Source organism: Micromonospora fulviviridis, assembly GCF_014648395.1.
GTDB lineage: Bacteria > Actinomycetota > Actinomycetes > Mycobacteriales > Micromonosporaceae > Micromonospora > Micromonospora fulviviridis.
Genome location: NZ_BMRA01000007.1, coordinates 362,874 through 420,544, shown reverse-complemented (window position 1 = coordinate 420,544; position 57,671 = coordinate 362,874). Strand labels below are relative to the sequence as shown.

Sequence of the window (57,671 nt, the reverse complement as noted above, 5' to 3'; positions counted from 1 at the left end):
ACCGGCATGGCACCGCCCAGCTCGGCGCTGCGGGTCAGCCCCCGTTCGAGGTTGCGGACGATGTTCTCCCCGGAGCAGAGGAACTCGTCGAGCAGGATCTGCCAGGGGCCCACCGACAGCCGGCCGGCGCGGACCAGCTCGATCACCTGTTCCCGCCGTTCCGGGCGGACCTCCAGGTAGTCGTCGACCGCCGCGAGCTGCCCGTCGAGGGTGAACCGCTGCCGCGGGTCGTGCTGCATCCGGTCGAAGACCTCGTCGAGCAGCGCCACCAGCCGCAGCCGGAACCGCTGGAACGGCTCGTACCACTCCCGGTCCCAGTGGGTGTGCGGCACCACGATGATCTCGGTCGGTCGCGTCATCAGCTCGCCGCCTCTCCGCCGATCGCCGCCCCGGTCAGCTCACCGTAGCGGCGTACCACCTGCTGGCTGGTCCGTACGTCGGCCGCGCCCCCCGCGATGCCGGTCAGCGGGGCGGCCCCCGCGGTGACCATCGCGTGGAACGCGACCAGCTCCTGCTCGAACGCCTCGGTCACCGACCGGTACGCGGCCCGCCGCTCGCCGCCGCCGTACTCGTCCACCACGGTCAGCGTGGTCGGCGCGTTGAGCAGGTACGGCGAGGGGAACACCAGCTCCAGCGAGCCGCGGGCGTGGTGCAGGGTGACCGTCTCCCGGTAGGCGGGGTAGTCCGGCAGGTTGAGCCACCGGATGCCGTAGCGGGCGCCGGTCGGCAGCCGCCCGCTGATCTCCACCGACGGCTCGGCCGGGCCGTCGGGCGCCAGCGGCCAGGTGGCGACCTGCTCCACGGTGGCCGGTGCGCCGGTGAACAGCCGCAGCAGGGACAGGTCGTGCGAGATGCTGTTGATCAGGATCTGGTAGAGGGTGCGCGCGCCCGGGTCGGTGCCGACGGCGGCGTCGAGCAGCCGCCGGTCCGCGGCGGACAGCCGGGCCAGCTCCTCGGCCGGCACGTCGCCGGCCGCCGGGGGCAGGTTGGCGAAGCGCAGCTGCCGGTCGCCGCCGGCGTGCAGCACGGTCACCTCCACGGCGTGCACCCGCTCCGCGCCGCCGAGTTCCGCCAGCAGCCGCGCGGCCTCCGCCACCGCCGGGTCGTACTGCTTCATGTAGCCGACCATGAGCCCGGCGCCGCCGGCGCCCAGCTCACTCAGCCGGGCCGTCTCGGCGAGCGTGTAGGCCAGCGGCTTCTCGCAGAGCACGGGCAGGCCGGCGCGCAGCGCCAGGGCGGCCAGTTCGCCGTGCGAGCCGGAGGTGGCCAGCAGCACCGCGTCGCAGCCGCCGTCGGTCACCATCCGGGCCGCGTCGGTGTAGCGGCGGGCGGGCTCCACGCCGTACCGCTCGCCCAGCTCGGTGACCCGGGACGGGGACAGGTCGGCCAGCGCGACGATCTCGAACAGGTCGCCGCGGCGTTGCAGCAGCGGCAGGTGCACGGTACGGGCGATGATGCCGAGCCCGGTCACCGCGATCCGGATCCGTTTGCCCGGCTCGGTCATCGCAGCGCCTCCTCGACCCACCGCCGGTTGGCGTGCTGGTCGGCGCGGATCCGGTCGAGGTCCCGGTTGTCCTCCGGGGCGTCCTGCTCGACCACCAGCCAGCCGGTGTAGCCGATCTCGTCGAGGCCGGTGAGCACCCCGGCGAGGTCGACGTCGCCGCGGCCCAGCGCGCAGAAGCCGCCGGCGGCGACCACGTCCATCAGGCCGCCGCCGGCCGCCCGGACCCGGGCGTGGGCGCCGAGGTCGGCGTCCTTGAGGTGCACCTGGCCGATCCGGCCGGCCCAGCGGTGCACCGCGGCCACCGGGTCGCCGCCGGCCAGCGCCAGGTGCCCGGTGTCCAGGCAGATGGCGATGTCGGTCAGTTCGAGCAGCCGGTCGGCCTCCGCCTCGGTCTCCACGTCGGTGCCGAGGTGGTAGTGGAACACCGGTTCCAGGCCGCGGTCGCGGCACCGGTCGGCGGCCTGCTGCACCCGGGCCGCGAAGTCCGGCCAGGCCGCGGCGGGCAGCGCCGACGCCAGGTCGGTCGGGGTCCCCGGCCGCGCCATCCGGCCCGGGTTGCCGGGGCAGGCCAGGGTCGGTCGTGGCGCGAACCGGGGGTCGTCGGCCGGCGCGGCGGTGAAGACGTCGAGCGCGGCGTCGAGCTGGACCAGGTCCGCGGCGAAGCCGGTCGGGTCGGCGAAGCGCAGGTCGACCCAGCCGCCGGCGAGCCCGATGCCGGTCGTGGCCAGCCGTCGGGCGAGGGTCTCGCCGGTGCCGAGGTAGCCGATCGGGCCGGAGTCCACCCCGGTGTAGCCGTCGTGGGCCAGTGCCGCGAGCAGGTCGTCGGGGCCGACGGGTGCGTCGGTGGTCCGGTAGATGCCGTAGTTGACGGGGGCGCCGGCCACCCGGGTGCGTCCGGTCAGCTGCACAGTGCGATCACCTCCATGCGGTGGGACTCCAGGACGTGCAGTCCGTCGCCGGCCGGCAGCAGGCACCGGTCGCCACGGACCAGCCGGTGCCGCCCGTCCGGGTAGGCCAGCAGCGCGCCGTCGGCGTCGAGCGCCAGCAGTTCGTCGCCGAGGCGCAGCAGGAGCGGCCCGTCGGGGTCGGCGGAGACGGCGGTACGGCCGCCGCGCAGCGCGTCCAGCAGGGCGTCGCCGGGTGCGCTGTCGCGGTCGGCGAGCACCCAGGTGGTGGGGGAGCCGGGCGGTGCGTCGTCGCCGGGGCGGTGGAAGTCGCTGCCGCCCACCGCCACGACGTCCGGCCGCCACGCCCGCGCCCAGGCCAGGGGAGCGCCCCAGGTGCGGTCCCACCAGCCGGAGTGCCACACCTCGACCAGCCGGGTGCGCTCGGTCAGCGGCTGGCGCCAGGCGCAGTCGCCGCCGAGGGGGTGGTTGACCGACATGAGCCCGCCGTCGCGCCGGGCGGCGGCGAGCCACTCGTCCGGCGGGCGGCGGAAGTCGACCCAGCCCACCGGGCCGAACACGTTGGCGTGCCCCCGGTCGGTGGTCACCTCCTGCCCGGGCAGCAGGGTGATGCCGTAGCGGGCCGAGGCGGCCGGCAGCCACGGGTGGTGGCTGACGGTGTTGTGGTCGGTGACGGCGAGGAAGTCCAGGCCCCGGCCGGCGGCGAGCGCGGCCAGCTCGTAGATGGTCTGCGCGCCGTCGCTGTGCACGGTGTGCGCGTGCAGGTCACCGGCGAGCCAGTGCCGGCCGTCGACGGCGGGCAGGTCGCGGCGGGGCGGCCGGTCGGGACGGGGTGGCGCCGCCGGTGCCGGTGGTGCGGGCTGCGGCGTGGTGCTCGTGGTGGCGGTGACCTCGTAGTCCAGCCCCTCGGGTGGGATGCGGTGCAACCGCAGCAGCACCTGCCACTCGCCGGGCTCCAGCTCGCCGGGCAGGTAGCCGGGGGTGGCCCAGTCGGCGGCGACGGTGTAGCCGTCGCGGGCACCGCCCGACCAGCCGCGGAAGCCGTCCGGGCCGACGCAGCCGAGGTCGAGCACCCCGGCCTCGCGGGAGTAGTCCAGCCGGACGGTGAGCGCGGCGGTGCCGGGTGCGACGGTGACCGGCAGGGTGCGCAGCACGCCGTCGACGCGGTCCTGCAGGGTCCACCTGCCGTGGTGCACGACCATGGTCAGCTCCGGACGGCGGCGCCGGCGCGGGGGGCCGGCACCTCGGCCGTGGCGGTGGCGGTCACCAGCGTCCCGTCGCGGTAGAGCAGCGACCGGCCGGGCCGGGGCACCACCCAGCCGGTGTCGCCCGGTTCGGGCTCGGCCCCCTCGGGCACCACGACCTGCACGCTGGTCCGGCCGGCGTCGCCGGCCGGCGAGCCCGCGTCGGCCGGGCCGGTGTCGTCGGCGGGCACGTCCAACGAGACGAGGGAGACGCTGCCCAGGTTCTCCACGACGACGACCTCGCCGGTCAGCGCGCCCGGGACCGCGGTGGGGGAGTAGTCGAGGTATTCGGGGCGGATGCCGTAGACCAGCCGCTCCCCGTCGGTGACCTGACCGTGCGAGTCGTCGGGCAGCGGCAGCCGGGCCGGCCCCACGGCCAGCTCGCCGCCGTGCACCCGCGCGTCGATGAGGTTCATCGGGGTGGAGCCGATGAAGCCGGCCACGAAGGTGTTGGCGGGGCGGCGGAACACCTCGGTGGGGGTGCCGACCTGGCGGATCCGGCCGCCCTCCATCACCGCGATCCGGTCGGCCAGGGCGAGCGCCTCGGCCTGGTCGTGGGTGACGAAGACGGTGGTGACGCCGAGTTCCCGCTGGAGGCGCTTGAGGAAGGTGCGGGCCTCCAGCCGCAGCCGGGCGTCCAGGTTGGACAGCGGCTCGTCGAGCAGGAACACCTGCGGGTGGCAGGCCATCGCCCGGGCCAGGGCGACGCGTTGCTGCTGACCGCCGGAGAGCTGCCCCGGGCGGCGCTCCAGCAGCCCGGAGAGGCCCAGTTCCTCGGCGGTGTCGGCGGCCTTGCCGCCGCGGGTGCGCCGGTCGACCTTCTTGATCCGCAGCGGATAGGCGATGTTGTCCCGCACGGTCATGTGCGGGAAGAGGGCGTAGTCCTGGAAGACCATGGCCACGTCCCGCTTGCCCGGCGGCAGGCCGGTGACGTCGCGCTCGCCGATCCGCACGCTGCCGCCGGAGGCGACCTCCAGCCCGGCGATGGTGCGCAGCAGGGTGGTCTTGCCGCAGCCGGACGGGCCGAGCAGGGCGAAGAACTCCCCGTCGGCGATCTCCAGGTCGAGGGCGTCCAGGGCGCGTACCCCGCCGGGGTAGACCTTGGTCAGCTCGCGCATGGTGATGGCGGACATCAGCGCTTGATCCCTCCGTGGAAGCGGAACCCGTACCGGCTGCTGACGAAGACGAACATGAGCGCCACCGGCAGCGAGTAGAGCAGCGAGAAGGTGGAGAGCAGCCGCAGGTCGGCCTGCCCGCCCTCGGTGTAGAGGGTGTACATGATCACGGCGGCGGGGGCCTTGTCGGGCCCGCGCAGCAGCAGGAACGGCACCAGGAAGTTGCCCCAGACGTTCGCCACCGCCCAGACCCCGACGGTGGCCAGGCCGGGGCGGACCAGCGGCACCACGATGTGCCGCATGATCTGCAACGGACTGGCGCCGAAGACCCGGGCCGACTCCTCGTAGGACGTCGGGGTGGAGTCCATGAAGTCCTTGAGGATGAAGATGGCCGCCGGCAGCAGCCCGCCGCTGAGGATCAGGATGACGCCGAGCCGGGAGTCGATCAGGTTCAGCCGGAAGGCCAGTTCGAACAGCGGCACCATGGTGGCGGTGCCCGTGACGATCGACGACAGCAGCAGCAGCCCGTAGAGCAGCGCGTCGCGGCCGGGCACCCGGACCCGGCTCAGCGCGTACGCGGCGAGCGCGGCGAAGGTCACCACCAGCGCCGCGGTGCCGGCGGCCAGGTAGACCGAGTTGAGCAGCGAGCTCAGCGCGTACGGGTTGTCCAGCAGGGCACGGAAGTTGTCCAGGGTGAACCGCGGCAGGGAGGCCGTGACGGTCGGGGTGTCGTCGAACGGAGCGGTGGCCAGCCACAGCAGCGGCAGCGCGAAGAAGCCCAGGATGGCGCAGAGGAACGTGTAGCGGCCGATCTGGGCGAGCAGGTGGCGTACCGCGACGGTGGGCCGGGTCGGCTCGGTGGTGGGTACGGGCGCCGTGTCGGTGGTCACGCCGGCTCCTTCCGCCGGCCCAGCATGCGCAGGTAGACCAGCGCGATGACCAGGTTGATCAGCAGCATGATGAACGAGATGGCGGCGCCGAAGCCGAGTTCGCCGCCGGAGAGCGCCACCTTGTACACGTAGACCGGCAGGATCTCCGAGCGCTGCTCGGGCCCGCCGGCGGTGATGAGGAACGGCGCGAAGTCGTTGAACGTCCAGAGGCTGATCAGCAGCAGGTTGGTCAGCACGTGCCCGCGGATGCGGGGGAAGACCACGTCGCGCAGCTGCTGCCAGGTCGAGGCGCCGGCCAGCCGGGCCGTCTCCAGGTGCGAGCGGGGGACGTTCTCCAGCGCGGCGGCGTAGAGCATCATCGAGAACGCGGTGCCGCGCCAGGTGTTGAAGACGATGATCGACAGCATCGGGTGGTCCAGCAGCCAGGCCGTCCCGGGGATGCCGAGCAGCGCGTTGAGCGTGCCGGCGTCCCGGTCGAGCAGGGCGATCCACAGGAAGGCGACCACCGAGCTGGGCAGGATCCAGGAGAGCAGGACGAACCCCTCGACCACCCGGCGCAGCGGGCCGCGGCGGTCGCGCAGCGCGAACGCGATGGCGAAGCCGAGCCCGGCCTGGCCGATGACCGCCGAGCCGAGGACGAACTGCAGGGTCAGCAGCAGCGAGGTGCGGAACCGCTCGTCGCCGAGGGCCTGGGTGTAGTTGTCCAGGCCGACGACCTCGGGGTGGGCGGCGGCCAGGCCGGTCAGCCGGTAGTTGGTCACGCCCAGGTAGATCGTCCAGGCGGCCGGCACCACGAGGAAGACCAGGATGAGCACCAGGGCCGGGACGAGGAACCCGGTGGCCCGGGCCCGGCCGAGGCCGGCGGCGTCGGGGGCGGGGGCGGGGGAGGCGCCCGTGACCGGGCGCGCTCCCTCGACCACTTCGTCAGGAGGTGACGTTACCTGGACCACCGACGAACCCCTCGACCTTCTTCTGGTACGCGGCGGCCGCCTCGTCGGCGCTCTTGCCCGAGGCGGCCGCGGCGGTCGCCTCCTGCAGCGCCACCGACACCTGCGGGTAGACCGCCAGCGGCGGCCGGTAGGCGGTCAGCGGCAGCACCTTCTCGGCGACGAAGTTGAGCATCGGATCGGCGGCGAGGACCTCCTTGTTGACGTCCGTCCGCGCGGTGATCCGGGCGGCGCCGGCGAGTTCCGCCTTGACCGCCTCCGCCGAGGCCATGAACGACAGCAGTTCCCACGCCTGGGAGGGGAACTTGGAGTTGGGGTTGAGCACCCGGACGCCGCCACCGGACATGCTGACGAAGTCCTGGCCGCGGATGCCCGCGCCGGGCTGCTTGGCGGGGATCATCGCGTACCCCACGGTGGTGTCCCGGTCGGCCATCTTGGCGATGCCGTCCTTCGGGTTGACGACGCTGCGCCAGAAGTAGTCACCCTCGGCGAGGATGCCGATCTTGCCGGCGGCGAACTCGGCGAACGACTTGTCGCGCCCCTTGGCCTCCTGCTGGAGCTTCGGGTCGCCCAGGCCGCCGCCGTAGACCTTGGTGTAGAAGTCGAGCATGTCCTTGACGGGCTGGGTGGCGCCGGACCACTTGCCGTCCTTGTAGATCTCGCCGCCCGCGCCCACCAGCAGCGGCAGCGCGCCCTGCATGGAGGTGGCCTCGCCCATCGCGGTGCCGGCGTTGATCTGGATCGGGGTCACCCCGGGCAGCGCCTTGAGCTTGGTGCCGGCGTCGAGGATCTCCTGCCAGCTCTTCGGCTGCCAGTCGGCGGGCAGGCCGGCCCGGGCGAAGAGCTTCTTGTTGTAGTAGAGGACCCGGCCGTCGGTGCCCAGCGGGATGCCGTAGCGCTTGTTCTCGAACGAGCCGAGGCCCTGCACGGTCTCGGGGATCTGCGACCAGCCCTCCCAGGAGTCGACCTGGTTCCCGGCCACCTCGGACAGCGGCTTGAGGTAGCCGGCCTGGACGAACTCGCCGACCCAGATGCCGTCCACCGCGATCACGTCGGCGCCGCCCTTGGAGCGCATGTCCAGGGCCAGCTTGGTCTTGTACTGCTCGTCGTCGACGCCGCTGGCCTGGAACGTCACCTTGGCGGTGACGCCCTTGGCCTTCTGCGCCTCGACGAACTTGGGGATGACCCACTTCTCGATCCACTCCGCGCCGGCGGAGTTCTTGCCGCCGACGATGGAGTTCGCGGAGATGGTGAGGGTGATGTTCTTGGCGTCCTTACCGGCGGGCTCGTCCGAGCCGCCGCAGGCCGTGGCGGCGAGGGCGACGGCGGTGAGCGCGGCGAGCACGCCCGCTGCGCGTCTCGGCTTGGCTGACATGGGCTGTTTCCCTTCGCAAGGAGTGACTTCGAAGAGACTCGCGGGATCACCCCGCCGGCCGCACGTCCGCCGCCGGCGGTGCTTGCGGCCACAATGTCATGACAGCCTGACGACGTAAATACCTGTCAGTGAAATGAGCGCGAAACATCCACCGTCACCGCTCGGCGACGGTCACCTCGAGGGAGTAGCGGCTGGCCCGGTAGATGTGCGCGCCGTGCTCGACGTAGCGGCCCTGGTCGTCGTACGCGGTGCGGGTCATGGTGAGCAGCGGCGCGCCGCGCCGCTCGCCGAGCATCTGCGCCTCGGCGGCGGTGGCGGCCCGCGCCCCGATCCGCTGGTGGGCGCCGCGGATCCGCCGCCCGCCGGCGCGCAGGATCGCGTAGAGGCCGTCGGCCTGGAGGGCCGCCATGGTGAGCCGCGGCAGGTCGACCGGGAGCCAGTTCTCCATGAGGGCGAGCGGTTCCCCGTCGGAGAAGCGCAGCCGGCGCAGGTGCTGCACCTCGCCGCCGGGCGGCAGGCCGAGCGCCGCGGCGACCGCCGGCGGGCAGGCCACCGTGGCCAGTTCGAGCACCGAGGTGGACGGTCGCTGACCGGCCCGGACCAGGTCGTCGTGCAGGCTGGTCAGCTCGACGGCTCGGCGCACCTCACCCCGGACCACCTGGGTGCCCACGCCACGACGGCGCACGATCAGTCCCTTGTCGACCAGGTGCTGGATCGCCTGCCGCACCGTGGGCCGGGACAACCCGAGCCGGTCGGCCAGTTGCAACTCGCTGTCCAGGCGGTCACCCGGGGCCAGGTCACCGCGCTGGATCGCCGCGGCGAACTGCTCCGCGACCTGGAAGTAGAGCGGGACCGGGCTGCTGCGGTCGACCGCGATCTCGGGGCCGGTCACGGAAACCTCCTCGCTGCGGCTGCGCGGGATCGGGCGTGCTGACGGGCGCCACTGTACCGAAGCGATCACCCAGCGCAGAGGGCAGATGTCATGACAACACATTGACACAACTCGTGAAGCACTGTTACCAATCAGGGACGGGATGGAGCTGGCGGACACGCCGACGCCAGCCGGGACGGAGGGCGCCGCATGCTCGATGTGCTCACCATCGGCCGGGTCGGGGTGGACATCTATCCGTTGCAGGTCGCCACGCCGCTGGCCGAGGTCGAGACGTTCGGCAGGTTCCTCGGCGGCAGCCCCACCAACGTGGCGGTCGCGGCCAGCCGGCAGGGGCTGCGCGCCGGGGTGATCACCCGCACCGGCGCCGACGCGTTCGCCGACTACGTGCACCGGGCACTGCGCGAGTTCGGTGTGGACGACAGCCACGTCCGCCCGGTCGACGGGCTGCCCACCCCGATCACCTTCTGCGAGATCTTCCCCCCGGACCACTTCCCGCTCTGGTTCTACCGCACGCCCACGGCCCCGGACCTCCAGATCCGTCCCGAGGAGCTGGACCTCGACGCGATCGTCTCGGCCCGCGTCTTCTGGCTCACCGGCACCGGCCTGTGCCAGCAGCCCAGCCGCGACGCGCACACGGCCGCGCTCGCCGCCCGGGCCGGCCGCCCGCACACCGTGCTGGACCTGGACTACCGGCCGATGTTCTGGCCCGACCCGGCGGCCGCGACCGCGGCCGTCGCCGAGGCGCTGCCCCGGGTCACCGTCGCCGTCGGCAACCTCGACGAGGTGGAGATCGCCGTCGGCACCCGCGACCCGGACCGGGCCGCCGACCTGCTGCTCGAACGCGGGCCCCGGCTCGCCGTGGTCAAGCTCGGCCCGGCGGGCGTGCTCGCCCGCACGCCGGAGCAGAGCGTACGGGTGCCACCGGTCCCGGTCGACGTGGTCAACGGGCTCGGCGCCGGCGACGCGTTCGGCGGCGCGCTCTGCCTGGGCCTGCTGCGCGGCTGGCCGCTGGAGCGGACGCTGCGCTTCGCCAACGCCGCCGGGGCGATCGTGGCCTCCCGCCTGGCCTGCTCCGCTGCCATGCCCGACTACGCCGAGACCGTGGCGCTGGCCGGGGACGGCGCGCCGCGTACGGCGTCGTCCACCGCCGCCCGGACAGGAGAAACCCGGTGAGCACCGAGTACGAGGCGCTGACCCGCACCCGCGCGCACCGGCCGCAGGCGATCGCCGAAGCTGCCGCCCGCCGTACCCGCCGCCCCTGGCCCGAACCGGGCCGGCCGCTGTTCGTCATCGCCGCCGACCACCCGGCCCGCGGCGCCCTCGGCGTGCGGGACCGGCCCATGGCCATGGCCGGTCGGGTGGACCTGCTCGACCGGCTGCGCGTGGCGCTGTCCCGGCCCGGCGTCGACGGCGTGCTCGGCACCCCGGACATCCTGGAGGACCTGCTGCTGCTCGGGGCGCTGGAGAACCGCCTGGCCATCGGCTCGATGAACCGCGGCGGCCTCTCCGGCGCCACCTTCGAACTCGACGACCGGTTCACCGCCTACGACGCCGACAGCATCGCCGCGATGCGCTACGACGGCGGCAAGATGCTGTGCCGGATCGACCCGGACGACCCGGGCACCGCCGCCACCCTCCAGGCGTGCGCGCAGGCGGTCACCGCCCTCGCCGCGCACCGCACCGTGGCCCTCGTCGAACCGCTCTGGGTGGCCCGTGACGGCCGCCGGGTCAGCGCCGACCTGCGACCCGAGGCGGTCATCAAGGGCGTCAGCGTCGGGCAGGCGCTGGGCGCGACCAGCGCGTACACCTGGCTGAAGCTGCCGGCCGTCGACGAGATGGAGCAGGTCATGGCCGCGACCACGCTGCCGGTCCTGCTGCTCGGCGGCGACCCGGTGGAGGCGCCCGACGTGGTCTACGCGCGGTGGGCGCGGGCGCTGCGGCTGCCCGGCGTACGCGGCCTGGTGGTCGGCCGGGCGCTGCTCTACCCGCCCGACGACGACGTGGCCGCCGCGGTTGACCTGGCCGGCTCGCTGCTGCCCACCGGGCGGGACACGTGAGGACCGGCGACGCGTACCTGCCCTGGGGCGGCACCGCCCGCGCGCCGTGGGCGCTGGAGGTCACCCCCGAGCGGGCCGGCTGGACGTACGCCGGGCTGCGGGTGCTCACCCTGCCGCCCGGCGACGAGGTCAGCTTCGCCACCGGCGGCGAGGAGATGCTGGTCCTGCCACTGGCCGGCGCCGCCACCGTGCACTGCGACGGGTTGCGGCTCGCGCTGAACGGGCGCGAGTCGGTCTTCACGGCGGTCACCGATTTCGCCTACCTGCCCCGGGACGCCGACGTGACGATCCGCGGCGCGGGGCGCTTCGCGCTGCCGTCGGCGCGGGCCACCCGCCGGCTGTCGCCCCGCTACGGCGCGGCCCGGGACGTGCCGGTGGAACTGCGCGGCGCCGGGCCGGCCAGCCGGCAGGTCAACAACTTCTGCGCACCGGACGCCTTCGACTGCGACCGGCTGGTCGCCGTGGAGGTGCTCACGCCCGGCGGGAACTGGTCGTCGTACCCGCCGCACAAGCACGAGCAGGACCGGACGTACGACGACGGGCGGATCGAGGCCGCGCTGGAGGAGGTCTACTACTTCGAGGTGGCCGGCGGCGAGCCCGGTGCGGCTCCGGTGGGCTACCAGCGGGTCTACGGCACCGCCGACCGGCCCATCGACGTGCTGGCCGAGGTGCGCACCGGCGACGTGGTGCTCGTCCCGTACGGCTACCACGGACCGTCCATGGCCGCCCCGGGCTACGACCTGTACTACCTGAACGTGCTGGCTGGACCCGGCGCCGCCCGGACCATGGCCTGTGTGGACGATCCCCGGCACGGCTGGATCCGGGGCAGCTGGGCCGGCCAGCCGGTGGACCCGCGGCTGCCGCTGACCCGGCCCGTAACGAAAGAGGCGTGATGCCCAGGTTGACGGTGGCCCAGGCGGTGGTGGCGTTCCTGGCCCGGCAGTTCTCCGAACGCGACGGGCGGCGGCAACGGCTCATCCCGGCCTGCTTCGGCATCTTCGGCCACGGCAACGTCGCCGGGCTCGGCGAGGCCCTGGCCACCGCCGGAGCCGACCTGCCGTACCACCTCTGCCGCACCGAGCAGGGCATGGTGCACACGGCGGCGGCGTACGCCCGGATGACCGACCGGCTCAGCACCCTGGCCTGCACCACCTCGATCGGGCCCGGCGCGACGAACCTGGTCACCGGCGCCGCCGGCGCCACCATCAACCGGTTGCCGGTGCTGCTGCTGCCCGGCGACATCTTCGCCACCCGGGTGGCCAACCCGGTGCTCCAGGAACTGGAGGACACCCGCTCCTACGACGTCAGCGTCACCGACGCGCTGCGGCCGGTCTCCCGCTACTGGGACCGGGTCAACCGCCCCGAACAGCTGCCGGCCGCGCTGCTGGCCGCCATGCGGGTGCTCACCGACCCGGCCGAGACCGGCGCGGTCACCCTCGCCCTGCCGCAGGACGTGCAGGCCGAGGCGTACGACTGGCCCGACGAGCTGTTCGCCGAACGGGTCTGGCACGTGCCGCGCCCCCGCGCCGACGAGGCGGCGCTGGCCCGGGCGGCCGGGATCGTGCGGGCGGCCCGCCGGCCGCTCGTGGTGGCCGGCGGCGGGGTGATCTACAGCGGGGCCACCGGTGCGCTGCGCCGGTTCGCCGAGGAGCACGGGGTGCCGGTGGCCGAATCCCAGGCCGGCACCGGCGCGCTGCCGCACGACCACCCGCTCGCCCTCGGCGCGATCGGCGTCACCGGCACCACCGCGGCCAACGAGATCGCCGCCGGCGCCGACGTGGTGATCGGGGTGGGAACCCGCTACAGCGACTTCACCACCGCCTCGGGCACCCTCTTCGGCGACGGGGCGCGCTTCGTGAACCTCAACGTCACCGGCTTCGACGCGGCGAAGCTGTCCGGCACCCAGGTCGTCGGCGACGCGCGGGAGAACCTCGCCGCCCTCGACGACGCCTGCGCCGGCTGGGCCACCGAGCCCGCGTACCGGCAGTCGGTGGCCCGGCTGCGCGAGCGGTGGACGGCCGTGGCGGACGCCGCCCGGCACGCCGATCCGGACGCGCCGCCCACCCAGACCGCGGTGATCGGCGCGGTCAACGACGCCGCCGGCCCGCGCGGCGTGGTGGTGTGCGCGGCCGGATCGATGCCCGGCGACCTGCACCGGCTGTGGCGCAGCGCCGACCCGAAGAGCTACCACGTGGAGTACGGCTACTCCTGCATGGGCTACGAGATCGCCGGCGGGATCGGGGTGAAGCTGGCCGCGCCCGAGCGCGAGGTGTTCGTGCTCGTCGGCGACGGGTCCTACCTGATGCTGCCCAGCGAGCTGGCCACGGCGGTCGCCGAGGGCGTCAAGCTCGTCGTGGTGCTGGTCGACAACTCCGGCTTCGCCTCGATCGGCCGGCTGTCGGAGAGTGTCGGCGCGCACCGGCTCGGCACCGCCTACACCGACCGGGCCGGTGAGCCGCTGCCGGTCGACCTCGGCGCCAACGCGGCCAGTCTCGGCGCCGACCTGATCCGGGTGTCGACCACGGCGCAGCTCAGGGCGGCGCTGGCGACGGCGACGGCGGCCACCCGGACCACCGTGGTGCACGTCCGGACCGACCGGTTCCAGGCCGGTCCGGACGCCGGCGCCTGGTGGGACGTACCGGTCGCCGAGGTCGCCGGCACCACCGAGGGGCGGGCCGCCCGGGCCGCGTACGAGGCGGGGCGCAAGAGCCGGCGCACCCACCTGCGTCCCGCCTGACCCGCCTCCCGGGGTTGACGCCGCTGCCCACCATGACGGCATGCGGAGATGGCAGCGCCCGTACTCGCTCGACATCACGACGGGATTCGCGGTGCTGGGGCTGGTCGGGGTGGCTGGTCTCGCCACGTTCATCGTGATCATGTACCTGCGCGGGGAGCTGCCGACGCCGGTGGCGATCTTCTTCGCGGTGTGGCTGGCCGGTGGCGCCGCCGGCACGGCGCGGCACGCGATGCTCGGGGTCTACGTCAGCGACGGCGGCGTCCGGTCCCGCTCCCTCCTGCACACGACCACGGTGCCCTGGGCGTCGGTCGCGGAGATCCGCAGCGGCATGGCCACCGTGGCGGGCCTGGACATGGGCCGCCCGGCGATCGTCATCGAGCGGACCGACGGCGTCGCGGTACAGACCCCGTTGCAGCGCGGCGACCTGTTCCGGCCGTTCACGTTCCGGCCCGAACTGGGCCGGCTCGCCACCTGGCCGGAACACTACGACGAGATCCTGGCAACCCTGCGGGCGCACCACCGCGACGCGCAACGCCGGTTGGCGGCCTCCGCCGGCCTGCCGGCGCCGCCGCCCGCCGCCGCCCGACCGACGACCTCATCCGCCGGAGCCGGCCGGACCGGCACGGCCCGCGACGCCCTGAGCGCTGACCAGCGGCGAGACATCCACGCGCTGACCCGGCAACACCAGCGTGGCGCGCTCACCGACGCCGAGTTCGCCGCCGAACTGGCGAAGATCCACGAGATCGGCTGAGCCCCCACGGCTGTTTTCTGCCGGCCGAGGGAGCCGGTGACCGGGCCGAGACGCTGTTCAGCTTCGAGAGCACTCCGCCGGCGCGGTCAGCGCAGCCGGATGGTGACCGTGGCGGTCAGGCCGTCGGCGCGACGGCGGAGGACCAGCGAGTCGGCCAGCTGGTCCGCCAGCCAGAGGCCCCGGCCGCCGGCCTCCGTCCCGCCGGCCCGCTGCACCGACGGCGCGTCGGTGCCCGGGCCGTGATCGACGACGTCGCAGCGCAGTTCGTCGCCCTGTCGCCGAAGGTGCAGGTGGCCCGCTCCGCCGCCATGGCGTACCGCGTTGGTGGCGAGCTCGTGGACGGCCAGGACGAAGTCCTCGGCCGGTTCGCCGGTCAGCCCCGCCGCCTCGACGCGGGCGGCGACGGCATGCCGCAGCTCGGTGATGGTGGCGGCGGTGAACGGCCGGGACAGCAGCGACGACGACTCGTGTCGCGCGTACCCGGCCCCCGTCGAGTCGATCTCGGCCGGCGGTCTGGCACCGCCCATGGAAAAGAGGTTACCCGCATTCCGGATATCCCCCGCGGGCAGTGCCGCGGCGGCGCGGCCTACCGCGGGATGCCGGCGGGCTCCGGCGGTATCCGCAGCACGACCAGGGCGATGTCGTCGTCGCTGGTGGCGGCGTAACGGGTGAGCAGCTGGTCGCAGAGCTGCTCCGCGGTCGAGCCGTGCCGGCCGGTGAGAGTCCGGATCAGGTCGGCCAGCCCCTCGTCGATGACCGCGTCGCGCCGGTCGACCAGGCCGTCGGTGTACAGCACCACGGCGCAGCCGGGCGTGAGGGTGACGCGGTGGTCACCGCGCGCGACGCCGGCCTGGACGCCCAGCAGAATCTCCGGCGTCGTGTGCAGCAGGCTGGCGGTCCCGTCGGGGGCGATGAGGACCGGTGGCGGGTGCCCGGCGTTGGACCAGCACAGCGTGTGGGCGCCGTCCCGCGCCTGCTCCTCGTCCTGCTCCACCCGGGCCAGGACCGCGGTCGCCAGCTCGTGCAGGCCCAGGCCGCGCATCGTCTCCTCCAGGCCCTCCAGCACCGCGGCCGGCGACTTCCGCACGGCGTACGCGACGCCGCGGAGCAGGTTGCGGATCTGCGCCATCGTCGCCGCGGCCTGCTGGTCGTGGCCCGCCACGTCCCCGATGACCAGCGTGAGAGAGCCGTCGGGCTGGAGGAACGAGTCGTACCAGTCACCGCCGATCCGGGCCCGCTCGCCCGCCGGCTGGTACCGGACCGCCACCTCCAGGTGGTGCGGCCGCGCGGGTGGGGTCAGCAGGCTGCGCTGCAACCGCTCGGACAGGTCCCGTTCCAGGACGGCGACCCGGCGCTCGGCCTGGCGCGTCTGGGCGCGGTGCAGCGCCTGCGCCACGGTGGCGCCCACCAGCCGCACGAACCCCAGGTAGTCGTCGTCGAGGGGCAGGTGCTGGCTCAGCCGGGCCACCAGGACCGTGTCCGCGGACGGCGGCACGCCCGGCAGGCGTACCCGCATCACGGAGGTCTCCGCGGACGTCTCCAGCACGACGGTCCCGTCGTGGAGGATCGTCGACGGGACCGCGGGCAGCGGCGGACGGCCGGCGCGGGCGGCCTCCGTGCCCAGGATGTCGACGTCGGGCAGGTCCTCCGGCACGGTACGCAGCACCCGTACCGCCCGGTCGAGGATCTCCGCCGGGTCATCGAGGCCGCTGAGGGCGTCGTTGAGCCCGGCCAGCATGATCAGCCGCCGCTGCGACAGGACCTGCGCGGTGGTCTCCGTCGCGATGTCGACCACGCCCTCGACCTTGCCGCCGGGGCCACGGGCGGCGGAGTAGGAGAACGTGAAGTAGCACTCCTCGGGGTAGCCCTGCCGGTCCATGAGCAGCCGCATGTCCCGCGTCCAGGTCGCGCGCCGGGTCGACCGCACCGAAGCGAGCATCGGCCCGATGACGTCCCAGATCTCCGGGAACGCCCGCGCCGCCGGTGCGCCGAGCGCGGCCGGGTGCTTGTTCCCGATCAGCTCGACGTAGGCCTCGTTGTAGATCATGACGAACTCCGGGCCCCAGAACAGCGTTACCGGGAACCGGGAGTGCAGGGTGAGGTCGACGGCGGCGCGCAACGTGGGGCTCCACCCGGACACCGCGCCCAGTGACGTCGACGCCCAGTCCACCCCCCGGTACGCCGAGCGCAGCGTTCCCGCCGCCTCGAACAGCTCATCCACCGCCCGACCATAGCCGTAGCCGCCGCACCCCCGTCGGCCTCCGCGACGACCGACGCTCCGGCCCGACCCGGGGCTGCCGGTGATCACCGGGCCGCTCGCCCCGGTCCGGGCTCAGCGTCGGACGGCACCCGCTCCGGCGGGGTCCTCGGGCTGGGGCAGCCCCTCGGGCGCCAGGCCCGCCCGGCCGGGTCGTCGCCGGTACCGGACCGTCCGCGCAGGTTGGCGAGCCCGGCCGCCAGTCCGAGGGCGATGGTGCCCGCGGCGCACAGCAGCAGCGTCCGACGGGCGCCGATGCCGGTCGTCAGCGGTCCGCCGAGCATGGTGCCCAGGGGTACCGCCAGCACGAGGACGGCGCTGTTGGCGGCCAGGGCCTGGGGACGTCCCGCGGCGCTGGTGCTGCGCTGGAACAGCGCCATCGACGTGGACATGTAGGGAGCCCAGACGAGGCCGGCCAGGGCGAACGCCGGCAGCGACAGGCCGACGGGCGCGCCCAGGCCGAGCGGCAGCATGGCGACGCCGAACCCGACGACGATGCCGATGGTGGTGGGCCACAGCGGCCAGCGGTGCAGGTAGCCGGTGGCGAGGCCGCCGAGGAGGGAGCCGGCGCCGAACGCCGTGTAGTACAGCCCGAGCGTGGTCGCGGAGCCGCCCAGGTCCTCGGTGACCAGGACCGGCATGGCCACGTAGAACGGGCCGAAGAGGAGGAAGAACCCGAAGGTCAGCCCCAGCAGGCGGCGCAGGGACCGGTGGTGGCGGATGATGCCGAAGCCGGCCGTGCGGGACGGCGCGGTCCCCGGCGGATCCGGCCGCCGGCGGTCGGGGACGGCGAGGCGGTAGGTCAGGGCCAGGACGGCGAAGGTGACCGCGTCGAACGCGATGACCCAGACCGGACCGGCCGCGCTGATGAGGACGCCCGCCAGCGGGGGACCGATGATGGTGGCCGTCTCGCCGATGATGGCGAGGACCGCGTTGGCCGGCAGGTGCTGTCGTTCGGGCAGGAGTTCGGCGATCAGGGTGAAGCGCCCGGCGGAACCCCACGAGTGCAGCAGCGAGGACGCGGCGAGCAGGGTCACGTACAGGCCGATGCTGAGGGCCCCGGCGAGGTGGGCGGCGGGGATCGCCGCGAGCGCGCCGGCGCGCAGGACCGCGTCCCAGCCGGCGAGCTGGGCCCCGCTCCGGCCGCCCAGGAACCGGCCGAAGATCACCGCTCCGGCGGCGCTGGGCAGGGTGTACGCCGCCACCGCGATCGCCGTCCACGTGCCGCGCTGCCCCTGGGGCGCCAGTTGCAGCGCCAGCCAGGTCACCGCGACGAGCGCCATGCCGTCGCCCAGGGCGGACACCGCCAGCCCGGGCAGCACCCGGCGCAGCAGCGGATGGCTCACGACCGGCCAGTAGGGCGAGGAACGCGGAAAGCGGGGCTGCGCGGCGTCGGACGGCATGCCGCCACCCGACACGACGCGGGTCGCGTATCTCAACAGAATCGCCTGAGGGCAGAAGCCCGAACCTGCCGTGCCGGCCGGGCCGGCGATGCGACCTACCGCAGAGGCCGAGCGGCGCTCTTCTTGTTGAGAGACAGCGGAATCCGGTGTTCGGCAAGTCGGAAAAGGCGAGGGCCCGTTCAATCAGTGGTTATTTTCCGACAGCGGTACGGAATTGTGGAAAAGCCCTCACGGTAAAGCATCTTCCCTGTTCAGGCGGGCTCGAACCGGCCATGGTCGCACGGCGGCATCTGTTCGGTAAATGGCTGAGTCCGCTTGGCAGCAGGAGTCTGGTGAACGGGATTCACCGCCGCAGAATTCGAATTCGGCCGGGGAAAATTTCGCCCCGGCGGCTCTCACTTTCAGGAGGTAAATCCATGAGTCGAACGACACCGGGCGGACGCGGAGGTACGGTCGTGCGCCGTACCCTTTTCGCGTTGGCCGCCGCGCTCGTCGCCGTCGGCGCGATCGGAACCCCGGCGGTGGCCGACGGAAAACCCGTCACGCCGTCCACCCAGCCGGCCGAGGCCGTGCCGGGCGGGTTCGCCAGCTGGCGTGAGCTGTTCGCGGTCCAGGACCGGCTCAACGCGGCCGCCGGCGAGATCACGGCCGCGCGCGGTGCGGGCTTCGCCGGCGTGGTCGCCGCGCCGGAGGCCCGCAGGCTCACCGTCTACTGGAAGGGCCGGGTCCCCGGGTCGGTCCGTGACCTGGCCAGGCGGCTCTCCGTGCCGGTGACGTTCAGGCCGGCCCGGTTCCACCAGCGCGAGATGGTCGCCGAGGCGCAGCGGCTCGCCGCCGACCCGCGCGCGGTCTCGGTGGCCGCCAAGGTCGACGGCAGCGGCCTCGCCGTGACCGTCACCGGCGAGGCGCTGGCGTCGGGGAAGCGGGACGTCCTGCGTACCGCGCGGCTGCCGCTCGACGTGAGCACCGCGTCGAGCCCGACGCTGCTCAACCGCCAGAACGACTTCGCCCCGTACTGGGGTGGGGCGCGGTACTACGCCGGCGGCGGATGCAGCACCGGCTTCGGGGTGTACTGGAACGACGCCCGCCAGATCCTCAGCGCCGGGCACTGCGGGGCGAACGGCCAGGTCGCGTACGACGGTGGTGGCCCCACCAACACCATGGGGCCGATCATCAACGACAACAACCCGCGGGACACCCTGATGATCCGGGTCGCGGCCGGCGGCCGGATCTACACCGGGGCGTACAACGCCGCCACCAGCATCGGGGTCGGCGGCGCCGCCTCGGACTACGTCGGCAACTACGTCTGCACCGGCGGCTCCTCCAGCGGCGAGCACTGCAGCCTGCGGGTCAGCGTGGTCAACCAGTTCGTCAACGTCGGCTACGTGATCGGGCCGGTGACGCAGGCCAACCACATCGTCGCCGGGGGCTGCGCGGCCGCGCCGGGCGACAGCGGCGGGCCGGTGTACTCGTACCGCTCGGACGGCCGGATCGACGGGCGCGGCACCGTCTCCGCCGGGGTGACCGGCACGGCGGTCTGCCCGGGCGTGAGCCCCAACGGGTCCAGCACGGTCTGGTACGCGCCGCTGCTGCGGCCGGTGGGTGACGCGCAGATCGGGTCGCTGACCTACTACGGGGCCTCGCTCATCCAGGGCTGAGGCGCCGCCGTCCGGCGCCGGGGCGCGGCGGTCGGCGAACCGCGGATTCCGAGCAGCGTGGGCCGGTCCGACACGGGACCGGCCCACGCCGCCGTCCGGTGTGGTCGCCGGGCGAGCCGTTGACCGGCCCCGCCTTAGGCGACCGTTAAGAAGCGGTTCCGGCCACTTCACCCGGCCGGGGGCGCTGGCAGACTGGGGCGATGCCCTCCGCCCCCGCGCCCGCTCCGCCCGTTCCCCGCCGCCGTACCCGGGCGCTCGTCGCGGTGGTCGTCGCCCTCGCGGTGGCCGCCGCGGTCGGCGCCTGGTCGCTGCGGGACCGGGTCGTCGTCGACGGCGGCGCGCCGTCCTCGGGTGACGGGGCCAGGGTCGCCGGACCGGCGGGCGGTGGCGAGGACTGCGCCGGCCGGCCGGCCCGGGCGACCCGCGAGTTGCGCGGCATGTGGATCACGACGGTGAACAACATCGACTGGCCGAGCCGGCGGGGGTTGCTGGCCGAGACGGCGCGGGCCGAGTTCCGGGGCTGGCTGGACCTGGCGGTGCGGCGCCACCACAACGCGGTCTTCGTGCACGTCCGGCCCAGCGGGGACGCCCTCTGGCCGTCGAACTACGCGCCGTGGTCGGAGTGGCTGACCGGAAGCCGCGACGGCCGCGACCCGGGCTGGGACCCGATGGAGTTCATGGTCGCCGAGGCGCACGCCCGCAACCTGGAGTTCCATGCCTGGTTCAACCCCTACCGGGGCGGCCAACCGGCCACCGTGGGCGGGCCGGGCCCCCGCATCGACCAGCTCGCGCCGACCCACCCGCTGCGGCGGCACCCCGACTGGGTGGCGACCTATCCCAGCGCCGACCGGCCCGGCAGCCGCCTCTACTTCAACCCCGGCATCCCGGAGGCACGGCGGTTCGTCGAGGACGCGATGCTGGAGGCCGTCCAGCGGTACGACGTCGACGGGGTGCACTTCGACGACTTCTTCTACCCGTACCCGGAGGCCGGGCAGGACTTCCCGGACGACGCGGCGTTCGCCCGCCACGGCCGGGGTTTCGCCGACAAGGACGCCTGGCGCCGGGACAACGTGAACACCCTGGTCCGCGAGATGAGCGAGCGGATCAAGGCGATCAAGCCGTGGGTGAAGTTCGGCATCAGCCCGTTCGGCATCTGGCGCAACAAGCGCACCGACCCGGCCGGCTCGGCCAGCGCGGGCCTGCAGAGCTACGACGACATCTACGCCGACACCCGGCTCTGGGTACGGCAGCAGTGGCTGGACTACGTCGTGCCGCAGCTCTACTGGCACATCGGCTTCGGCAAGGCCGACTACGCCAAGCTGCTGCCCTGGTGGGCGGCCACGGTGCGGGGCACCCGGGTGCAGCTCTACATCGGCCAGGCCGACTACCGGGTGGGGGAGCGCGGCGCCTGGCGCGACCCGGCCGAGTTGGACCGCCAGCTCGCCCTGAACCGGCGGCACGGGGTCAGCGGGAGCGTCCACTTCAGCGCCCGGCAGGTGCGCGCCGACAAGCTCGGGGCGGTCAGCCGGTACAGCGACGCGCACTACGCCGCCCCCGCGCTGCTGCCGACGATGGCCCAGCTGCCGGCGGCCCCGCCACCGGCGCCCGCGATCACCGGCGCGCGGCGCCAGGACACCGGCGGGGTGACGCTCACCTGGCGTGGCGACGATGCCATGAGCTTCGCCGTCTACCGCGTGGACGGCGACGCGGCCCGGCTCGTCGGCACCACCCGTGGGGCTGACTGGGTGGACCGCACCGCCCCGGCCGGCCGGACGCTCACCTACTGCGTCTCCGGCCTGGATCGCAGCGCGAACGAGGGCCGGCTCAGCGCACCGGTGTCCGTCGCCGCCGGGTAGCGGCGTCCGGGCGCACGGTGGGCGGCTGCCCGTCGTCGGGCGGCTGGGGCGGCGAGATCCAGGTGACCAGCACCACCGAGATGATCATGAGAAGGAACCAGGAGGCGAGCTTCGCCGGCGAGACCGGGTGCCAGCCGCCCAGCTGGCTGGGGTAGAGCCAGGCGTTCGACCAGGTCGCGATGTTCTCGGCGAGCCAGATGAAGAAGGCGACGAGGAGGAAGGCCAGCAGCAGCGGCATGCGCCACCGGAGCCGGAAGATGCGGAACTGCATGACGCAGCGCCCGAACACGAGCGCGACGGCGGCCATGAGCGGCCACCGCACGTCGAAGACGTAGTGGTTGGTGAAGAAGTTGGCGTAGATCGCGGCGGCCAGCAGAGCCGTCAGCCAGCGCCTCGGGTAGCGGGTGAAACGCAGGTCGAACAGCCGGTTGACCCGGACCAGGTAGGAGCCGACCGCGGCGTACATGAAGCCGCTGAACAGGGGCACCGCACCGATCCTCAGCAGGCCGTCGGAGGCGTAGGACCAGGATCCCACCTGTGTCTTGAACAACTCCATGACCGTGCCGACGAGGTGGAACAGCACCACCACCCGCAGCTCGCGCAGCGTCTCCAGGCGCCCGGCCACCATCGCGATCTGGATGGCGACCGCGGCGAGCGTCAGGAAGTCGTTGCGGGCGAACGCCGGGTCCCTCGGATACCAGAGATGCGCCGCGAAGATGACCGCCAGCATCGCCCCGCCGAAGACGCACGCCCAGGCCTGTTTCAGCCCGAACACCGCGAACTCGGTCAGCCAGCCGGCCGGCCCGTGCCGGGGCAGCCGGGCCAGGACCGCGCGGGAGCGGGCGTCGATCGCACGTTCGGCCGTGGTCAGGGCGGCTGGTCCGGGCGGGTTGTGCATCACCTAGACGCTATCGCGGGCTCACCCCTGTCGGCCGGGCCGTCCCACGCAGCCCGAGCAGCGCGACCGCGGCGAGCACGATGACGGCGACGGCGTACTCCTCGGCGGTCCGGCGCAGACCGCCGCCGTGGACCACGAGGAAGCCGGCGATGACGGTGGGCAGGCCGAAGCCGACGTAGGAGACGATGTAGAGCAGGGAGAGGACGCTGGCGCGCTCGTGCGCCTCGACCAGGGGCGTGACGGTCTTGAGGCTGCCCTGGAAGCCGCCTCCGAAGCCGACGCCGCCGAACGCGAGGCCGACGAAGAAGCCGGCGATGGAGTCCATGGAGACCGACACCAGCGTGATGATCATGCCGAGCACGAGCGCGGCGATGCCGGTGAGCATGACGGTCCGCGCCGGCCGGGCGCGCAGCACGAGGATGGTGACGGACCCGAAGACCGCGAAGATGAAGATGCTCAGGCCCCCGGCCACGATCGACGAGTTCATGAGGGCGCGGACGAGCGCCGGGCCGAGCGCGCCGAAGAACCCGGCCAGGGCCCAGACGGCGAAGACGACCGGGGTGACGACCAGCATCGGCCCGCGTACGGCGCGAGGGAGCGTGATCTCCGGCCGCAGGCTCCGCAGCGCCCCCGCCATCGGCGTGACCGTCTCCGCCATGAGCACGACCCCGACACCCTGGACCAGCAGGACGACGAGCAGGACGAGGTACACCAGCCGCGTCGGCGCGGGCAGGTACTGGACGAGCAGCGCGGAGAGCAGGGCGCCCACCCCGGTGCCGATGCCCGGGGCGATCGAGTTGGCGAGCGTGCCGCGGGACCGGTCGATGTCGAGCATGGCGGCGGCCGCCGCGCCGGTGGCGGCGCCGGCCGCGATGCCCTGCACGACGCGGGCGGCCACCAGCGTGGGTACGCCGCCGGCGAGGACGAAGATGACCAGCGAGATCATCTGAACCGCGATCGCGGCGAGCAGGACCGGCCGCCGGCCGACATGGTCGGAGAGCTTGCCGACCGTGAGCAGGGTGGCCAGCACCGCGACGGAGTAGACGGCGAACACCACCGTGGTGGTGATCGGCGAGAAGTGCCAGCGCGCCTGGTAGATCCCGTAGAGGGGGCTCGGGGCGGTCGACGCGGCCACGAAGGACACGATGATCGAGGCGAGCAGGAGCAGGGCGACGTTCGGCGTGAGGCGCCTCGACTGGACGATGCTCATCAGACCTGCTCCTCGGGTGACCGGCGCGCGGGACGACCCGGTCGCCCTCCGGCCGACCGGGCGCAGCGGAATACCCCGTCCGGCCTGCGGCACGCGGCACGATTCGACCCCCGCGTGTATGGCCGGTTTGTGCCTGAGTTCAGCGAGAAGTCGGTTCCTGGTCGCCGGGAGGGGTCAGGTGCCCGACACGGCCACGACGAAGGCGGCGAGATAGGTGGCCGCGAAGATCGCCGGCACCCACTGCTCCAGGTGGGTCAACGGCCAGTACTTCGCCTTGTCCCTGCCCTCGCCGAGGGCCTTCCACTCCGCCCTCCAGTAGGGCGAGGCCGGCAGCCGCTCCTCCAGCACGCCGAGCACGACGTACTTCGCCGAGTTGAGCTGCCGGTAGGAACGGACCAGGAAGAACCAGGCGACGCACTGCACGACCAGCGCGACCAGCGGAAACACCAGCAGCCACGGCGAGGCCGCCGGCCGGTCCCGCCAGAAGGCGCCGATGAGCGCGAAGGCCGCCGTGTTCAGGGTGAGGAAGAACGTGTTCGTGAGGCTGCGCCGCGCACTGATCCGGTCCGCCATCTCCGCGTACAGCTTGTACTGCTCCAGGATCGCGTTCTGGTAGTCCTTCCCGGCGGCGGCGTAACCGTCCCGGTCGACATCCGGGTTCCACAGCGTCGGACGAATCGCGTCGATCGGCGTCGTCGCGGCGCCGAGGTATCTCGTGAAGATCGTCCTGACGTCCATCGCCACAGTGTGCCGAACCGGCTCACCGGTCGCCAGACCCACGGTGGCCCGGCGGCTGTGGTCGACGCGGCGTTCACCTCAGCCGGACGTGGCCGGGGCCCTCCGCGTCGACCTCCACCTCGGGGACCAGCCCGACCAGCATGTGGCTGAACTTTCCGAAGCCGAGCCACTCCCCGGTCACGGCGGCGCCGAACTCGTCGTTGATCGCCTTTGCCAGGTCGACGAGCCGCATCGGCCCGGGGAGGCCGCCCAGTGTCCGGCGGATGAACTCGGCCACCGCCCCCATCCGCTCGGCGTCGGCGGGCGCCGCGCCCCCGCCACGCGCGGCCGCGCCCGGTGCGAGCATGACCTTCCGGGTCGGTGCGCCCTCGGGAACGCGCGGTTCGGTCGCGAACCAGACCCGATGGCTGTCGTGGTCCACCCTCAGCACCCGCACCAGCACGGTGTCGCCGAACGCCAGGGCCCGGTCGGCCGCGATCTCGCTGACGTGCAGCAGGCCGTCCACGCCGGAGGGTATCGCCACGAGCGCGCCGAACGACATCACCCGGACGACGCGGCCCTCCACCACCGCTCCCTCGGGATACTGGGACAGGAACCGGTCCATCTTGAGGCTCAGGCTGATCCGGCCGGTGTCCGGATCCACGGTGACGACGCGTACCTCCAGCGGTTCGCCCTTCTCGAACCCGGGCGCTCCGTCCCGCCGCCATCCCGGCAGGAACCCCGACTCGTGGACGAGGCCCCTGGCCGTGGGGCCCGCGAAACCCAGGCTCGTCTTGGGAACACTCACGAACAGGCCGAAGTCGGCGGCGTTGATGAACCGACCCACCAGGTCCATACCGGGCGTCAGGATGCCGGTCGTGGTGGTGGCCGGGCGGCACATGATGCGCTGGAGCCGGCGGTCGAAGTTGCTGATCCGGACCTCGACGTCCTCGCCGACCAGCCGGTAGGTCCGCAGACCCTGCTCCTCGACCCAGCCCCGCTCGAACCGCAGGTAGGCGCTGATCGCCCACGCGTCGTGGAACCGGACGATGACCGCCGTCGCCGACATCGAGCGGACGATCTGGGCGCGGAGCGGGCGGGACTCCCGCCAGGCATCCTCCAGCAGGTCGAGCATGCGGTCGACGTCGGCCAGCTCCGGAGGCGGTCCGTCCGGATCGAAGGCCGCCAGGTCGACGGTCGCGCCGGCGGCGTTGCGCAGCCGCACCGGCCCCGACCCGACCGGGATCTCCACGACGCCGTCCGCGGTGTCGACGGTCAGCTCGTGGTCCCGCCGGGGACCACCCGCCGGGCCCGACCCGGTCGCGTCGTCCGGCTCCGGCCAGGTAACCGTGATCGGGCGCAGCGCGATCGCCGGCAGCGGAAACGCGATCCGTCGCTGCCGGCCGATGGGACCAAGCTGGAGGGTTGTGCCGTCGCGGTGGAAGCCCACCAGGGCCGACGGGACGAGCCGGAGCACCTCCTGCAACGGTCCGGACGGGATGTTCTCCATCGGTGGCGGCGGGAGGCGACGGGTCTCCCGGTGCAGTGCCAGGCAGACCTCACTGAGCAGCCACGCCGACGGCGTGTCCAGGACCAGGTCCGGCAGCCGGAACAGCGCACCGGCGGCCCAGTCGAGGATCCGTCGGCGGTCCTCCCGCGCGATGGTCAGCAGGCAGTCGGTGAGCAGCCGGTCGCACTCCTGTCGCGGGTCGTCCTGGCTGAGGTAGGCCCAGACGAGCTGTTCCTCCAGCAGCAGCAGCGGGCTCATGCCCAGGTCGTCGCAGCGGGTGGCGGCGCGCAGCTCCGCCGCCGGAACCACGCCGGCGAGGACCTGCCGGCGCAGCGCCTCGCGCGCGGCCGTCCGGAACTCGGCGGTGAGCTCGACACCGTCCTTCGAGACGGCCTCGACGATGTCGCTCTCGCTGAGTTCGGCCTCCAGGTGCAGCGTCCCCGGGCCCAGGAGAGCCCGGCGGACCTGCCGGACCAGCGGGTACGGCGCGAGCGGCGGGCCGCTCACCAGAATGCCCAGGGTCGTCGCCGGCGAGGGCTCCCATTCGAGCTCACCGGAGAGGGTTTCGGTCCAGGTCGCCGGCACGCCGCTCAGTCCCGGACGAGAAGCTGCGGATAGGGCCGGGCCGTCGGCGTCAGGGGCGCCGCACCGATCAGCACCGTGCAGACCTGCTGACCGTCGCTCATCAGCGACATGGCGAACCGGTGGATGTCGTCCGGGTCGCCCTCCCGCGTCGCCACTCCGACGCCGACGACCATCGTCACGTCGAACTTCGGGTGGGCCTCGTACGGCTTCCAGGTCCACACCGGTCCGGTCCCGCAGCCCCGCGCGGGCGATCCCCGGAACGTCATGAACTCCAGTCTGCCGTCGCTGAACAGCCGGCGGACCGTACGCAGCAGGTAGCGCACGTCGTCCCGGTACGGCCCGGACCGCAGCTGGAGGTCGCTGAGCACGCAGATCCGGTCCGGTTGGCCGAGCCGCCGGGTCGTCGGCACCTGCGTGAGCGGTTCCATCGTGGCGATCGCGTCGACGACGGCGTCCATGTCCGGCTCCGTGCCGTGCCGCCACACCCGCACCAGGCTGTGCAACGTGGAGGACAGGGTGCGGACCGCGAACGCCGGGTCGGTCCGGCGGCCCGCGGCGGCGGACCGGGGCACCGGCCGGTACGCCGTCTGCGGCAGCGGGGCGGCCCGCTGGTCGTCGACCGGGACCACCTGCGCGTCGACCACCGCGGCGATCATGCCGGGAGGCTTGCCCCCACGAACCCGGCCGCCGGCCCTCGGACCGGCTGTCCCCGGTCGCCCGGCACCGTGGCCGGGCGCCGGGGAGGTACCGCCCGGCTCCTCCGCGAACGTGCGCTCCGCCGAGCCGACCTCGTCGTCCGACCAGCCGTCGGCGACCATGCCGACGACACGGTGGTCGATGTCGTCGTCCAGGAGGTCGGCCGGGTCGGCGGCCGCCAGCGCCCCGGCGACCGGCGACGGAACCTGGTCCTCCAGTCGCACCCCGACGAGCGCGAGAGCGCCGTCGAGATCGGCGAGGCGATCCCGGTGGGCGATGATGAGCAGGGCGTCGCGCAGAGTCATGTGGACCACATGCGGTCGCGGCGCCCGTACAGGTCGTGCTTGTGCAGCGTGACCCGTTTGATCGTCTCGAGTGTCCGGTCGTCGAGCCGCCCCTCCTGGGTCAGGTGCAGGACGACCTTCACCAGGTCGAGGAACTCGGCGGTGCTGACGGGACGCTCGTCGGTGGACGCGCCCGCGACCTGGTGGGCGAGGTCGCCCACGAGCGACCGGAGTTCCGCCGGCAGGGCGGGGAAGTACCGGTCGGCGATCTCCACCAGCCGGTCCGGGCCGGGCGCGGGCAGCCGGAGGACGATGCACCGCCGGAGGAAGGCCTCCGGGAGGTCCCGCTCGTTGTTGGTCGTGATGATCGTCAGCGGGCTCCAGTCGGGGGCGTCGGGTGCGGGCAGGACGGTGACGTCGAGGCCCGGGACGGACGCCTGCCGGCTGCCGAGGGGGACGAGCAGCCCGTTGCAGAACGCGCTGTCCGCCTTGTCGATCTCGTCGATGAGCAGCACGGCGCCCGCGTTCGCGGGCTTGTGGTCGACCAGTCGCACGGGCGGACGCGCCGGTTCGAGGTCCGACTCGTGTCCGGGCGTCTCCTGAAGCCCGCGCGCGGCCGCCGAGTCCGGGTTGAGGGCCCACCACAGCGGACCCGGCTCCAGGTAGGGAGCGATGGAGGCCATCCCCGGCCCCTCAGCGAGCCGCTGCGCCTGCGCGTCACCGAGCCGGCGCACGTTGTCCAGCCGGGAGGTGAGGTCGGCCGGCCGGGAGTCGTCCGTGGTGACGAACTCGTAGTAGGCGACGCCGAGGTTGCGGGCGACGTAGCTCGCCAGGCTGGACTTCCCGCAGCCGGGTGGGCCGCCGAGCAGCAGCGGCCGCCCGGTCAGCAGGGCCACCTTCAGCGCCGTCACGATCTCGTCGGTGACCAGGTAGACGTCACCGGACCGGGAGTCGCCGAGCCGGGCCGGGGCGGGCGTCGGGCTGTCGCGGAGGTTGTCCAGGATGTCGAGGGCGCCCGTGAGGTCGGCATCGGTGGGTGCTGCCTGGTCAGTCGACATCGGCGTCCGCCATCTCGGTGCTCAGGGCGCGGATGCGCTGGATCAGGCGCCAGGTCTGCCGGTCGGTCTGGTCGTCGCCGGCCAACTGGATCCGGCGGCCCCGGATGATGGTCGAGTCGGCCGCCGGCTGGGCCGACACGAGGGCGAAGACGATGCCGGGAAAGCGCCGCATGAGTTCGAGGACGACCTCCTTGACGATTCGCGTGGGGACCTGGTCGCACTTGATGAGCGCGAATGCGACGGTGTTCTCGTGCTGGAGGTACCGCTCGACGTCGGCCGGGCCGTCATCCGGATGGAAATGCATGGCGGACCGCAGCCGGTCGTCGTAGCGGGCGATGAGCTCGGCCGCCATGTCCTCGCCGGCCACCCCGCTGAGCTGGGCCATCTGGACGCTGTCCGGAGACGGGCTGGCGCGGAGGACGGCGTGCTGCGCCGGGAGCAACCGGCCCGCGATCAGGTGCACGATGCGGCGTTGCGACGGCGCCTCGCTGACGCTCATGAGGGTGCGGGCGTGGTCGAGGTCGACCCAGAGCGGGACGAGGCGCCGCTTGGCCGACGTGAGGCTTCCCGCCGGGAGGTATTCGGCGATCGTCCGGATCACCTGGTAGGCGACCGGCAGGCTGCTGTTGAGCAGCGCCGCGGCGACCAGCGCGTGCTTCTCGCGGTGGGCCTGCAACGTGTCGAGACCGATCCCCAGCGTCCGCGCCGCCTCCTCCAGGGCGTGCCCGGGCGCCGCCGAGATGAAGTGGGCGACGTCGTTGACCCAGCGGGCCGCCCGGGGCGGCAGCGGCACGACGCCGACCTGGTCGCTGATCTCGCGCGCCGTCTGGCGCGCCGCCGCCTCGTTCTGCTTGCGGTTCGTAGGGGTCAGCACCGACAGCGCGGCGAGGCCCCCGGCCCTGCCGAGCGGGCTGTCGGCGAAGTCGAGGGCGGAGACGTTACCGAGGAGCACCGGGATGATCGGGAGGTCCGGCTCGAGCGTCTTGCGCCAGCCGAGCAGGCGGGCCTCCTCCTGCATGTACTCGGACGTCAGCGCGTCCTGGTCCACCAGCACCACGGCCGCCGAACAGCGGATCAGCGACAGGCATACGGCCTGCTCGAACCGGTCGCCGGCGGCCACCTCGCGCTGGTCGATCCACACCTCGAGCTCTTTGGCCGCGAAACTCTCCGGTAACCGATCCAGAAGTTGGCGCAGATAGCGTTTTCGGTACCGGTGCCGATTGAGGGTGTCGCCGGGCTTCAGCTCGTTCGCGCTCCGCTCTCGACTGGTGTGGCTGATGAATACGCCGGACGAGAAACCGGTGCCCAACAGCGATACGGTGCCCACGGTCGAAGTATAGGAAGGCATCGGAAGCGGCAAATCCGGCTGTGGTCCGGCATTCCTGCCCGACCGCCCGATGTCGACTCACGTCGCGCGCCTTGTCCGGCTTCACCGGGAAGCCCTTCCCACAGTCGGACCGGGTGAAGTCGGCGTTCCGCCTCGCCGGCCCCGGAGCGCGGTTAGCCTCCTTGGCATGGTGCGGCAGATCCCCCCGATCGACGTCCAGCGGTGGGTGAACTCGCCCCCGCTGACCCCCGACGCCCTGCACGGCCGGGTGGTCCTCGTGGACATCTGGGAGTACACCTGCATCAACTGGATCCGCACCGCGCCGTACGTCAAGGCGTGGCACCGGGACTACACCGACCTCGGCCTCACCGTCGTCGGGGTGCACGCGCCCGAGTTCGAGTTCGGCCGGCACGCCGAGAACATCGACCGGGCGATCCGCGACCACGGGCTCACCTATCCCATCGCGCTCGACAACGACTTCACCTTCTGGCGGGCCCTCGGCAACGACGCCTGGCCGGCGAAGTACCTCTTCGACGCGGACGGGCGGTTCGTCGAGCGGTGGGTCGGGGAGGGCGACTACGAGCGGGTCGAGTCGGAGATCCGGCGGCTGCTGGAGATTCGGGCGCCGGGCACGCGGCTGCCCCCGGTCAGCCCGGAGGTGTCGGCGTTCGCCACCACGGGCCAGCCCAGCTACGTCGGCATCACGCCGGAGACCTACCTCGGCGCCGACCGGGGGGTGCCGGGCTCGTTCAGCGTGGCCGGTGACTGGCTCAGCAGCGGCGAGTACGTGGAGCTCGGCTCCGGGATCGGCGAGCTGGCGCTGCCCTTCAACGCCGGCGAGGTGAACCTCGTGGTCCATCCGGGGCCCGCCGGTCAGGCCGCCCTCCGGGTGCTGCTCGACGGAGAGCCGATCGGCGCGGAGCGGGGCGCCACGGTGGGCGCGGACTCGGTGGCGCCGATCGACCGGCCCGGCATGATCCGGCTCGTCGCCGGCGCGTCCCGGGACGACCACCTGCTCACCCTGGTCACCGACCAGCCCGGCTTCCGCGCGTACGTCTTCACCTTCGGGCCGTGACGGGCCGGCGGTCTCAGCCGGACACGTCGACGGCGGCGGCGCCCACCACGGCCCGCTCACCCTCCTGCTGCACGTAGCCGACCACCGACGCCTGCCGGGGATCGAGGTCGGGCGGCACCGTCAGGTCCACCCGCCCCTCGTCGGCGTTCAGGCTCACCGAGGTGAAGGCCCGCACGACGTTGTCCTGCCGCAGCCGGCGTCCGGCGTTCTCGCCCCGGGGGACGTCGTTCTCCAGGCCGCGTTCCACGACGGCCACGTGCAGCATGCCCCGCGCCGGCGGATGCTCGGCCCGGTAGTCCACCACCACGTGCCCGCCGCCCGCATCCCCGACCGTCAGGGCGAGCGGCGTGACGGCCGCCGCCGACAGCGCGGACGCGATGGCCTCCGCCGCCCGCCGGCGGTCCGAGCCGACGAACTCGGCGGTGCCGTTGACGACCATCTGCGGCGTGTAGAGGTGCCCGGTCCCGAAGGCACGGGCGTACGCCTCCTGCCGGGCGGTGTACGCCGCGGCGGCGTAGGGGTCGGGCCAGCCCAGGTGGTCCCAGTAGTCGACGTGGAAGCCGAGGGCGAAGACGGGCTCGCCCCGTTTCCGGGCGTCCCGTTCGATCTCGGTCAGCACCTCCTCGGCGGGCGGGCAGCTCTCGCAGCCCTGCGAGGTGAACATCTCCACGACGGCGAAGCCGCCGTCGCCCGCCTGCGGCGGCGGTCCCGTGGGCGAGAGGTCCGTCATGGCTGGCTCCTGCGTCCGTCGGTCCTGCTGGCCGCACTCCGATTCCCGTTGCGGCCGGGACCATGCACCGAGGGCCCCCGCGCGTCAGGTCGGCGCCCGATCCAGCGCCGCCAGGAAGTCGTCCACCAGGTCGGCGGTGTCCTCGATGCCGGTGGAGGCGCGGACCAGCCCGTCCCCGATGCCGGCGGCGGCCAGCTGTGCCGCGTCCACGATTCCCGCCCACATCGACCGGGGGTGCACCACCAGCGTGCTGACGCTGCCCAGGCTGGCCGCCCGCTTGGCCAGCTTCAGCCCGGCCAGCAGCGCCGCGGCCCCCGCCCGGCCGGCCGTGAGTTCCACGCCGAGCACCCCGCCGAAGCCGGTCATCTGCCGGCGCGCGAGGGCGTGCTGGGGGTGTGAGGGGAGCCCCGGGTAGCGGACCCGGGCGACCGCCGGGTGCCCCTCCAGGGCCCGGGCCAGGGCCAGGGCGTTGGCGTTGTGCCGCTCCACCCGCAGCGGCAGCGTGCGGATGCCGCGCAGCAGCAACCAGGCGTCCACCGGGCCGAGCGTGCTGCCGGTGACGATCGCGGTCTGCCACACCCGCTCGACGAGCCCGGCGGGGCCGACGACCACCCCGGCCGACACGTCGGAGTGGCCGCCGAGGAACTTGGTGCCGCTGTGCCAGACCAGGTCCGCCCCGGCACTCAGGGGACGCTGGTTGACCGGCGTGGCGAAGGTGTTGTCGACCACCACGAGCGCGCCCGCCGCGTGGGCCGACGCGACCACGGCCGCCAGGTCGGTCAGCTCCAGCAGCGGGTTGCTCGGTGTCTCCACCAGCACCAGGCGGGTCTCCGGGCGCAGCGCCCGGTCGAACGCCCCGGCGTCGGTCTGGTCGACCTGGGTGCAGGCGACCCCGAAGCGGGGCAGCAGGCCGGTGGCGAGCGAGGTGGTGCCGCCGTACGTGCTGCGCTGCACCACCACGTGGTCGCCGGCCGAGAGCAGGGCCAGGGCGACGGTGCTGATCGCGCCCATGCCGGAGGCGGTGACCAGGCCCGTCTCCGCGCCCTCCAGCTCGGCCACCACGGCGGCGACCTGCGCGTGGTTGGGGTTGCCGTAGCGGGTGTAGAAGGCGCTGCCCCGGGGCTCGGTGGCGATCTCGGCGAACCGCTCGTCGGACTCGGCGCTGAAGGTCGCGCTCTGCACGATCGGCGGCGCCACCGCCCCACCGGGGACCAGGCCGTCGTCGCCGTGCACGGCGGCCGTGCCGAAGCCGGTCACGAGCGTGCCACCCGGTCCACCAGGGCGCCGTAGCTGCCCAGCGCCGCGAACTCGGGCAGCGTCAGGTCGCTGCCGTGGCGCTGCCGCAGCACGGTGACCAGCCGCAGGGCGCGCAGCGAGTCCCCGCCGGCGGCCAGGAAGTCGGTCGCCGGGTCGCGCGGCGCGGCCCCGAGCACCTCCTGCCAGGCCCCGGCCACCCGGGCCGCCCACTCGCTCCGCGCGTCGCCGCCGGCCGCCGGTCCGGCGGGGGCGACGGGCGGCAGCGGCGCGGCCGGGTCGGCGGCCAGCAGCCGGCGGAAGCCGTCGGCGAAGGCGTCCACCCGCTCCGCCGGGACGTGCCGGTGGTCGTACTGGACGGTGAGGGCGAGCCGGCCGGTGTCGGCGGCCAGTTCGGCGTCGACGGCGAGGCTGAACGCCACGTCGACGGTGATGCCCCGGCTGTCCACGATGCGGCTGCCGCCGCCGGCCGGGTCGTTCGGGAAGTGGGTCCAGTTGAAGAAGTGGTCGAAGCGGGGGCCGGCCCCGCCGGCGCGGACGATCTCGGCGAGCGGGAAGCGGTGGCGCCCCATCAGCTCCCGCTCGGCCCGCCACGCCTCGGCGGCCAGCTCGGCCGGGGACCGGGTGCCCAGCGTGACGCTCACGGGCACGGTGTTGAGGAACAGCCCGAGGGTGGCGTCGCTGCCCTCGCCCTCCGGCCGGCCGCCGACCACCAGGCCGCTGACCACGTCGTCCCGCCCGGCGAGTTCGCCGACCAGCCGCAGGTGCACGGCCAGCAGCCAGGACTTGACCGGCACCCCGGCGGCCCGGGCCGCCCCGGTCACCCGGTCGGTCGTGTCGGCCCGCAGCGGCACCCGCTGGGTGGTGGTGGTCCGCGGCTGCGGCCCGCCGAGCAGCAGCGGCGGCACCGCGCCGGCGCCGTCCAGCCAGAAGCGACGGGTGGCCGGGTCGGCCAGGGCCTGCCGTTCGGCCGCCACGTACTCGCGGAACGGCAGCCCGGGGTCGGCCGCGCGGGCCTGCCCGGCCCGCTCCCCGTCGTACGCGGCGAGCAGGTCGGTGAGGAAGCGGTGCAGGCTCCAGCCGTCGAGGATGCCGTGGTACTCGGCCACGATCAGGGTGAACGCGTCGGCGTCCTCCCGGACGGCGTGCAGCCGCAGCAGCGGCGGGCGGGCCCAGTCGAAGGGGCGTACCCGCTCCTGGGCGACGAGGTCGTCGATCCGCGCCCGGCGGGCCTGCGGATCGGCCCCGGCCAGGTCGGTCACCGGCACCTCGACGGGCACGTCGGCGTGCACCAGCTGCAACGGCTCGCTGTACGTGCCCAGCGCGAACCCGGTCCGCAGCACCGGATGGGCGGCCACCAGACCGGCCAGCGCGCGGCGCAGCGCCGCCGCGTCCAGCGGCGCGGCGACCCGGTGCGCCGTGACGTTGTGGTACATGGCCGGGTCACCGGTCAGCTCGCCGTGGTAGACCATGCCCTGCTGGAGGGCGGTCATCGGGTACGCGTCGCCGAGGCCCTCGGGCAGCCGCTTCCGGTCGGCGTCGGCCACCAGGGCGAACCGCCCGGTCTCCGGCGCGGCGGGCCGGGTCTCGACGCCGTCCACGGTGAGCTGCCCGTGCTCGACCAGCTCCCGGATCGTCTGGTGGGTGAAGATGTCGTTGAGCTGGAAGGACAGCCCGCGCTTCTGCGCCGCCACCTGCATCTGGATGCTGCGGATGGAGTCGCCGCCGAGGGCGAAGAAGCTGTCCGTCACCCCGAAGTCCGCCACCCCGAGCACCTCGCGCCACGCCTCGACCAGGATCTCCTCGGCCTGGTTCGCCGGTGTGACGGCGGCGCCCGCGCCCGGCCGGTCGAGCCGGGGCGCCGGCAGCGCGGCCCGGTCGAGCTTGCCGTTGCGGGTCAGCGGCAGCTCGTCGAGGAGCACCACCGCGGCCGGGAGCAGGTGGGCGGGGAGCCGCTCGGCGAGCCAGCCGGTCAGCCGCTCCGCCAGCGGGCCGGCCGCCGGCGCGGCCGGTGCGGCCACCGCCGGGCGCGGGTCGGCGGCATACCCGGGGCGCACGGCGTGCAGGGTGTGCCGGTCGGTGCCGGCGAGCAGGTCGTCCTGGCGGGTGACCACGGTGAAGCCGCGCGCCTCGAAGAACGCGACCAGCTCCGCCAGCCGGCCGGCCGTCTCGGTGCCGGGCGCGTCGTGCACCTCCATGGCGACCTGCGCGATCAGCGGCCAGTGCCGGTCTTCGAGGCCGGCCAGCACGTCGGCCTCGGCGCGCTGCACGTCGATCTTCAGCAGGTCGATCCGCGTGGGGGCCAGCTCGTCGAGGACGGCGGAGAGCGGCCGGACCGGCACGGTGAGCTGCCGGCCGGCGAACCGCTCGGCGAGCAGTTCGTCGACCCGGTCGAGCAGGACGTCCCGCTCGTCCGCGCCGGCGTCCCGCTCGTTGGCCAGGTACCGCTTGATCACCGCCACCTCGGCGTCCGGGTCGGCGTACGCGGCGTGGCCGGACATCATCGAGTAGCCCGGGTAGTAGGTGAAGGACACCTCCCCGGCCGCCCCGGACAGCCCGAAGCCGTGCACCGTGGCCGGCACGCCGAACTCGGCGACGTTGCGCCGCAGCACGTCGACCACCGACGGCACCGGCTCGAACGCGTGGATCGTGGCGTCCGGGCAGACGCGGTGGACGAAGAGCGAGAACATGCCGATGTTCGCGCCCACGTCGAGCACGGTCGCCCCGGGCCGCAGCACGATGCCGTCGCGCAGGTAGACCTGCTGGACGAAGATCTCGTCGTACAGGTAGCGGGTCTCGTGCGGGTTGACCCCGGCGATGCGGTCCACGTCGACGGCCGCGGCGGCCCGGCCGGGCCGGACGTAGGCGACGAGCCGGTCGCCGTACCCGTCGTCGTCGCGGGCGACCACGGCGGCGTCGGCCACCTCGGGGTGCCCGCGCAGGACGGCTGCGACCTCGCCCGGCTCCACCCGGAAACCGTGGATCTTCACCTGGTCGTCGAGGCGGCCCAGGTAGCGCAGCCGCCGGTCGGCGTCGAAGCGGACCCGGTCGCCGGTCCGGTACACCCGTTCCGTGCCGCCGGAGGGCAGGGTCACCTCGACGAAGCGCCGCGCTGTGGCCTCCGGGTCGCCCAGGTAGCCGTCGGCGAGCTGCGGGCCGCTGACGCAGAGCTCCCCGGCCACCCCCGGCGGCACCGGCCGCAGCTGCTCGTCCAGCACCCGGACGGCGACGCCGGGCAGCGGCCGGCCAATGGTCGGGGGGTCACCGGCGCGGATCTCCGCGGCGCTGGTGTCCACCGTGCACTCGGTCGGGCCGTACAGGTTGACCGCGCGGACGCCGGGCAGCGCCGCCACCGTCTCCCACAGGTCCGGCGGGACCGCCTCGCCGCCGAGCAGCAGCAGGCCGGGCAGCCGGGTGTCCCCGGCGCCGGCGAGCAGGATGCGCAGCTGGGAGGGGGTCAGGTCGAGCACGTCGACGCCGTGGTCGGCCAGCGCGGCGGCGAGGGCCGCCCCGTCCCGGCGGACCTCCTCGGGCACCAGGTAGAGGCTGCGGCCGTGACCGAGCTGCACGAGCTGCTTCATCGAGGCGTCGAAGGTGAGGGGGGCGTTCACCGCCACCCGCAGCCCGGGACGGCTGCCCGCGTACACGGTCTGTTCCAACGCCTCGGCGAGGTGCGCGGCGGCGCCGTGCGACACCCGCACGGGCCGGGGCGTGCCGGTGGAGCCCGAGGTGAAGATCACGTACGCCGGGTCGGCCGGCGTCGGCGCCGCGCCGGGCGGCGGCCCGCCGGCGGCGACCAGGTCGTCCACGGTCACGGTCGCCGGGCCGGCGGCGCCGACCACGACCTCCGCGCCGACCGCGCGGAGCTGGGCGGCGAGGCGCGGCGCCGGGGCGTCCGGGTCCAGCGGCACGAACACCGCGCCGGCCCGCAGCACGCCGAGGAAGGCCACGACGGTGTCCCGGGACCGCGCGGCCAGCACGCCGACCGGGGCGCCGGCCAGGCCGCGCGCCGCCAGCGCGCCGGCCACCCGCGCGGCCCGTTCCCGCAGTTCACCAGCGGTGTACGCGCCGTCCGCGGCGACCACCGCCGGGCCCTCCCGGTCCATCCCGGACAGACCCGCGTCGAGCAGGTCGACGAGGGTGCGCCCCGGCGCCCCCGACGCCGTCCCGGCCGCGTCGGCCAGCCAGCCGGCCTCCCCGTCGCCGAGCAGGGCCAGCGGCGCGCCGGCGGTGAGCGCGGCGGGCAGGGTGCGCAGGATCGCCAGCAGCGAGTCGAGCAGCCACTGCCCGCCGACCACCCGCAGGGTGACCCGGTCGCCGTCGGTCAGCGCGGTGAGCTGCGGGCCGGCGGCGGGCGGCGGGTCGGCGACCGTCGCCGAGGCGCCGCCGAGGCCGGCCACGGTGGCCGGGTCCACGGTGGGCAGCAGCGCGAAGCCGGCGACCACCCCGGACTGCTCGTCCACCGGGTCGACCAGGTGGAACGTCTCGTCGGCGGCGACCTCGGCCGCGCGGACCCCGGCCAGCAGGTCGGCGGGGGCGTCCGGCAGCGGCAGGGCCAGCCGCAGCGGGCCGTAGCCGCCCAGCGGGCCCACCACCTCGGCGGTGCCGTCGGCCTGCCGGCCGTCGCTCCACCGGGCCAGCACCAGGTCCGCCTCGTCGGCCCCGTCCGGCGCCTCGGCCCGGCGGGACACCGCGAGCGCCCAGGCGGCGAGCAGCACGGTGGCCGGCTCGACGTCCGCGGCCCGGGCGGCGTCGGCCAGCGCGGCGGCGGGCACCGTCGCGGTGACCACGGCGGTCGGGTCGTCGCCGGGCGGGGTGACGAGCCGCGCGGCAGGCGCGCCGGGCGCCGCCTTCGGGGCCTGCTCCCGCTCCTCGAGCTGCCACTCGGCCACGTCGAGGAACTGCAGCGCCTCCGGGTCCTCCGGCAGCGCCTCGCCGGCGTAGGCCCGCGCCAGGTCGGCGAGGACCAGCCGCAGGCTGGCCGGGTCGGCGATGAGCGGAGTGGCGGCCACCTCCAGCGCGTCGTCGGTCAGCGTGATCGACAGGTCGCCCTGCGCGCCGACCGTCACGGCCCGGGCGTCGTCCACGTCCTGCAACGGCACCCGCAGCCCGGGGTGGTGCACCAGGGTCAGCCGCAGCGCCTCGTGCCGGGCCACCACCGTGTCGACGGCGGCCTGCAACCGCGCCCGGTCCAGCGGCCGGTCGAGCCGGACCCGCGCCCGGACCAGGTCCTGCTTCCCGGACCAGGCCAGGCGCTGCACCGGCGACAGACGGTATCCGTTCACAGCACACTCCGGTTGACGTAGAGGTCGGACATGGCGACCAGGATCTGCCGGTCGCCGCTGAAGGGTTCCCGGCCGTGGGTGGCCAGGAAGTTGTCCACCACCAGCACGTCGCCGCGCTGCCAGGGCACCGAGACGGCGTGCCGCCGGTACAGATCGCGGATGCCGGTGACCACCTCGTCGGGGATCGGCTCGCCGTCGCCGTAGTAGGCGTTGCGGGGCAGCCCCTCCGGGCCGTACTCGCGCAGCAGCGCGCCGGACACCTCGGCCGGCATGTTCGACACGTGGAACAGGTGGGCGTGGTTGAACCACACCGTCTCCCCGGTACGCGGATGCGTCGCGACCGCCTGGCGCCGGGCCCGGGTCCGCAGCCCGTCCCCGCCCAGCCAGGTGAACTCGGTCGCCGAGGCGGCGCAGTACGCCTCCACCTCCGCCCGGTCGGTGGTCTGGAACGCCTCCTGCCAGGGCAGGTCCAGGTGCGGGCCGTAGTTGCGCACGTAGCTGACCCCGGCGCGGAGGAACCGCTCCCGCACGTCGGCGGGGATCAGCGGGGTGATGACCCGCTCGCTGGCCAGCGGGGTGGCCCCGCCGCTGCCGGTGGCCGGCTGCGCGCACCAGAAGTAGAGGTGGGTGGGCCAGTTGTGCGAGTACGACATCTCGTGGTGCAGCGGGATCCACTGCTCGGCGTTGAACTCGGTGGAGGTGAACACCCGGTCGGCGACCTCGTGCCGGGGGGCCGCCCGCTCCAGGTAGCCGAGCAGGTCCGGGCTGACCGCCCGGGCGGCCTGGCTGAAGTCGTCGGGGGTGCGTACCTCGAAGCCGCGGAAGAACACCGCGCCGTACCGGTCCAGGTCGGCCAGCAGCTCGTCGCGGCGACCGGCGAGCCAGCCCGCCAGGTCGAGGTCGGGCACGGCGGCCTCGACGAGCAGCACGAACCGCTCGTCCACGAGCACCCGCCGGGTCACCGGCGAGGCGATGGTGCCGGTGGAGCGCCGCCGGGGCGCCGGCCCGCTCATGCCCGGCCTCCCGTCGGGGTCGGCACGGCGCCGGTGCGGATCGCCTCGGTCAGCTCGGGGGCGGCGACCGGGTCGGACATCGCGGTGAGGATCCGGCGGGGCGGGGTGAACGGCTCCCGGGCGTGCGCGGCCAGCATGTTCTCCACCAGCAGCACGTCGCCGCGCTGCCAGGCGAAGGAGCGGGTCTCCGCGGCGTACGCGGCGCGCAGCTCGGCCAGCACCTCGTCGGGGATGGGCGTGCCGTCGCCGTACGCGGTCTGGTAGGGCAGGTCCTCCTCGGCGAGGGCGGCCCGCAGGCCGGCGCTCACGTCGTCGGGCAGGGAGGTGACGTGGAAGAACAGCGCGTGGTTGAACCACGTTCGTTCCCCGGTGACCGGGTGGCGGCGCACCGCCGGGCGGACCTGCCGGGTCCGCAGCTGCTGGTCGCCCACCCACTCCACGTCGATCAGCGCCCGGGCGCAGTACGCCTCGACCTCCGCGCGCCGCTCGGTCTGGAACGCGGTCTGCCAGGAGAGGCTGATGCCGGGCAGGTAGTTGCGCCGGTACAGCACCCCGCGCCGCTCGAACTCGGCGACGGTCTCCGGCCGGAGCCGGGCCAGCACCCGGCGGCTGTCGGCGAGGGGGGTGCGCCCCCCGGCGCCCGGCTCGACCTCGCAGTGGAAGACGATGCGCAGCGGCCAGTTCACCGTGTACGACTGCTCGTTGTGCAGCACGATCGGCTGATCGGCCGGGTGCTCGGTGGAGGTGTACACCCCCTCGGTGACCTGGCTGCGCGGTGAGGAGCGTTCGCCGTAGGAGAGCACGTCGTCGGAGAGGGCCGCCATCACGGTGCGGAAGTCGTCGGCGCCGGCCACGGCGAAGCCGCGGAACAGCACCGCCCCGGCACGGCGGGCCAGCCCGTCGACCTCGTCGCGGTGGCCGGCCAGCCAGCCGGCCAGGTCGACGTCGGGCACGTTGGCCCGTACGAGCGCCGGCAGCGGGCCGCCGGGCCAGTCCGGCCGGACGTCCACGAGGTTCCGCTCGCGGCCGCGACGGGGGATGGTCCGCGCGACCCGGTTCTGCTCACTCATCTCTCTCACTCCCAGCGGTGTCGGCGCAGTCGGCGAGACTGCGCCGGGGGTCGGCGGCGGCGGTACGCAGCACCGCGCAGAACCGGCGGTGCCACGCGACCACCCCGTCGTGGTCGAACAGGTCGGTGCGGTAGGTCCAGAGCGCCGCCAGCCCGTCCCGCCGCTCGTCGAGCCAGAGGGTCAGGTCGAGCCGGGCGGCGTCCGGGGTCAGTTCCACGCCGGTGAACTCGATCCCGGTCGCGCCGCGGTGCCGGGCCGCCGGGGCGTTCTGCACCCCGAAGGCGACCTGGACGAGTGGGTTGCGTCGCGGCCGGCGGGTCGGCCGCAGCCGCTCCACCAGCAGGTCGAAGGGGACGTCCTGGTGGGCGGCGGCGAACAGGGTGACCCGGCGGGCCTCGGCCAGCAGGTCGGCGAAGCCCCGCTCGGGCGCCGGGCGCAGCCGCAGCGGCAGGGTGTTGACGTGGCAGCCGACGCTCTGCTCGGCGGCGACGCTCGTCCGGCCGGCGAAGGCGACGCCGACGAGCAGGTCGCGCCGGCCGGTGGCGGCGCCGAGCAGGGTGGCGAACGCGGCCAGCCCGACCATGTGCAGGCTGACCCGCTCGGCCCGGGCCAGTTCCCGCGCCGCGCGCGCGGTCCGGGCGTCCAAGGTGGTCCGCAGCGCGGCGCCGGACGCCGGGGCGTCGCGGGTGGTCCGTAGCGCGGCGCCGGGCGCCGGGGCGTCGCGGGCGTCTCGCGCGTCCAGTGTGGTCGGTAGTGCCGTGCCAAGCGGTGGGCCGTCGCCGAGTCGGCCGGCCGGCGGTCGGGCCGGCGCCGCGGCCGGAGCGGTCCGGGTCCGCCGGGGTGGGGCGGCGGGCAGGTCGAGCAGATCGGGAGCACCGCGCAGCTCCGCGAGCAGGTCGGCCACCGCCCGCCGTCCCGCCGGCCCGGCCAGCCAGTCCCGCTGGGACACGGCGAACGCCGCCGGGCCGACCGCCGGCTGCTCGGGCGCCGCCGCCGGGTCGCCCGCGCGGTCGTACGCCCCGGCCAGGTCCCGCACGAGCACGCCGAACGACCAGTCGTCGAAGACGATGTGGTGCACGACGAGCAGCAGCGCCAGCGCCTGGCCGGTGTCGTCCGGCACCAGGTGGGCGCGGAGCAACGGGCCGGCGGCCAGGTCCATGGGCGCCCGGGTGGCCTCGGCGGCGAGCCGGCGCAGCCGCGCGTCGAGCGGGGTGCCGTTGTCGGGCGGCGTGCCCGCGTCGAGCGGCGTGCCCGCGTCGGGCGGCGCGACGGCCGGCGCCACGTCGGCGGTGGGGCGGACGTGCTGCACCGGCCCGTCCGGGCCGTCCGGGAAGACCGTGCGCAGGGCCGGGTGCCGGTCGACCACCCGGCGCAGCGCCCGGACCAGCCGGTCCGGGTCCAGCGGCGTGCCGAACCGGACCGCGAAGGCCAGCAGGTAGGAGGTGTCGGCCGGGTCGAGCCGGTGCAGGAACCAGAGCCGGGTCTGCGCGGCGGAGAGCGGGGCGGGGCCGGCCGGCGCCGGGCCTGCCGGTTCCGCGACCGGCTCCGGGTCGGCGGCCAGCCCGTCGAGGTGGGTGGCCAGCGCGGCGACGGTGGGATGGGCGAAGAGGTCACCCGGTCGGACCGGCCGGCCGGTGGCGGCGGCCAGCCGGGTGGCGCAGCGGACCGCCAGCAGCGAGTCGCCGCCCAGGGCGAGGAAGTCGCTGTCGGCGCCGGAAACCGGCACCCCGAGCAGCTCGCGCCACACGGCGGCCACCGTGCCGGCCGTGCCGTCGAGCGCCGCGCCGGTCCCGGTGTCGTCGCCGAAGGTGGGGCCGGGCAGGGCTCCACGGTCCACCTTGCCGTTGGGCAGGGTGGGCAGCCGGTCCAGCCACACGAGGGTCGCGGGGACCAGCGGCGCGGGCAGCACCTCGGCCAGCCTGGCCCGGACGTCGTCGCGCCGCTCGCCCACCAGGTAGCCGACCAGCAGCGGGTCCCCGCTCGGTCCCGGTCGCACGGCGGCGGTCGCCTCGCGTACCCCGGGGAGGGCGGCCAGGCGGGCGGCCACCTCACCCAGCTCGATCCGGTAGCCCCGCAGCTTCACCTGGTCGTCGAGCCGACCCAGGTAGGCGAGCTGCCCGTCCGGCCGCAGCCGGACCCGGTCCCCGGTGCGGTACATCCGCTCGCCGGGCCGGAACGGGTCGGGCAGGAACCGGGCGCGGGTCTCCTCCGGCCGGTCGAGGTAGCCCCGGGCCAGGCCCGCTCCGGCCAGGTGCAGTTCGCCGGGCTCGCCGGGCGGGACCGGTCGGCCGTCCGGGTCGAGGACGTAGGCGCGGGTCTGCGGCAGCGGCCGGCCGATCGGCGGGTCCCCGCTGTCCGGCGGCACCTCCGCCCAGGTGGAGTAGGTGGTGTCCTCCGACGGGCCGTAGAGGTTGCAGAGCCGGCGGACGTGCGGCCGGGACCAGACGCGGGCGGCCAGCGCGGCGGTCAGCGGCTCGCCGGCCAGGCAGACGGTACGCACGCTCGCCGGCAGCGCCGACGCGGTGAGCAGTTCGCCCATGGCGGAGGGAACGGTGTTGACCAGGGTGACCGGCAGCCGCTCCGCGCCGGGGGCGGCGAGCGCCAGCACGTCGTCGACCAGCAGCACCCGCCCGCCCCAGCAGAGCGGGCCGAAGATCTCGAAGACGGACAGGTCGAAGCAGACCGAGGTGGCGGCGAGCAGGCCGCCCAGTTCGGCGTCGTCGAAGGTCTGCCGGACCCAGTGCATGAGCACCGCCGCCGAGCGGTGCTCGATGGCGACGCCCTTGGGCCGCCCGGTCGAGCCGGAGGTGTAGATGACGTACGCCAGATCCTCCGGCCCCGCCGGCGCGGCCGGGTCGGTGCCGTCCTCGACGGGGTCGAGCCGGTCGACCGGGACCGCCGTGTCGGGGAACCGGTCGGCGAGGTCGGCGCAGGTCAGCACGAGCCGCACCCGGGAGTCGGCGGCCATGAACGCCACCCGGGCCGGCGGGTACGCGGGGTCCAGCGGCACGTAGGCGGCGCCGGCCTTGAGCACGGCGAGCAGGGCGACCACCAGCTCGGGCGTGCGCGGCAGGCAGACGCCCACCCGGTCCTCCCGGGTGACCCCGTGCTGGAGCAGCACCCGGGCCAGCCGGTTCGCCGCCGCGTCCAGCTCCCGGTAGGTCATCGCGTGGTCGCCGTGCCGGACGGCCTCGGCGTCCGGGGTGCGGGCGGCCTGCGCGGCCACCATCCGGTGCAGGCAGTCCACCGTGGACGGAGGGCCGCTCGCGCGCCGGCCGGTGTTCCGGCGGGTCGGGCCGGCGGGTCGGGTGGGTGCGCTCACCGGCCCGACCCCCCGCTCCGGAGCAGCGCGAGCCGCCGGTCGGCCTCCTCCTGGAGCCGGTCCTTGTCGGCGAGGATGATCGTGCCGGGATCGTTGTCGGGCAGTTCGTCCTCCACGTTCCGGATCGGCCGGTAGGCGATGCCGGCGGCGGCCAGGGCGAGCGCGCAGAGTCCGGCCATGATCGCCGCGAGGGCCATGCCGCGTCCCGGTCCGGTGCCGACGACGCCGGCCAGCAGCCCGCCGGGGGAGGCCAGCGGGGCGAAGACGTGCTCGGCGAGCGGGCCGGCGGTGAGGAAGCCGGCGGGCACCATGAGCCAGGACAGCATCTGGCCCATGGACAGCACCCGGCCCTGGAGTTCCAGCCCGACCTTGGCCTGCACGATGGCCAGCCAGTGGGTGTTCACGAGCGCCGTGGCCAGGCCCATGCCGAACAGGCCGAGCGCCGGGAACAGCGGGCTCGGGCGCAGGCCGACGGTGAGCAGCGAGACGCCCAGCAGCACGACGCTGGCCAGGATGCCCGTGGTACGCCGGGCGGTGCCGCCCCAGACGCTCATGAGCACCGAGCCGACCAGCATGCCCACGCCGCTGGCGGCGAGCACCCGGCCGAGCACCGCGGGGTCGCCGAAGGACAGGGTCAGCGGGGTGACCAGGACCTCCACCATGGCGAAGAAGTAGTTCAGCGACGCGACCAGCACCACGAGGGCGACCAGGCCGTGCCGGCGGACGATGAACCGCCAGCCGCCCAGGACCTCGCGCCGGAACGGCTCCTCCCGCCGGACGAACAGGGTGTCCGGGAAGCGGACCGACAGGGTGACGAGCACCGCGAAGGCGAAGGTGAGCAGGTCGATGACGACGATGCCGCGCAGCCCGACCGCGATCACCAGCGCGCCGCCGACCAGCGGCGCCAGGACGGTGCTCGTCGCCGTGCCGAGGGAGACGATGCCGTTGGCGCGCCCGTAGTACCGCTTGGGCACCAGTTGCGTGACGGCCGCCAGGTAGGCGGGTTGCTGGAAGGCGGTGGCCACCGCCGTGACGGTGATCGCGGTGAACACGTGCCAGAGCTGGAGCTGACCGAGCCAGAGCAGCAGGGCGAGGCTCACCGTGCCGGTGGCGGCCAGGCAGTCCGCGAAGATCATGAGGCGTCTTCGGTCCCACCGGTCGGCGAGCGCACCGGCGACGGGGGAGAGGACCACGGCGGGCAGCAGCGCCAGCACGGTGGCCGTGGCGAACAGCGACACCGACCCGGTGCGCTGGTAGACCCAGAGGCCCATGCCGAAGCCGGTCAGCCCGCTGCCGATGAGCGAGACCAGCTGGCCGATCGCGACCAGGTAGAACACCGCCAGGCTGGGCGTGGCGCGGGGTGGGGCCGCCGGCCGCTCGCGCGGTGGCGCGGGCTCCGCCACGGTCCGGGGCGCCGGGCGGGCGGGTGCGGCCGGTCGCGCGGCCGGCGGCGCGGCGCAGTGCGCCAGGATGATGCGGGCCAGTTCGGCGGGCTGGTGCTTGGCGAAGTAGTGGCCGGCGCCCTCGATGACCTCCAGCGAGACCCGGTCGGCGAAGAACTCCCACTCCAGGTACCGCTCCTGGTACAACTCCGTGGCGCGGTCGCCGCTGCCGACGATGCTGACGAGCGGCGCGGACAGCTTCCGGGGCAGGCCCTCGGCGTAGACGTCGGTGTAGTAGTCCTCGCCCTTCGCCGAGTCGGCCAGGACCACGCGCATCACGAAGTCCTTCTCGTTCTCGTCGAAGACCTCGGTGAAGAAGCCCATGGCGCGCAGCGCCTCCAGCGTCCGCCGCTTCGACGTCCAGCGTTCCACCGGGAACCACCGGCGCAGCCAGCCGAACACCCGGCCGGGCAGCCGCGGCGCGGGGAAGTGCGCGCCGATGGCCACGCCGGTCACCTCGACGCCGGCCGCCTCCAGCCGGCGGGCCAGCTCCACCGCCTCGGCGCCGCCCACGCAGTGCCCGTACACCGCCACCGGGCCGCTGACCTTCTCGACCACCTCGGCCACGCAGCCGTCGACGAGTTCGTCCAGGCCGAGCAGGGGTTCGTCCGGGCGGTTCACGTCGTGGCCCGGGCGCTCCAGGGCGTACAGCGAGACGCCCGGCGGGAGGGCGTCGGCGAGGGGCTGGAAGGTGATCGCGCTGCCGCCGCCGAACGGTACGCAGACCAGCGTGAGCGTCGTGGGCGTCCCGGGCCGCGCCGGGGTCAGCTCGTGCAGCAGGCGTCCGACCGAGCCGCCGGTCGCCGCCAGGTGGTCGGTCAACCCCCGGATCGTCGGGTGGCGGAACAGGTCGAGGACGCTGATCGCCGGGTCGCTGCCGGCGAGCGCCTTGATCGCCTTGAAGGAGTCGCCACCGAGGTCGAAGAAGTCGTCGTCGATGCCGACGCTGTCGTACCCGAGCACCGCCGCCCACCGCTGCGCCAGCGCCTTCCGCAGCGGGGTGTCCGGCGGGGTGGCGCCGACGGCGGCGCCGCCGCGGCGGGGTGCCGGCAGGGCCGCGCGGTCGACCTTGCGGTTGGCGTTGAGGGGCATCCGGTCGAGCACCACGAACGCGGACGGCACCATGTAGTCCGGCAGCCAGGTGCGGGCGAAGGCCCGCCACGGCGCCGGGTCCGCGTCGAAGTCGGCGGTGATCTCCGGCTGTTCCGGTCCGGCGTCGCCGGTCCCGGCCAGCGTCAGGTAGGCCACGATCGACTTCTCGTCCCCGTCCTCGCGGACCACGACGGCGGCGTCGCGGACCGACTCGTGGCGGCGCAGCACCGCCTCGATCTCGCCGAGTTCGATGCGGAACCCGCGCACCTTGACCTGGGAGTCGCCGCGGCCGGCGAACTCGATGCGGCCGTCGGCGAGGCGCCGGCCGAGGTCGCCGGTGCGGTACAGCCGGCCGCCGCCGTCCGGGTCCGGCACGAACCGCTGCGCGGTCAGCGCCGGGTCGCCGTGGTAGTCGCGGGCCAGCCCGGCGCCGCCGAGGTACAGCTCGCCCAGCACCCCGATCGGGACGGGGGACAGCTGCGCGTCGAGCACGTGGACGCGCATGTTGCCGATGGGGCGGCCGACGGTGAGGTGGGTGAAGCCCGGCTCGATCCGGTCCATCGTGGACCAGACGGCGGCCTCGGTCGGGCCGTAGAGGTTCCACAGCGCGTCCACCCGCTCGGCCAGTTGCCGGGCCAGCGGGGCGGACACCGCCTCGCCGCCGCAGACGGCGGTGAGGCCGGGTGTCCCGGTCCAGCCGGACTCGACGAGCAGCCGCCAGGTCGCCGGGGTGCCCTGGGCCAGGGTGACCCGTTCCGCGGCCAGCAGGTCGGCCAGCCGTGGCGCGTCGTAGGCGACGTCGCGGCCCACCAGCAGCATCCGGGCGCCGACCACGAGGGGCAGGAACAACTCCGGCACCGACATGTCGAAGGCGAAGCTCGCCATCGCGAGCATGGTGCTGTCGCCGGTGAGGCCCGGCCGCTCGCGCATGGTGGCGAGGGTGTTCACCACGGCGCCGTGGGTCACCCGGACACCCTTGGGACGGCCCGTCGAGCCGGAGGTGTAGATGACGTACGCGAGGTCGTCCGGCCCGGCCGACGGCTCGGGATCGGTCTCCGGCTCCCCGGCCAGGGCCGCGCCGCCCCGCACCACCTCGCCGGTGAAGTCGGCGAACCGGCCGGCCAGGTCCGCCTCGGTGACCAGCACCCGGGCGTCGCTGTGCGCCAGCACGTACCGCTGCCGCTCGACGGGGTAGTCGGGATCCACGGGGACGTACGCGCCGCCGGCCTTGAGCACGCCGAGCAGGGTGACCGGCAGCTCGTCCGAGCGGTGCAGGCAGACGGCCACCGTGACGTCCGGGCCGACGCCGGCCCGGCGGAGCCGGTGCGCGAGCCGGTTGGCCCGGGCGTTCAGCTCGGCGTAGCTGAGCGTGGTGGCCCCGAAGGTGACGGCGGGCCGGTCGGGGTGCGTCGCGACCTGGTGCGCGATCAGCTCGACCAGGGTGGGCCGGCCCGGCACCGCCCAGCCCGGCTCGGCGGCGGTGTCGTTCCATCCGGCGAACCGGTCCAGCTCGGCGGGGGTGAGCACGGCCAGGTCCGCCAGCCGGACGCCGGGGTCGGCGACGGCCGCGGCGAGCAGCGTCTCCAGGTGCCCCATCATCCGCTCGGCGGTCTCCGCGTCGAACAGCGCGCTGTTGTACTCCAGCCGGAACCGCAGTCCCTCGTCCACCTCGTACGCGTACAGGGCCAGGTCCTGCTGGGCGATGCCCGGCTCGACGGCGAACGGGACCATCCGCAGCCCGGCCGTGCCCAGGTCCCGCTGCTCGGGCACGTTCAGCAGGTTGAACATCACCTGGAACAGCGGGTTCCGGCTGAGGTCCCGGGGCGCGTCGACGAGGTCCACCAGCCGCTCGAACGGCACCTCCTGGTGGTCGTACGCGCCCAGCGCCGTGCGCCGCACCTCGCCGAGCAGCTCCGCGAAGGTCCAGTCGCCGTCGAGCACGGTGCGCAGCGGCAGCATGTTGACGAAGAAGCCGACCATCGGTTCGAGCTCGGCGCGGACCCGCCCGGCGACCGGCGTGCCGACACAGATGTCCCGCTGGCCGGTGTAGCGCCAGAGCAGGGCCTTGAGCGCGGCCAGCACGGTCATGGCGAGGGTGGCGTTGCGGGCCTGGCTGAACCGGCGCAGCTCGTCGGCGGTCTCCGGCGGCAGGACCCGGGTGCTGACCGCGCCGTCGAAGGTCTGCACCGGCGGCCGGGGCCGGTCGGTGGGCACCTCCAGCACGCTGGCCACCCCGTCGAGCTGCCGGCGCCACCAGCGCAGGTCGTCGCTGTCCGGGTCGGCCAGCCGGCCGCGCTGCCAGCGCGCGTAGTCGCCGTACTGGACGGCCAGGTCGGGCAGCGGCGCCGGGCGGCCGTCGCAGGCGGCGGCGTAGCGGGTGGCGAGTTCGCCGGCGATGAGGCCGAGGGACCACCCGTCGGAGACGTTGTGGTGCATGGTCAGCGAGAGCACGTGCCGGTCCTCGGCGACCCGGAGCAGCACGGCCCGGAACAGCGGCCCGCGGGCCAGGTCGAACGGGCGCCGCACGTCGGCGGCCAGCGCCGCGTGCACCCACCCGGGCAGCGCGTCGGCGACGGCCGACTCCACGATGCTCCGCGGACCCGGCGCTGCGTCGTCCGCGCCGTCGGGCGCGGTCAGGACCGGCAGGTCGACCGGGCCGGCCGGCCGCACCTCCTGGACGGGGTCGCCGTCGGGACCGACCGGGAACACGGTACGCAGCGACTCGTGCCGCCGGACCAGTCCGGCCAGCGCCTCGCGCAGCGCGTCGACGTCGAGGGCGCCGTCCAGCAGCAGCGCGGTGCTGACCGTGTAGGCGTTCTGCGCGTACGCCTGGTCGAGGAACCAGAGCCGGTGCTGCCCGGAGGAGAGCGGCGCCGGGCCGGCGTCGGGATCGGCACGGGGGATGGTGGGCGCGGCCGGCGCGGCCGGCTCGACCGCGGCGGGCGCGGCGGGTGCGGGTGCGGTGGCCGGCAGCGCCGCCGCGATGCCCGCGACGGTCGGCTGCGCGAAGACCGTCTCCAGCGGCAGCGCCACGCCGAGCCGGGCCCGCAGCCGGACCACGACCTGGGTGGCGAGCAGCGAGTGCCCGCCCAGCTCGAAGAAGTTGTCGTGCGCCCCGATCGGCCGGATGCCGAGCAGTTCGGCCCAGATCTCCGCCACGCACTCCTGCACGGGCGTCGCCGGCGCGACGTAGGCGGTGCTCAGCGGCGGCCGGTTGCCGGCGTCGACGGGCTCGGGGGCGTCCGGCGCGTCCGGCGCGGCGGGCGCGGGGAGCGCCGCCCCCGGTCGCGGCGCGGCCTCGACCCAGTAGCGGTGCCGCTCGAACGGGTAGCCGGGCAGGGCCAGCCGGCGGCGCCCGTCGCCGTGGAAGCGGGTCCAGTCGACCGGCGCGCCGGCCAGCCACAGCCGGCCGACCGCGTCGAGCAGCGTGGTGAGGTCGTCGGCGTCGGCGCGCGGATGCCGCATGGCCGCCACGGCCTGGCCCGGCCGCAGGCCGGCCAGCCGGGTCAGGCCGCCGAGGGCGTGCCCGGGACCCAGCTCCGCGAGGACCACGTCCTGCTCGGCCAGGAGCGCGGCCGACTCGGCGAACCGGACCGGCTCGCGCATGTGCCGCACCCAGTACGCCGGGTCGATGACCTGCCCCGGGACGACCGGGCCGCCGGTCAGGTTGCTCAGGTAGGGGCGCTCGGGCTCGTGGTAGGTGACCCGGCCGGCGTGCTCGGCGAACTCGTCGAGCACCGGATCGAGCAGGGCGGAGTGGTAGCCGCGGGCGACCCGCAGCGGCCGGCAGTCGATCCCGTCGCCGGTCAGCCGCTCGCGCAGCGCCCCGATCGCCTCCGGGTCGCCGGAGAGCACGCACAGCTCCGGGGCGTTGACGGCGGCCAGCGAGACCCGGTCGTCCAGCAGTGCGGCGACCGCCGTCTCGGGCAGGCCCACCGCGAGCATCGCCCCGGCCGGGGTCCGCGCGACCAGCGCGCCCCGGGCGCAGACCAGGCGCAGCGCGTCGGCCAGCGGGAAGACCCCGGCCAGGCAGGCGGCCACGTACTCGCCGAGGCTGTGCCCCACCATGAGGTCCGGGGTCACGCCCCGGGCGAGCAGCGACCGGGCGAGCGCGTATCCGGTGACGAAGAGGGCGGGCTGGACCAGCCGGGGCTCCGCGAGCAGCCGCTCGGCCTCCGCGTGGCCGTCGGGCGCGGGGCAGAGCAGGGTACGCAGGTCGAGTCCCAGGTCGTCGCGGACCAGGTCGGCGCACTCGTCCACCACGGCCCGGTAGGTCGGCTCCGCGCGGTAGAGGCCGGCGCCCATCGCCACGTGCTGGGCGCCGTGCCCGGGGAAGGCGAACACCAGCGGTCGCCGGCCCCCGGGGTGGGTGGCGGTGAACTGGCGCTGCGGCGCGTCGAGGGCCGCCAGTGCGTCGGCGCGGTCCGCCGCGACGAGGAACCGCCGGTGGGTCATGGACTGGCGCCGGCCCAGGCCGGCCGCGACATCCCCGAGTTCCACCTCGGGTCGCGTGTCGAGCCAGTCGCGGAGCCGGCGCGTCTGCCGCTCCAGCGACGCCGCCGTGCGGGCCGACACGACCAGCAGGTGCGGCCCGTCGGCCGGCGCGGCCGTCGGCTCGGCCGGCGCGGCCGGGGCCTCCTCCAGCACCACGTGGGCGTTGGTGCCGCCCATGCCGAACGAGCTGACCCCGGCCCGGCGCGGGCCGTCGGCGGCCCACGGGCGGGCGCTGTCGTTGAGGTAGAACGGGCTGCCCGCGAAGTCGATGGCCGGGTTGGGCCGGCTCACGTTGATGGTCGGGGGCAGGGTACGGCTGTGCAGCGCCAGGACCGTCTTGATGAGACCGGCCACCCCGGCGGCGGCGTCGGTGTGCCCGATGTTGGCCTTCACCGAGCCGAGGGCGCAGAAGCCGCGGTCGTCGGTGCCGCGCCGGAACGCCTCGGTCAGCGCGGCCACCTCGATGGGGTCGCCGAGGCTGGTGCCCGTTCCGTGCGCCTCCACGTAGCTCACCGAGCGGGGGTCCACGCCGGCCTTGGCCAGCGCGCTGCTGACCACCTCGACCTGACCCGCGACGCCCGGCGCCGTGTAGCCGGTGCGGCGTGCCCCGTCGTTGTTGACGGCGGAACCGCGGATCACCGCGTAGACGGTGTCGCCGTCCGCGACCGCGTCCTCCAGCCGCTTGAGCGCGACGATGCCGACCCCGCTGGATTCGATGCTGCCGCGCGCGTCCGCGCTGAACGGGCGGCAGTGCCCGTCGGGGGAGTAGATCCCGCCGTCGTGATAGAGGTAGCCGCGCCGCTGCGCCGGGAAGATGCTGACCCCGCCGGCCAGGACCAGGTCGGACTCGCCGGTCAGGAGGCTCTGCCGGCCGAGGTGCACGGCCACCAGCGAGGTCGAGCAGGCGGTGGCGACGGTGACCGCGGGGCCGGTGAGGTCGAGCTTGTAGGCGACCCGGCTGAGCAGGAAGTCCTTGTCGTTGCTGATCGAGAGCTGGTGCTCGCCGAGGGCGCCGGTCAGCTCGGGGTGGCCGCTCAGGTGGTCGAGCAGGTAGCTGCTGCGACCCGAGCCGGCGAAGAGGCCGATCCGGCCGGGGTAGCGGGACGGGTCGTGACCGGCGTGCTCCAGCGCGTGCCACGCGCACTCCAGCAGCAGCCGGTGCTGCGGGTCGAGGGTCTGCGCCTCCCGGGGCGTGATCCCGAAGAAGGCCGCGTCGAACTCGTCGATGCCGGGCAGCCACGTGCCGGCCCGCACGTACGCCGGGTCGTCGAGCCGGGCCGGGTCCGCGCCGTCGGCGAGCATCTCCTCGACGCTGAACTCCCGGACCGACTCCACCCCGGCGCGGATGTTGTGCCAGTACTCGTCGACGGTCCGCGCGCCGGGGAAGCGGCAGGCCATGCCGACGACGGCGATCAGGCCGCCCGGCTGCCCGGTGCCGTCGCGCACGCCGACGCGGGGCCGGGCGGCCGGGGCCGGCGCGGCGGCCGGCGCGGTCACCCCGGTGGTGGCGGTGGTGAGGAACGTGGCGAGGGAGTCGACCGTGGGGTGCCGGAACAGGTCGGTGACGGTGACCACGTCGCCGAGCCGGTCGCGCAGCCGTTCGAGGACGGCCAGCAGCCGCATCGAGTGGCCGCCGAGGTCGAAGAAGTTGTCCCGCACCCCCACGTCGTCGACGCCGAGCACCTCGCGCCACACGTCCACGACCAGCCGCTCCAGGCGTACCCGGGTGGAGTCCCACCGGGCCGGAGCGGGCGTCGCCACCGGCGGTGCGGGGGCGGGGGGCGCGGGCCGCTGCCGGGGCACCTCGGCCGCGCGTCCGGGAGCGGGCAGCGCGGCGGCGTCCACCTTCCCGTTGCCGGTCAGCGGCAGCGCGTCCAGCCGGACGAAGGCGGCGGGCACCAGGTAGGACGGCAGGTCGGCGGCGAGCGCCGCCCGCAGGGCGGCGAGGTCGGTCTCCGCCCCGCCCGCCAGGTAGGCGACGAGTCGCGGGTCGTCGGGGTCGTCCCGGCGCAGTCGCACCGTCACGTCGGCGTCCGGCAGGCAGCGCCGGACGGCCGCCTCGACCTCGCCGAGTTCCACCCGGTAGCCGCGCAGCTTGACCTGGTGGTCGGTGCGGCCCAGGTATTCGAGGTGCCCGTCGGGGCGCAGGCGGACGAGGTCGCCGGTGCGGTACAGCCGCGCGCCGGGGACCCCCGAGAACGGGTCCGGCACGAACCGCTCGGCCGTCAGCCCCGGCTGGTGCAGGTAGCCGCGCGCCACACCGGCCCCGCCCACGTACAGCTCGCCGACCACGCCCGCCGGGACCGGGTTCTGCCACCCGTCCAGCACGTACAGCTGAGTGTTGGCGATCGGTCGGCCGATGGGGACGGAGCCGTCGGCCGGCGAGGCCGGGTCGACCTCGTACGCGGCGCAGCCGACCACGGTCTCCGTCGGCCCGTACTCGTTGACCAGCGCGGTGCCGGGCGCGTGGGCCCGCCACGGCGCCACCTGGTCGGCGCGCAGGTTCTCGCCGCCGATCACGAAGCAGCGGGTGCGGTCGGCCAGCTCGGCGGGGCGGAGCTGGTGGCGGACCAGGTCGAGCTGCGCCGGGGTGATCTTGACGAGCCCGGAGCCGGTCCGCTGCTCGCGCAGCGCCTCGCCCAGCGCCTCCGGGCCGAGGTGCTCGCCGACCATCCGCACCGTGGCCCCGCTGACCAGCGGCACGAGCAGGCTCGTGACGGTCAGGTCGAACCCGACCGACGAGTGCAGCGGCACGGTGTCCCCGGGGCGCAGCCGGTAGGCCTGGGCCGCCCAGCGCACGTAGTTGCACACGCCGCGGTGGGTCACCATGACGCCCTTGGGGCGGCCGGTGGAGCCGGAGGTGTGGATGACGTAGGCCAGGTCCTCCGCCGACGGCTGCGGTCGCCGCCGCGGCCGGCGGCGCGGCCCGCCGCCGCGTCCGGCGTCGGCCGGCGGGGCGGGCGTGTCCGGGCCGGGCACCAGCAGCGCCACGCCGTCGGGCACCAGGTGTGCCAGCTCGGCGCAGGTGAGCACGACCGGGGCGGCGGTGTCCGCGATCAGGTACCGCAGCCGGGCCGGCGGGTTGGCCGGATCCAGGGGTACGTAGGCCGCGCCGGTCCGCAGCACGGCGAGCACCGCCACCGCGAACGGCACCGCGCGCGGCAGGAGCACCCCCACGAGGCTGCCGATGCCGACGCCCCGCCCGCGCAGTGTCTCCGCCAGCGCCTCGGCCCGCAGGTGCAGCTCGTGGTAGCTCAGCGCGGTGTCGCCGTCGGTCACCGCCACGGCGGCCGGGGTCTCGCGCGCCTGCCGCTCGATCAGCAGGTGGACCAGGTCGTCCGGCTCGGCGGGGGTGGCGGTGCGGTTCCACTCGCCGACGAGGTGCCGGTACTCGTCGGGGGCGAGCATCGCGGCGGAGCCGACCGGTGCGCCCGGGTCGGCCACCAGCGACCGCAGCAGCGTCTGGAAGTGTCCGGCGAGGCGGGCCATCGCGTCGGAGTCGAACAGGTCGGTCCGGTACTCCAGCGCGGTCCGCAGGCCGTCGGCGTTCTCCCGGACCGAGACGGTGAGGTCGAACTTGGCGGTGTCGACGGGCACCTCGACCGGGGTGACCTCGAGGTCGTCCAGGCGCGGGGGCGGCGCCTCGCGGCCGTACACGAACATCACCTGGAACAGCGGGGTGAAGCCGGGGCGGCGGGCCGGCCGCAGCGCCTCGACCACGGTCGCGAAGGGCAGTTCCTCCCGGCTCAGGGCACCCAGGGCGGCGGCCCGCACCCGCCCGAGCAGCGTCTCGAACGACGGGTTGTCGTCCAGCCGGGCCCGGACGGCGACGGTGTTCAGCAGCAGCCCGACGAGCCGCTGCGTGTCGGGCCGACGCCGGTTGGCCACCGGCGTGCCCACCACGATGTCGCGCTGCCCCGTCCAGCGGGCCAGCAGCACGTGCAGCGTGGCCAGCATGACCATGTACGGGGAGACCCGCATCCGGTGGCACAGCGCCGTCAGCGCCTCGGTGGGGACGTCCAGCGGCACCGACAGGGTGGCCCCCGCGCTGGACGGCACGGCGGGGCGCGGGCCGCGGGTGGGCAGTTCCAACACGGCCGGCGCGCCCGCGAGTTCCGCCCGCCACTGGTCGAGCTGGGCCGCCGCCTCCGGACCGTCGAGCCAGTCCCGCTGCCGGAGCGCGTGGTCGCGGCCGTCGGCCTCGACCGGGTCGAGATTCGCCGGCCGCCCCGCGCGGTGCGCGGCGTAGAGCCGTTCCCACTCCTCGTGGAGGATGCCGAGCGACCACTCGTCGACCGCGACGTGGTGGAAGGTCAGCAGGAGGACGTGCTCCTCCGGCGCGCTGCGCAGCAGGAGGGCGCGCAGCACCGGGCCGCGTTCGAGGTCGATCGGGGTGCCCGCCTCGGCGTGCGTCCGGGCCCGCAACTCCTGGTCGCGCTGCCAGGTGGGCAGCCCGCTCAGGTCGTGCACCCGCAGGAGGCCCGGGCGTGGCTCGTGGACCACCTGGACCAGCCGCCGCGTCGCGTCGGCGCCGGGCGGTCCGGCCGGGCCGTCCGGGGCCAGGGTGGTACACAGGGCGGTGTGCCGGGCCACCAGCCCGTCGAGCGCCGCCGACAGGGCCGCCACGTCCAGCGGGCCGTGCAGCCGGTACGCCAGCGGCACCAGGTAGCCGGCCGTCCCGGGGTCGAGGCGGCTGAGCTGCCACATCTGGCGCTGCGCGGCCGAGGCCGGAGCGATGGCGTCACCCTGAAAATTGCCGGCGTCGACCCTTGTGATCAGTGTTTTCATAAGACAGGTGCAGATCCCTCGATAGGATTTTCCTCTCGACATCATGGCACTGATGATCTTCAGTTGGATCCCCGTATCGTGCCGGCCGTCGATGCGTTCGGCGGGCACCCTGGCACGTTCGTCTATTTTTTGGACGGCGGTAGCTTTTGCGACTGCGGAAGCGGGTCGACCTTGCCGCTGTTGCGCGCACACCGCCCCGTAGCAGGGGATCTGACCTCTTAGAACGAACCCGGAGGGGTTGCCGTCTTACCCGTCGGCGGCCCGCGGCGCCACTGTTGGCAATCCGACTCCAGTCGTTGCGGTCCTGTCGGCGCACATTTGGTCGGATGCGCACGCCGATGACCTCTCTATGTGGCTGTGCCACTCCTATGTCCACTTGGGAGCAGGCGCCGGTTGCGTGGAACAGGGTGGCTGGGGGCGATTTTGTGAGGCCGGCTTACAATGAGCATTTCCGTCAGTTCGGTGGTGAATTAGGCCGGTGGCGGGGGAGAGGTCGCCGGTGTCGTCATGTGGTCAGAAGATTGCAGAGTGTGATCGAACGTGCGTGAATGGCCCGGTGACAGCCGGCAGGAGCACGGGTGGCCGTCGTGGTCGTCCATACCGGTCGGGCGCCGGCCCGGCGGGGCTCCACCGGCCGGCGTCCCAGCAGCGCGTGGGCTGGCTGCTGCGGGTGAACCGGCTGTACGGGCCGACCGGGCGATGGCTCCGGCTGGCCGACTTCGCCCGGGCGTTCCAGGGTGGGTGCTGGCCCGAGCGCGCCAGCGTCTACCAGATCTCGCGCTGGGAGACCGCAGCGGTGCGGGTGCCGTACCTGGCCATCCGCCGGTACGAGGAACTGCTCGACCTGCCGTCGCACCGGCTCGTCGCGCTCATCGACAGCATCTACCGGTACGCCGCGTCCACCGGCGACGCCTCGCCCGTGCTGACCCGTGCTCCGGACCGGCCGGCCGCGCCGGACCGGCTCACCGAACTCGTGGACCTCGCGGCCTCCTCGACCGCCCTGCTCACCGGTGTGGAGTGGGACGAGCTCACCCGGCGGTTGGCGGCCGTGCCGGAGGTGGTGATCAGTCCGCAGCGGGTCTGGGCGGACATCGCTGAGCGCCTCCTGGCGGAGACGATCGTCGCCGACGGGCTCGCCTGGATGCAGCGTTACGAGGCGCTGAGCCGCCTGCTGGCACATCCGGTCGGTCAACAGGCAGCGGTCGCCGCCTGCGCCAGCCTCGCCGCCGACCGGACCAATCAGGTCTTCATCGAGACGGTGAGCGCGCTCGACGCGAGCGACCATCCCGACGCCAATCGGCACGTGTTGCGCCAGCTGGCCCATCCCACCAACGACCGCGCCCAGTTCGGCGCCCTGCTGGCCAGCGTCCGGAAGCTCCGCTTCGGGCACTTCACCGAAGCACAGCTGCCCCGCCTGGTGGCGGTCATCCACGAGCTGAGCTTCGACTCGAACCGGCGGGGGGACATCCAGCCACTCGCGGTCGAGTTGCTCCGCCGTCTGTCGGACCGGATGCCGGCGGCGAGTCGCAACCGCCTGCGCGGGCTGGTGGCCGACCCGACGCTGCACCAGGTGCTCCGCGCGGGGCGGCTGGCCGACGGTGAGGCGAGCCGGCGGCTGGTCGACCGGCTCAGCAACACGGCGGTGGCCCTGATGCCCGGCGAGCCACCGCCCTTCCGCGACGAGGTCCTGCCGGTCCTCGTGGACGAGATGCTGTTCAGTCCGGTGTTCGACGTCCGGATGTACGCGGCCATCGCGGTGAGCGGCACTCCCTACCGGCAACCGCTGGCCGCGGGGCTGGCCGCGGAACTCAATGGCCGCACGGTGCTGGCCGACCCGGTCGCGCCCGCCATGATCGAAGCGTTGCGCCTGGTGGGTGGGGCGGAGCAACGGGCGGTCATCGAACGGCTGACCACGGCGAGCGGGGTGCACGGATCGATCACCGTCGCCGCGGCCCAGGCGATCGGGCACGTCGGCGGACGCAGCGACGACCGGTTCTGGAGGACGGCGGTCGCCTACCACGCCGAGCTGTGGCGGCGGACCGGTCAGCCGACCAACGAGGCGGCGCTGAACGGCCTGACCTACGGTCTGGGCATGACCCGCAACCCCGCCCTCCTGCGCCTGTTGCGGGCCGACGACCGGATGCCACAGCCGGTACGGGCCGCCGCCACCTGGTGGCTGAACGTTCCCGACGTGGTGTACGCCAGCGCCAACCGGTAGTCGCCGGGGTGC

General features: G+C 74.5%; 35 protein-coding genes (1 of these 35 only partly in view). 9 read left to right on the top strand and 26 right to left on the bottom strand.

Features of this window, described 5'->3' with window-relative positions; genetic code table 11:
* The 9 genes from IEY96_RS21090 to IEY96_RS21050 all read right to left on the bottom strand — a co-directional run.
* Positions 1-359, bottom strand: the beginning of a protein-coding gene (locus tag IEY96_RS21090) for a glycoside hydrolase family 38 N-terminal domain-containing protein (RefSeq protein ID WP_189196520.1). 2,389 nt of this gene lie to the left of the window's left edge; the window shows 359 of its 2,748 coding nt (coding positions 1-359); the start codon lies at positions 357-359; its stop codon lies off the left edge, out of view.
* Entirely contained in the window at positions 359-1,504 is a 1,146-nt protein-coding gene (locus IEY96_RS21085) for a Gfo/Idh/MocA family protein (RefSeq protein WP_189196519.1), read from the bottom strand. Before IEY96_RS21085 ends, IEY96_RS21090 begins: the two co-directional genes overlap by 1 nt.
* Positions 1,501-2,412, bottom strand: a complete 912-nt coding sequence (locus IEY96_RS21080) for a sugar phosphate isomerase/epimerase family protein (RefSeq protein WP_229791748.1) — start codon at positions 2,410-2,412, stop codon at positions 1,501-1,503. Before IEY96_RS21080 ends, IEY96_RS21085 begins: the two co-directional genes overlap by 4 nt.
* A complete protein-coding gene (locus IEY96_RS21075) occupies positions 2,403-3,611 on the bottom strand; it encodes a CehA/McbA family metallohydrolase (protein WP_189196518.1) in 1,209 nt (402 codons plus the stop codon). The genes IEY96_RS21080 and IEY96_RS21075 overlap by 10 nt, the downstream gene beginning before the upstream one ends.
* A 2-nt stretch (positions 3,612-3,613) precedes the next feature.
* The gene (locus tag IEY96_RS21070; RefSeq protein ID WP_189196517.1) at positions 3,614-4,786 is read right to left on the bottom strand and encodes an ABC transporter ATP-binding protein; all 1,173 of its coding nucleotides are present in this window, start codon (positions 4,784-4,786) and stop codon (positions 3,614-3,616) included.
* Positions 4,786-5,658: a carbohydrate ABC transporter permease gene (locus IEY96_RS21065; RefSeq protein WP_229791747.1), complete on the bottom strand. Its 873-nt coding sequence runs from the start codon at positions 5,656-5,658 to the stop codon at positions 4,786-4,788. The genes IEY96_RS21070 and IEY96_RS21065 overlap by 1 nt, the downstream gene beginning before the upstream one ends.
* Positions 5,655-6,578: a carbohydrate ABC transporter permease gene (locus tag IEY96_RS21060; RefSeq protein WP_229791746.1), complete on the bottom strand. Its 924-nt coding sequence runs from the start codon at positions 6,576-6,578 to the stop codon at positions 5,655-5,657. The genes IEY96_RS21065 and IEY96_RS21060 overlap by 4 nt, the downstream gene beginning before the upstream one ends.
* Positions 6,579-6,582: 4 nt before the next feature.
* Positions 6,583-7,980 carry an extracellular solute-binding protein gene (locus tag IEY96_RS21055; RefSeq protein WP_189196515.1) on the bottom strand — a complete coding sequence of 466 codons (1,398 nt, stop codon included), beginning with the start codon at positions 7,978-7,980 and terminating at the stop codon, positions 6,583-6,585.
* 154 nt (positions 7,981-8,134) lie between these two features.
* Positions 8,135-8,872: a GntR family transcriptional regulator gene (locus IEY96_RS21050; RefSeq protein ID WP_107075031.1), complete on the bottom strand. Its 738-nt coding sequence runs from the start codon at positions 8,870-8,872 to the stop codon at positions 8,135-8,137.
* 189 nt (positions 8,873-9,061) lie between these two features.
* Between IEY96_RS21050 and iolC the strand changes: the two genes are divergently transcribed.
* From iolC to IEY96_RS21025, 5 genes are read left to right on the top strand one after another with little or no spacing between them, the layout of a single operon-like run.
* On the top strand, positions 9,062-10,045 hold the full coding sequence (iolC, locus tag IEY96_RS21045) for a 5-dehydro-2-deoxygluconokinase (protein WP_189196513.1): 984 nt from the start codon (positions 9,062-9,064) through the stop codon (positions 10,043-10,045).
* On the top strand, positions 10,042-10,929 hold the full coding sequence (locus IEY96_RS21040) for a Cgl0159 family (beta/alpha)8-fold protein (protein WP_189196512.1): 888 nt from the start codon (positions 10,042-10,044) through the stop codon (positions 10,927-10,929). Before iolC ends, IEY96_RS21040 begins: the two co-directional genes overlap by 4 nt.
* A complete protein-coding gene (iolB, locus tag IEY96_RS21035; protein WP_189196511.1) occupies positions 10,926-11,822 on the top strand; it encodes a 5-deoxy-glucuronate isomerase in 897 nt (298 codons plus the stop codon). The genes IEY96_RS21040 and iolB overlap by 4 nt, the downstream gene beginning before the upstream one ends.
* Positions 11,822-13,666 (top strand): 3D-(3,5/4)-trihydroxycyclohexane-1,2-dione acylhydrolase (decyclizing), encoded by a 1,845-nt coding sequence (iolD, locus tag IEY96_RS21030; protein ID WP_189196510.1) that lies wholly within the window; start codon positions 11,822-11,824, stop codon positions 13,664-13,666. Before iolB ends, iolD begins: the two co-directional genes overlap by 1 nt.
* Before the next feature lie 40 nt (positions 13,667-13,706).
* Positions 13,707-14,417 carry a PH domain-containing protein gene (locus tag IEY96_RS21025; protein WP_189196509.1) on the top strand — a complete coding sequence of 237 codons (711 nt, stop codon included), beginning with the start codon at positions 13,707-13,709 and terminating at the stop codon, positions 14,415-14,417.
* An 86-nt stretch (positions 14,418-14,503) separates the two neighbouring features.
* Here the strand turns inward: IEY96_RS21025 and IEY96_RS21020 are convergent, their stop codons facing one another.
* The 3 genes from IEY96_RS21020 to IEY96_RS21010 all read right to left on the bottom strand — a co-directional run bounded on the left by IEY96_RS21020 (position 14,504) and on the right by IEY96_RS21010 (position 18,077).
* Positions 14,504-14,944 carry an ATP-binding protein gene (locus IEY96_RS21020; protein WP_189196508.1) on the bottom strand — a complete coding sequence of 147 codons (441 nt, stop codon included), beginning with the start codon at positions 14,942-14,944 and terminating at the stop codon, positions 14,504-14,506.
* Positions 14,945-15,003: 59 nt separating this feature from the next.
* Positions 15,004-16,638, bottom strand: a complete 1,635-nt coding sequence (locus IEY96_RS21015) for a PP2C family protein-serine/threonine phosphatase (protein WP_189196507.1) — start codon at positions 16,636-16,638, stop codon at positions 15,004-15,006.
* Between the two features lie 83 nt (positions 16,639-16,721).
* A complete protein-coding gene (locus tag IEY96_RS21010) occupies positions 16,722-18,077 on the bottom strand; it encodes an MFS transporter (RefSeq protein WP_189196506.1) in 1,356 nt (451 codons plus the stop codon).
* A gap of 455 nt (positions 18,078-18,532) precedes the next feature.
* Here IEY96_RS21010 and IEY96_RS21005 point away from each other — a divergent pair, with 455 nt between their 5' ends.
* Both IEY96_RS21005 and IEY96_RS21000 read left to right on the top strand, forming a co-directional pair.
* Positions 18,533-19,735, top strand: coding sequence for a chymotrypsin family serine protease (locus IEY96_RS21005; RefSeq protein WP_189196505.1), 1,203 nt, complete (start codon positions 18,533-18,535; stop codon positions 19,733-19,735).
* Between the two features lie 200 nt (positions 19,736-19,935).
* Complete coding sequence (locus IEY96_RS21000) at positions 19,936-21,591, top strand: glycoside hydrolase family 10-like protein (protein WP_189196504.1); 1,656 nt, start codon at positions 19,936-19,938, stop codon at positions 21,589-21,591.
* On the opposite strand, the gene IEY96_RS20995 is transcribed toward IEY96_RS21000, so the two are convergent.
* From IEY96_RS20995 to IEY96_RS20965, 7 genes are all read right to left on the bottom strand, one after another.
* Positions 21,560-22,489 carry a DUF817 domain-containing protein gene (locus IEY96_RS20995; RefSeq protein WP_189196503.1) on the bottom strand — a complete coding sequence of 310 codons (930 nt, stop codon included), beginning with the start codon at positions 22,487-22,489 and terminating at the stop codon, positions 21,560-21,562. The genes IEY96_RS21000 and IEY96_RS20995 overlap by 32 nt on opposite strands.
* A gap of 10 nt (positions 22,490-22,499) precedes the next feature.
* Positions 22,500-23,699, bottom strand: coding sequence for an MFS transporter (locus IEY96_RS20990; protein ID WP_189196502.1), 1,200 nt, complete (start codon positions 23,697-23,699; stop codon positions 22,500-22,502).
* Positions 23,700-23,873: 174 nt separating this feature from the next.
* The gene (locus IEY96_RS20985; RefSeq protein WP_229791745.1) at positions 23,874-24,437 is read right to left on the bottom strand and encodes a RipA family octameric membrane protein; all 564 of its coding nucleotides are present in this window, start codon (positions 24,435-24,437) and stop codon (positions 23,874-23,876) included.
* A 73-nt stretch (positions 24,438-24,510) separates the two neighbouring features.
* Positions 24,511-26,511 (bottom strand): S1 RNA-binding domain-containing protein, encoded by a 2,001-nt coding sequence (locus IEY96_RS20980; RefSeq protein ID WP_189196501.1) that lies wholly within the window; start codon positions 26,509-26,511, stop codon positions 24,511-24,513.
* 5 nt (positions 26,512-26,516) lie between these two features.
* Positions 26,517-27,512, bottom strand: a complete 996-nt coding sequence (locus IEY96_RS20975) for a hypothetical protein (RefSeq protein WP_189196500.1) — start codon at positions 27,510-27,512, stop codon at positions 26,517-26,519.
* Positions 27,509-28,549 (bottom strand): AAA family ATPase, encoded by a 1,041-nt coding sequence (locus IEY96_RS20970; protein ID WP_189196499.1) that lies wholly within the window; start codon positions 28,547-28,549, stop codon positions 27,509-27,511. Before IEY96_RS20970 ends, IEY96_RS20975 begins: the two co-directional genes overlap by 4 nt.
* Complete coding sequence (locus IEY96_RS20965; protein ID WP_189196498.1) at positions 28,539-29,909, bottom strand: toll/interleukin-1 receptor domain-containing protein; 1,371 nt, start codon at positions 29,907-29,909, stop codon at positions 28,539-28,541. Before IEY96_RS20965 ends, IEY96_RS20970 begins: the two co-directional genes overlap by 11 nt.
* Positions 29,910-30,063: 154 nt before the next feature.
* Between IEY96_RS20965 and IEY96_RS20960 the strand changes: the two genes are divergently transcribed.
* A complete protein-coding gene (locus IEY96_RS20960) occupies positions 30,064-30,951 on the top strand; it encodes a redoxin family protein (protein WP_189196497.1) in 888 nt (295 codons plus the stop codon).
* 13 nt (positions 30,952-30,964) lie between these two features.
* On the opposite strand, the gene IEY96_RS20955 is transcribed toward IEY96_RS20960, so the two are convergent.
* The 7 genes from IEY96_RS20955 to IEY96_RS20925 all read right to left on the bottom strand — a co-directional run bounded on the left by IEY96_RS20955 (position 30,965) and on the right by IEY96_RS20925 (position 55,441).
* The gene (locus IEY96_RS20955) at positions 30,965-31,681 is read right to left on the bottom strand and encodes a DUF1223 domain-containing protein (protein WP_189196496.1); all 717 of its coding nucleotides are present in this window, start codon (positions 31,679-31,681) and stop codon (positions 30,965-30,967) included.
* An 84-nt stretch (positions 31,682-31,765) separates the two neighbouring features.
* Positions 31,766-32,938, bottom strand: a complete 1,173-nt coding sequence (locus IEY96_RS20950) for a trans-sulfuration enzyme family protein (protein WP_189196495.1) — start codon at positions 32,936-32,938, stop codon at positions 31,766-31,768.
* Positions 32,935-38,220, bottom strand: a complete 5,286-nt coding sequence (locus IEY96_RS20945; protein WP_189196494.1) for a non-ribosomal peptide synthetase — start codon at positions 38,218-38,220, stop codon at positions 32,935-32,937. The genes IEY96_RS20950 and IEY96_RS20945 overlap by 4 nt, the downstream gene beginning before the upstream one ends.
* Positions 38,217-39,233, bottom strand: a complete 1,017-nt coding sequence (locus IEY96_RS20940; protein WP_189196493.1) for a TauD/TfdA family dioxygenase — start codon at positions 39,231-39,233, stop codon at positions 38,217-38,219. The genes IEY96_RS20945 and IEY96_RS20940 overlap by 4 nt, the downstream gene beginning before the upstream one ends.
* The gene (locus IEY96_RS20935) at positions 39,230-40,303 is read right to left on the bottom strand and encodes a TauD/TfdA family dioxygenase (protein WP_189196492.1); all 1,074 of its coding nucleotides are present in this window, start codon (positions 40,301-40,303) and stop codon (positions 39,230-39,232) included. Before IEY96_RS20935 ends, IEY96_RS20940 begins: the two co-directional genes overlap by 4 nt.
* The gene (locus IEY96_RS20930; RefSeq protein WP_189196491.1) at positions 40,296-43,625 is read right to left on the bottom strand and encodes a non-ribosomal peptide synthetase; all 3,330 of its coding nucleotides are present in this window, start codon (positions 43,623-43,625) and stop codon (positions 40,296-40,298) included. Before IEY96_RS20930 ends, IEY96_RS20935 begins: the two co-directional genes overlap by 8 nt.
* Positions 43,622-55,441, bottom strand: coding sequence for a non-ribosomal peptide synthetase/type I polyketide synthase (locus tag IEY96_RS20925; protein ID WP_268247160.1), 11,820 nt, complete (start codon positions 55,439-55,441; stop codon positions 43,622-43,624). The genes IEY96_RS20930 and IEY96_RS20925 overlap by 4 nt, the downstream gene beginning before the upstream one ends.
* Positions 55,442-56,093: 652 nt before the next feature.
* On the opposite strand from IEY96_RS20925, the gene IEY96_RS20920 reads away from it, so the two are divergent.
* Positions 56,094-57,659, top strand: coding sequence for an XRE family transcriptional regulator (locus IEY96_RS20920; protein ID WP_189196489.1), 1,566 nt, complete (start codon positions 56,094-56,096; stop codon positions 57,657-57,659).
* Positions 57,660-57,671 lie beyond the last annotated feature (12 nt).

What these genes read in the sequence shown, in the direction of transcription:
- IEY96_RS21085 (WP_189196519.1), bottom strand. Translation starts at nt 1,504, where the DNA reads ATGACCGAGCCGGGCAAACGGATCCGGATCGCGGTGACCGGGCTCGGC.
- IEY96_RS21020 (WP_189196508.1), bottom strand. Translation starts at nt 14,944, where the DNA reads ATGGGCGGTGCCAGACCGCCGGCCGAGATCGACTCGACGGGGGCCGGG.
- IEY96_RS20975 (WP_189196500.1), bottom strand. Translation starts at nt 27,512, where the DNA reads ATGACTCTGCGCGACGCCCTGCTCATCATCGCCCACCGGGATCGCCTC.
- IEY96_RS20995 (WP_189196503.1), bottom strand. Translation starts at nt 22,489, where the DNA reads ATGCACAACCCGCCCGGACCAGCCGCCCTGACCACGGCCGAACGTGCG.
- IEY96_RS21025 (WP_189196509.1), top strand. Translation starts at nt 13,707, where the DNA reads ATGCGGAGATGGCAGCGCCCGTACTCGCTCGACATCACGACGGGATTC.
- IEY96_RS21075 (WP_189196518.1), bottom strand. Translation starts at nt 3,611, where the DNA reads ATGGTCGTGCACCACGGCAGGTGGACCCTGCAGGACCGCGTCGACGGC.
- IEY96_RS21070 (WP_189196517.1), bottom strand. Translation starts at nt 4,786, where the DNA reads ATGTCCGCCATCACCATGCGCGAGCTGACCAAGGTCTACCCCGGCGGG.
- IEY96_RS20925 (WP_268247160.1), bottom strand. Translation starts at nt 55,441, where the DNA reads ATGAAAACACTGATCACAAGGGTCGACGCCGGCAATTTTCAGGGTGAC.
- iolC (WP_189196513.1), top strand. Translation starts at nt 9,062, where the DNA reads ATGCTCGATGTGCTCACCATCGGCCGGGTCGGGGTGGACATCTATCCG.
- IEY96_RS21000 (WP_189196504.1), top strand. Translation starts at nt 19,936, where the DNA reads ATGCCCTCCGCCCCCGCGCCCGCTCCGCCCGTTCCCCGCCGCCGTACC.
- IEY96_RS21055 (WP_189196515.1), bottom strand. Translation starts at nt 7,980, where the DNA reads ATGTCAGCCAAGCCGAGACGCGCAGCGGGCGTGCTCGCCGCGCTCACC.
- iolD (WP_189196510.1), top strand. Translation starts at nt 11,822, where the DNA reads ATGCCCAGGTTGACGGTGGCCCAGGCGGTGGTGGCGTTCCTGGCCCGG.
- IEY96_RS20935 (WP_189196492.1), bottom strand. Translation starts at nt 40,303, where the DNA reads ATGAGTGAGCAGAACCGGGTCGCGCGGACCATCCCCCGTCGCGGCCGC.
- IEY96_RS20970 (WP_189196499.1), bottom strand. Translation starts at nt 28,549, where the DNA reads ATGTCGACTGACCAGGCAGCACCCACCGATGCCGACCTCACGGGCGCC.
- IEY96_RS20990 (WP_189196502.1), bottom strand. Translation starts at nt 23,699, where the DNA reads ATGAGCATCGTCCAGTCGAGGCGCCTCACGCCGAACGTCGCCCTGCTC.
- IEY96_RS20940 (WP_189196493.1), bottom strand. Translation starts at nt 39,233, where the DNA reads ATGAGCGGGCCGGCGCCCCGGCGGCGCTCCACCGGCACCATCGCCTCG.
- IEY96_RS20960 (WP_189196497.1), top strand. Translation starts at nt 30,064, where the DNA reads ATGGTGCGGCAGATCCCCCCGATCGACGTCCAGCGGTGGGTGAACTCG.
- IEY96_RS20955 (WP_189196496.1), bottom strand. Translation starts at nt 31,681, where the DNA reads ATGACGGACCTCTCGCCCACGGGACCGCCGCCGCAGGCGGGCGACGGC.
- IEY96_RS20985 (WP_229791745.1), bottom strand. Translation starts at nt 24,437, where the DNA reads ATGGACGTCAGGACGATCTTCACGAGATACCTCGGCGCCGCGACGACG.
- IEY96_RS21010 (WP_189196506.1), bottom strand. Translation starts at nt 18,077, where the DNA reads ATGCCGTCCGACGCCGCGCAGCCCCGCTTTCCGCGTTCCTCGCCCTAC.